The sequence below is a fragment of the Streptomyces guryensis genome, assembly GCF_021261325.1.
GTDB lineage: Bacteria > Actinomycetota > Actinomycetes > Streptomycetales > Streptomycetaceae > Streptomyces > Streptomyces guryensis.
The window spans coordinates 228,622-284,348 of sequence record NZ_JAJSBI010000005.1; the positions used below are offsets into that span (position 1 = coordinate 228,622).

Consider the following 55,727-nt stretch of genomic DNA (forward strand, 5'->3'; position numbering starts at 1 on the left):
GCTGTGGTCCTGCGGGACGGGCGACAACCAGAAGTGGACGCTGAACTAGCGGTGCCTGCTCGGCCCGCCCGGTGAACCCCGGGCGGGCCTCGGGGTGCCGTGCGCCCTGATGGACCATGGTCAATCGAAGCAGTTGTGATTCCGGCGCACGAAATCGGCAAAACCGACGGCTCCTCGGCCGGTGAGATCGGCGACGGTCGAAGTGACCGTCTCGGCACCGCCGTCGCGGTAGGCGCGGGCAACCCCCATCAGGGCGTCAATGTGGAACTCCGGCATCCCGCGGCTCAGCATCGCCGCGCGCGCTTCGTCGTCCTGCAGGCCCACGTAGCGCACCGGCTTGCCAAGGACGTCGGAAAACTCTTCGGCGGCTTCCGCGTAGGTCAGTGCCTTCGGCCCGGTGAGGTCGTATACGCGGCCGTCGTGGCCATCAGTAGTGAGCACCCGCGCCGCGACACGGGCGACGTCGTCGATGTCGATGAAGCTGATGGGTGCGGTGATCAAGGGGAAACTGAACTCTCCGGCCTCGCGGATGGACGGCTGGCGCAGGAAGTTCTGCAGATAGAAATTTGGCCGCAGGATCGTCCAGGGCAAACCTGACGCAATCAGCGCTTGTTCGACGGGCTGATGCAGCCGGGCGATCGGTGAGAGTCGTTCGTCGGCCCGCCAGACCGACAGCTTGACCACCCGGACACGCACGGCCCGGGCGGCTTCCAGCAGGTTGAGTTCGTGCGTCGTCTGGTCGGGGCTGGTCGCGCCGAGAAGGAATACGGTCTCGATGCCATCGAGTGCAGGACAGATCGTGTCCGGCATGGCCAGATCGAGCGTCACTGCTCGACCACCCGCCTTGATCACCTGAGCCGTGGTGTGCGGATCACGGTAAGCGGCCCGCGCGGTCAGGCCGTCGGAATGAAGGCGAGTGAGAAGAGCCGTTCCGACATTCCCACTCGCGCCAGTCACCAGAATCATGGTCACATCTTCCAGGTGACAGCGGTGAGTATGCCAAGAACCAGGGCCGACCCCAGCAGGCAGAGCGCCAACAGCCGCTGACGCAGCAGGCGGTAGGCCTCCTCGTACTCGGCGCGCAGATCCTGGCTTCGCTCGGCCGTGCACTGCCACGAGGTGCGGGCGAGCCCGAGATACTCCGCCTCGAACCGGCGCTCCACCTCCGTCCGCTGCCCCTCTGTGAGCCAGCCGAGCGAGGCGGTGAAACGCAGCGCGGCCGCGTGGCCCTGGTCGCGGACGGACGCGAGGAGCAGATGTCCCTCGATCTCGTTGAGGAACGCCCTCGTGTCCACGGGGTGCTCGTCCATGGCCGTCACAGCGTTGTCAACTCCCTTTCCGGGGACGGGGATCCGCCATGGTGCAGGTCGAACGCGGGGGATTCGCTGCGGATCTGCGGGAGTGCGACGAAATTGTGCCGAGGGGGCGGACAGGAGGTCGCCCACTCCAGGGAGCGGCCGTAGCCCCAGGGGTCGTCGACCTCGACCTTCTCGCCGTACTGCGCGGTCTTCCAGACGTTGTAGAGGAACGGCAGGAACGACATTCCGAGGAGGAACGAGAAGATCGTCGACACCGTGTTGAGCGTCGTCAGGCCCTCCACCGCCAGATAGTCGGGAATCCGCCGCTGCATTCCGTTCACCCCCAGCCAGTGCTGCACCAGGAAGGTGCCGTGGAAGCCGACGAACAGCGTCCAGAAGGTGATCTTCCCCAGGCGCTCGTCGAGCATCCTGCCGGTGAACTTCGGCCACCAGAAGTGGAATCCGGAGAACATCGCGAAGACGACGGTGCCGAAGATGACGTAATGGAAGTGGGCGACGACGAAGTAGGTGTCGGAGGTCGGGAAGTCCAGCGGTGGCGAGGCGAGCATCACGCCGGTCAGACCGCCGAAGACGAACGTGATCAGGAAGCCCGTCGCCCAGAGCATCGGGGTCTCGAAGGACAGGGACCCCTTCCACATGGTTCCGATCCAGTTGAAGAACTTCACGCCGGTCGGTACGGCGATGAGGAACGTCATGAAGGAGAAGAACGGGAGGAGTACACCACCGGTGACGTACATGTGGTGGGCCCACACCGTCACGGACAGACCGGCGATGGCGATCGTCGCGCCGATCAGGCCCATGTAGCCGAACATCGGCTTGCGGGAGAAGACCGGGATGACCTCGGAGATGATGCCGAAGAACGGCAGCGCGATGATGTACACCTCCGGATGGCCGAAGAACCAGAAGAGGTGTTGCCACAGCAAGGCGCCGCCGTTGGCCGCGTCGAAGACATGCGCACCGAATTCACGGTCCGCCTCCAACGCGAACAGTGCCGCGGCCAACACCGGGAAGGCCAGGAGCACCAGGACACCGGTCAGCAGCACGTTCCAGGTGAAGATCGGCATGCGGAACATGGTCATGCCCGGCGCGCGCATGCAGATGATGGTGGTGATGAAGTTGACCGAGCCGAGGATCGTGCCGAAGCCGGAGAAGGCCAGACCCATGATCCACAGGTCGGCGCCGATGCCCGGCGAGTTGACCGCGCTGGACAGCGGGGAGTAGGCGAACCAGCCGAAGTCGGCCGCACCCTGGGGGGTGAGGAAGCCGCCCACCGCGATCGTCGAGCCGAACAGGTAGAGCCAGTAGGCGAACATGTTCAGCCGCGGGAACGCCACATCCGGGGCGCCGATCTGCAGCGGCATGATCCAGTTGGCGAAGCCGGCGAACAGCGGCGTAGCGAACATCAGCAGCATGATCGTGCCGTGCATCGTGAACGCCTGGTTGAACTGCTCGTTCGACATGATCTGCAGACCGGGCCGGGCGAGCTCGGCGCGCATCAGCAGCGCCATCACGCCGCCGATCAGGAAGAACGCGAACGACGTGACCAGATACAGCGTTCCGATCGTCTTGTGATCAGTGGTCGTCAGCCACTTGAGGTGCCTCATGCCCCGCCTGTGTCCGATCCGGGCCCGCCGGTCACACTCGGATGACGCGACGAGAATCACGGAAACGGGTGTGACGATCCGGATGGTGCCGGACACGACCGGAACATGAGCAACGACGAGATCTTCGCCGCTGCCTATCGCGAGCACTACTGGGCGGTCAGCCGCTATGTCGCGCGGCGACTGGGCGGGCGGGCCGGCGAGGTGGAGGAAGTGGTGGCGGAGGTGTTCACGGTCGCCTGGCGACGCCGGGCCGACCTGCCCGGGTCCCCGCTGCCCTGGCTGTACGGCGTGGCCCGCAACTGCCTGGCGAACGCGGTACGCGGCTACGGGCGGCGCCGCCGCCTGGTCGACCGGCTGGGCAACGACGAGACCGCGCACGGCCGGCAGATCGTGGCGAGCCCCGACGCGGAGAACCCGGGCGCCTGGGTGCACGACGCCCTGGCCCGACTGTCGGAGGCAGACCAGGAGGTGCTGCGCCTGACGGCGTGGGAGGAACTGGACATCGACGAGGTCGCCGTCGCCCTCGGCTGTGGCAGCCGGGCCGCATCGATGCGGCTGCACCGGGCCCGGCGCCGGCTGAGAGCCGAGATAGACCGGTCGGGTCCCCTGCGCCCCACCGCGTCCTCCGCCGACGCGACCCCCTCGAAGGAACACGGCCATGGCTGACGAACTCGAACTCCTGCGCAGCGCCAACCCGGTGCCGGTCGACGGCCCCCACTACGGCGACGGCCCCCTCGACCACGGTGCCGAACGGCGGCTCGACCGGCTGCTGCACGAACGCCCCTCCGGACGCCACCGCACCCGGCTCGTGTGGAGCCTGGCCGCCACCGCAGTCGTCGCCGCGACCGCGCTGACGCTGCTGCTCAGCGGGCCCGGCACCACCCCCGCGGTCGCCGCGCCCCGCCCGCTGGTCGTCCAGGCCGACTCCACCCCCGTACCCCTTCGGGCACTGGCCGACCGCGCACGGCGGGAGGCCACGGCCGAGGACGCGCCGAAACTGCGCAAGGGCACGCATGTGCAGTCCTGGAGCATGGGCATGAGCGACGACAAGCCCCCCGTGACCCTCCCGGAGGAGCGCGTCGTGCGCTGGAAGGCCGACGGCAGCCACACGGAACTCGTGGTGGCGACCGATCCGCGGCACCCGGGCCGGCCGGTCCTCCGCGACGACGGGGGCGATCCGCACCTGGTCGAGGACGGCCATGTCATCAGCAGGCAGAGCTATCCGCCGAGCTGGAGCGACGCGCCGCCCGAGTCGTCGCCGCCGAACGACCCGGCGCGGCTGCGGGCCTATCTCCAGGAAGCCACGGATACCCACACCAGGCTGACGACCTCCGAACTCCTCTACGGAGTCCAGGTGTTGCTCGACCACTGGACCCTCGGCGCCCGCGAGTCCGCGACGCTCGCCCGGCTGCTCGCGGGCACCGAGAGGCTGCGACCGGTCGGCCAGGTCACGGACCGCCTCGGGCGGCGCGGCCAGGCGTACGAGTACGACGGGGCCGGTTACCGCCGCATGCTGATCATGCAGCCGTCCACCGGCGTGGTCCTCGGCCTGGAGACCGTCGTCACCAAGGCGGAACCGGAGTACGGCGTAAAGGCCGGCGACGTCATGGACTACAGCGCCTGGATGCGCTGATCACACTCCGAGCTGCCGGGCGGCGGCCTCCACGGTCTGCTCCAGCAGCGTGGCGATCGTCATCGGACCGACCCCGCCCGGCACCGGAGTGATCAGACCGGCACGCTCTACGGCGGAGTCGAAGTCGACGTCACCGACATTGCCCGGGTTGTAGCCGGCGTCGATCACCACCGCGCCGGGCTTGATGTCCTCGCCCCGGATCAGCCGCGGCCTTCCCACGGCGGCGACCACGATGTCCGCCTCCCGCACGACCGAGGACAGGTCCCGGGTACGGGAGTGGCAGAACGTCACCGTCGCGTCGCGGGCCAGCAGCAACATGCCGGCCGGCTTGCCGAGGATGGCGCTGCGGCCCACGACCACGGCCCGCTTGCCGGACGGGTCCACGTCGTACGCGTCGAGCAGCCGCATGATCCCGCCCGGCGTGCAGGACACGAAGCCCGGCAGACCGAAGCTCATCGTCGCGAAGGACGCGAAGGTGACGCCGTCGACGTCCTTCTCGGGCGCGATCGCCTCGAAGGCGGCCCGCTCGTCGATGTGCCCGCCCATCGGGTGCTGCAGCAGAATGCCGTGCACACCGGGATCGTTCGACAGGGAGCGCAGCGTGCCGACGAGTTCCTCGGTGGTGGTCGCGGCGGGCAGCTCCACCTGGCGTGACTCGATACCGGCCTTGCGGCAGCGGTTCCGCTTCATCCGGACGTACGTCACGGAGGCGGGGTCCTCGCCGACCAGAACGGTCGCCAGACAGGGCGCCGTTCCGGTGCGGTCGCTGAGGTCGGCCGCCCGCTTGGCGGTGTCCTCGACGATGCGCCGCGAGAGGGAGGTGCCGTCGATGAGCCCGGCCTGAGACATGATCCACTCCTGGGCTGGTGTGACAGGATCGCCCAGGCGCACGGCATCGACTCCGCGAGGCCGCTCCCCGGTGGTGCTCCACCTCAGCGCCAGTCACGGCCCGCCCTCAGAGTAACCGAGCCGTCACGGTGGTCAGGAGCCGCTCTCACCGACGCAGGACACGGCGTCTGCGCCCAGCAGGAAGCGGCCTGGGGCGCCTCGCTCTCAGCACCGACCGCAGCAGAGCGACGGACGCCAGCCGTTTCGCCGTCCCCGCCCGAGGTCGGGCCGGACTCATCCGCCCGATGGCCGCACGAGCCGAGAAGGTCCAGGTCAACCGGGTGGTGACCTGGACCCTCGCGGTTCTGCCCCCTACTCGTCCCATGCCTGGATCAGGATCTCTTCGGTGATCTTCCCGTCGCGCAGCGTGATCATCGACTCGGCGAGGACGCGCGTTCCGTCCGAGTACTGACAGGACTGGCTGTAGGCGGCATGGTCGCCCTGGATGATGCACTGATCCACTTTGTGCGTCATGTCACGGCTGTAGATGTCCTCGAACATTGCGCCGATCTCCTGGCGACCGCGCAGAACCTTGGGCTGACTGGGTTGGGTGTTGCGGTCCACGATGCGTACCTGCGCGTCGTCCGCGTAGAGCGACAGAAGATCCGCCGCGGTGTGTCCTTCGACGCCCTTGCGCAGGGTGTCGGCGTTGAAGCCGGGAGTTGCCGTGGTGCCCATGATGACCTCCTTCGAGGGCCGCGACCCGAGGAGGAGCGGGCCGCGAAGGCCTCTCCTCCGAGGCTCCTCCGCCGCGGCGGCCTCGGCAAGCGCAGCCGGACCACTGCCCCTGATGGGTGAGTGGCGTGGCGCAGCCGTGACCGCCGGAGGCTCGGTGCCGTTGGGGGGAGCATGATCTCAACACGACGTATCGTCGCCGCCGTTGGTCTCGCCGCAGGAATCACCGCCCTTGCCGCGCCGCTCGCCTGTGCGTCCGATGCGACCATCCAGAACAAGGACGCGAGCGAGCTCAACCCGATCTCCGCGCTCGACTCGCTCGCCCAGAGCGGCATTCCGGCGGAGCGCCGGGCAGAGGTTCCGCGCCCCTCGGAGCAGTTGCAGCACCTGAACCGTCTCAACAACCTCGAGCAGCTGGACCGGGTCGCCCGCATGGGAGCCGCCGGCGGGCTGCCGGGCGCCTTGTAGAACGCCGACGCCGCACCGGATGTCCCGGCACAGCGAAAGGGCCGCCCCTCTCCGGGCGGCCCTTTCGCTGTGCCGGTGACCGCGTCGGGACGTGATCACAACCCTTCGGTTGAAGGGGCAAGGAAATGGAAACCGGGCCGTGGGTGCATCAGGAAGTCGTGGTGGGAGATGTTCCACGCGTAGGCGCCCGCCAGCGAGAACACCACCCGGTCGCCGGCCCGGAGCCCGGGGGCGGGCACCCGGCGGGCCAGGACGTCCTTCGGTGTGCACAGCTGCCCGGCCAGGGTGACCTGATCGCCTTCGGCGGCCGCCCGCGGCCACGGGTGCGGCCAGGAGTCCACCGGCAGGACGGAGCAGGGCTGGTCGTGTCCCTTGGTCGCAGGTGTCCGCAGGTGGTGGGTGCCGCCCCGGACGACCGCGAACTCCTTGCCGTGGCTGCGCTTCACGTCCAGCACCTCGGTGGCGTACCAGCCGCAGTACGCCGTCAGCGCCCGCCCCGGTTCGATGCGCAGGGTCAGCTCGGGGTGCGCCTCGGTCAGACGGGCGAGGCCGTCGCCGTACCCGGTCCAGTCGAAGCGGCACTCCGGCTCGGTGTAGTCGACGGCCATGCCGCCGCCGACGTTCACCTCGGCGAGCGGCACACCGAGGCCGGTCGCCCAGGACACCACGGACTCGGCCACCGCCAGCTGCTCCATCGCCTCCAGACCACTGGCCAGGTGCGCGTGAACGCCTCGTGGTTCGAGCTGCGGATACGTCCCGTCGGCGAGCGCCCGGACGGCCTCGACGGCCTGCGCCGGATCCAGGCCGAACGGCGTCGGACGGCCCCCCATCGCCAGTGAGCTGCCCGCCAGCGCCCCGTCCGCGACCGGAAGGTTGACGCGTACCAGCACCGCCACCCGTCGCCCTGGTACGCATGTCCGCGCCAGTTCGGCCAGCATCCGCAGCTCGTACCCGCTCTCCACATGGAAACGGTCGACGCCGAGCTCCAACGCGGCCCGCACCTCGGCCGGCGTCTTGCCGGGACCGCCGAAGGCGAGCGGCCGGCCCGGCACCGCCTCGGCGACGTGGGCGAGTTCCCCGCCCGAGGAGACCTCGTACCCCTCGACGTACGGGCCGAGGGCTCCGAGGATCTCCGGCTCCGGGTTGGCCTTGGCGGCGTAGTACAACTCGACCCGCTCGGGCAGTGCGGCCCGGACGGTGGCGGCATGGGCACGCAGCGCAGTCAAGTCGTAGACGTACGCGGGGAGTTCGGCATCCGGCAGGGACAGGACGCGGTCGCGGACCGCGGGCGTCGGGTCGGTCATCGGATGCTCCCGGCCGTGTCGCGCAGGATGTCCTCGGCGAGCGGGGACGGCAGCCGGACGTAGCCGGCCTCCCGGTCCGCCTTGCGCTCCCAGCGGGTCAGCAGGTTGGCCTTGGCGGGCAGCGGCACCCCGGCGAGCAGGGCGGCGAGTCTCGGCGGGCAGCCGTGGCGGTCGGCGTACGCCTGGAGTGTGGCCCGCACCCGGGCCCACAGGGCCGCCTCCGCCTGCGGGTGCAGGTCAGCGAGGGCGGCGAGCAGCTCGGCGATGTGGTTGACGAGCAGGCAGTACACGACCCGGTCCCAGCCGCGCTGCGCGTCGTACGTCATCGGGCCCGCGACCTCGGGCGGCAGCCCGGCCAGCGTGGCTGCGTGGTGTTCGGGGACCAGCTTGGTGCCCTCCAGGTCGCGGAAGAGGACCTGGGCGGGCACGCCGTCGGGGCCGACGCACAGCAGGACGTTCTGCAGGTGGGGTTCCAGGACCAGGCCGTGGTCGAAGTAGGCGGCCAGTACGGGCGGGACGAGCAGGTCGAGATACGAGGACCACCAGGCGAGGGTCGTCCGCACGTCCGCTCCGTCGAGGAGGCGGGAGACGTGGGCGGCGCCGGTCGGGTACTCGTCGGCGACGGCCGCCGCGAGCAGCGGAACCGTACCGGGGGCGAGGCGGCGCGGCAGGCCCTCGCGGACGATGACGCCGAAGCCCTCGAACAGGTCGCGGTCGGGCGTGCCGTCCGGGTCCGGGAGGGCCAGCGTGCGATACGCCGGCTCGCGCAGCACGGCGCTGCCGGGGAAGCGTTCGGCCAGGTCGGCGAGTGCCGGGGCCAGCACGCGGGTCAGGGCGACGGCGCCGGACAGCTCGTAACTGCTGTTCTTGCGCAGGCAGTTGGTGATCCGGACGTTCAGGCTGAACTTGAGGAAGGTCTCCCCGTCGTACAGGGTGCGCACCGAGGCGGTGGCCGCGAAGGGGCGTCCGCCCGGCCCGAGGTCGAGGACGTCACCGCGGTCGAGGGCGGCGCGCAGGGCCGGGTGGGCCCGGAGCGTGTCGTACTGCCAGGGGTGGGCGGGCAGCAGCCGGTAGCCCTCGGGCAGGTCCCTGCGCAGTGCGTCCAGCGAGGCGGTCGCCGACGGGCCCGCGGACTCCTCGGCGATCAGGTGGGCGCGGACGGCGAGGTGCCGCAGCGGGAAGGAGGCGCCGACCTCCGGCGCGTACGCGGACCAGGCGTGCGGGTCGCCGGTACGGGCCTTGGGCGTGGGGTGGAACCGGTGCCCGAACAGCAGGGACTGCTCGGAGGCCAGGTAGGCGGAGAGCCGCTCGTCCGGGAGGCGGGCGGGACGCGTGGCGGTGAGCGCCGTGGTGATGGCGTCGTGGCTGGAGGCGATCTGCTCCAGGAACTCCTCGTTGCGCACGCCGGTGCGCAGCGACAGCTCGTCGTGCGTGTACTCGGCCAGTCGCCGCCAGTCCACCTCCGACCAGCCGTCCTCGCCCTGTTCGCTCACGGGCCCGGTGAACCGGTGCGCGCCCAGCAGCGAGGTGCGGCGCAGCGCGACCCGCAGCAGCACTCCACGGCGGGGCAGCCGCAGCAGCAGCCGGCCGTCGGCGACGACCGACTGATGCTCGGGTCCCGACACCTCGCGCAGCAGACAGTTGAGGAGTGTGTGGGCCACCGCGTCGTCGGCGGAGGGGAGCTCGGCGGGTGCGCTGGTGCTCCCGGCCGGGCGCAGCGCGATGGGGGTCCCCGCGGACGAAGTCTCGGGGCGGGTCAGCGAGGGCATCAGCGGCTCCTGCGGGTGCGGGGGATGCGGGGGGTCAGCGGGGGGAGGAGAGTGGCCAGTACGGTGACGGCGGCGGCCACGCTCCCGGTCAGCACGGGGGCGGCCGGACCGAAGCGGGCGCTGCCCGCCGCCGCGGCCAGGCCGGCGGCGACCGCGCCGGCCTTGGAGAAGAACTCCAGCGAGCCGAACATCCCGCCCGGAGCCCGGCCCTTGGCGCAGTCCGCGGCCAGCACCGACAGGCACACCAGGCCGAGGGTGAGGCCCACGCCCAGCAGCAGCCGTACGGCGATCAGGGTGGGGAGGGAGCCGGCGATCCCGTGCCCGGCGAGCCCGAGCGCGATGCAGGCGAAGCCGAGCGCGATTCCGGTCCGGGGGCGGCTGTGGAAGGCGGAGTGCACGGCCAGCGCCGACACCAGGTAGCACAGGTGGGGGAGGGCGAACAGCACACCGGACAGGGTGGGCGAGGTGCCCGGCAGGCGGTCGTCGACCAGGGCGATCAAGTAGGGGAAGGAGATGACGGTGGAGAAGACGAAGGCGAACTCCAAGGCGTACAGGGCCTTGAGCGAGATCATCGGCGGCTCGTCACGGGTGGCTGGCCCGGGTTCGGTCTCCGACTTGGCCGCGGCAGGCTCCGGTTCGGGCAGCGCCGCCAGCAACAGGGCGGCGGTCAGCGGCAGCACGGCGAGCAGGGCGTACTGGCGGTGCGGGGACAGCCGGCCCGACAGCGAACCCACCACGATCGGCGCCACCACCAGCGCGGCCCGCGCGCTGCCCTGCATCAGCGTGAGCGCCCTGGACAGGGCGGGGCCTTCCAGCGCGGCGCCCAGGTACCCGTTGGACGCGGCGAAGGTGCCGCCCAGGATGCCCTGCAGCACCAGCGCCACGGTGAACGTGGCCAGGGAGTCCGCCCAGCCCGCGAGCAGGAAGGCCACGGCAAGCCCCAACTGGGCCCGCAGCAGCAGTCGTTTACGGCCGTAGCGGTCGGCGAGCCGCCCCCACAGCGGGGCACCCAGAGCACCGAACACGGTCGGCACGACGTACAGCACTCCCGCCCAGCGGGCTCCGCGGTCACCCAGCTCGGGGAGGATCTCGGTGAGATACGGCGGCAGCCCGAGCGCGGCGAAGGATGCCACGAAGTAGCAGCCCGCGACCGCGTGCACATGCCCGCGACTGAACGCCGTACCCGGCATCCGCAGGGTCCCGGCGCTCATGCCGAACCCCCGCCGGGCAGCAGGTAGTTGGGGCCGCTCGTGTAGTGCTTGTTGACGTCCGCGGCACCCGAGCGCTCCTTGCTGAGCAGGGTGCCGGCCGTGACCATGGCCTTGACCGGCAACCGCGCTGCTTCGAGGACTCGCGCCCGCAGGACCGCGCCCGCGTCACCTCCCAGCCGGTCGACGGCCCCCGCGAGCCGTTCGCGTACGAGACCGAGCAGAGCGGCCCGGTGCTCGGCGAGAGAGAACGCGTAGGCTCCCGCGCACAGATGGACCGTGATGGTGGCGAACACGTCGGCGACCGCCCCGTCTCCGGCGGTGAACGTCCGCGGGTCGTCGAAACCCCATGGTCCGGGCAGGACCGCCGCCAGCCGCGAGGCGTTGATGCGGGGCCCGTCGTTGTCCTTGAACAGCAGCCGCAGACCGCCCGGCCCGAACACCAGCGAGATGTTCTGCTGGTGCGACTCCAGCGCGATGCCGTAGTCGAACAGCGTGGTCTGCCAGTCGAACAGCAGGGTCAGGTATGCGTCGAGCAGGGCCAGTGGATCGCCGTCGTAGAAGCGGTCGGCCAGATGGTGGAGGACCGGGCGCCCGCCGGGCGCCTCGGCGAGGAGTGCGGCCGCCGGAACGACGACGGAGTCCCCGGGAAAGGCCGGGAAACGGCGGCACAGGACTGCCAGCAGTTCGTGCCCGGCGTGCGCGTAGGTGGTCTCGTCGGCGTGCAGGATCGTGTCCCGGAAACGGGGTTCGCGCGCGATCACCGTCTCCACCAGCCGCTGTCCCGCCGCGCCGTCGACGAGCGAACCGGGCTTGATGGTGCGCTTGTTGCGCAGGCCCAACGTGGCGGTGGCCAGGGGGAGTTTGAGGTGCAGTGACGGATCCGCGGCCACCGCCACCGTGCGCATCGACAGTGTCGGCACGACGTCGAGGTGGGTCTGCTCGGCGAGCAGCGCACGGCCGGCGAGCCCGGTGGTCCGCAGCGCCTCGTCGAGCGGCGCGCCGACGGTCAACGGGTGGACGGGCAGTGCCACATGGGTCTGCTCCACCTCTGGCAGCCCGAGCCGTGCGGGCGTGGGCCACAGGTCGGGGAGCGGGCCGGTCAGAGTTACCGCGTCGTGCGGTACGGCCAGCCAGCGCAGAGCGAAAAGGGGATGGAACTCCGGTGCGTACGCCCGCAGTTGCTTCTCCGCCAGACCTGAGCGGCCGCGGGCGGTCGGGTAGACGGGATGGTCGAGGCGGGCGGCAAGGGTGTCGTACGCCAGACCCGTCCAGCGGGCCGGATCGTCCCCGTAGCGCTCGGTGAGCCGCTGGTCGGTCTCGTCCCGGGTCCGCGCGTGCAGCCGCATCGTGTCCAGCGTCTGACGGCACTCCTCGGCGAACGCGTCGAAGCCGTCGCGGTCCACGGGCTCGGCGAGCTCACGCAGGGCGCCCAGCACGGTCTCGTACGAGGTCAGCTCGGCGCCGTCCGACTCGCGCACGAGCAGGGGCAGCCGGGCGCGGTGCTCGCTCTGGTAGCCGTCCTCGGTGACGGGCAGCAGCAGGGCGTCACCGGCGGTCGGCAGCCGCAGCCAGTCGCCGTCCGGCCGGTGTACGAGTGCGCTGCGGCTGCGCAGCCCGACCACATCCTCACGCAGCAGGGCGCCGAGCACACGGGTGAGCAGCTCCGACTCGCAGGTGCCCGACAGGGGCGGCGCGGTCACGGCTGGATCTCCCAGCGCCGTGCGGCCAGGAAGCCGGCCGACACCCGGTCCACCGTCGCCTGGTCGGTGCCGACGGCCCGCAGGACACCGAGGTAGTCGCGGTTGGTGCGGTACAGCTCGTGCCGCTCGCCCGGGGAGCGCAGCGGACGGTACGTCAGATGGACGCCGTCCACGGTCAGTTCCTGGGCCGGGGGAGCATCGGTCAGGGTTCCGGCGCGGTCGGCGCACGGGTAGTCAAGGCGCGCGGCGCCGTCCCGGCGGGTTCCGAGGCCGGAGGGCAGACGCTCGCCCAGATGGACGCGGAGGATCAGCTCGAAGAGGGGTGTGTCCAGCAGCCGGGCCAGCAGCAGATCGCACTGGTCGCCGATGGCTCGGTAGTTGACCTCGATGATCCTGGCCCGGCCCGCGTGTACCACGAACTCGGTGTGACAGGCGCCGAAACCGACGCCCAGCGCGTCCAGTTGCGCGAGAACCTGGGCCACGACCGGCTCGGGATGTGCGGGGACGAAGGTGAGGCGCTCCTCGATGAAGTACGGCGGGGGCGACAACTCGGTGTGGAAACCGCCCAGCACATGACGGACATGCCCGTCGCCGAGCGTCTCCAGGGTGTACAGCTCGCCCTGGAGGTACTCCTCGACCAGCAGGACGGCACCGGGACGCCGCTCAAGGATCTCCTTGGCGTGCGTGGTCAGTTGCTCGTCGTCGTCGACCAGGACGACGTCCTCGCTGGCCACGCCCTCGCGCGGCTTGAGGACGCACGGGTAGGGCGCGTCGTCCGGTGCGACCGGCTCGGTGAGTTCGGCCGACCACACCGTGTCCACTCCGGCGGCGGCGAGCCGGCGCCGCATCTCCGCCTTGTCCTTGGTGGCGAGCGCTGCCCGCCAGTCCTTGGCGGGGAGGCCGAAGTAGCCGGCGGCCAGGGCGGCCTGGGCCTGGAGGTGGTCGCTGTTGGTGAAGACGGCGTCGGGCCGATGGTGCGTCGAGATCCGGGTGACGACCGCCCGGTGGTCGCGGACGTCGCACTCCAGGACCTCGGTCTCGGGGTGGGCGCGGCGGTGGGCCTCGGGCTGGTCGGTGAGGACGGTGACGTCCAGGCCCAGCCGGGCGGCGGCGGGCAGGAAGCCCTCGGAGACGGAGTCGGTCGGATTGAGGGCGAGCAGGTACAGGCGCATGGCTGGTGAACAACTTCCGCTGGCGGGTGGGGGGGCGGGGGCGGGCCGCGGCGGTGCGGCGGCCCGCCCCGAAGGAGCGGGAGTTACTTCTTCGGGAGCTCCACGCCGGTGGCCTTCGCGACGTCCTTGAGCATCTGCTCCGCCGCCTGGACGCCGATACCGGACATCCAGGTCTCGTCCGGGACCGTGTAGACCTTGCCGTTCTTCACGGCCGGGAGCGACTTCCAGACCGGGTTGGAGGTGACCTGCTTCTGCTGGGTCTTGTCCGGGGTGTCGGCGGTGGTGACGAAGACCAGGTCGGCGTCGGCCTGGTCGATCTCCTCGGGGCTGACGTCCTTCATGGTGACGTTCGGGTCGTTCGACACCTGCGACTTGGGCCGCTTGAAGCCGATGTCGTTCAGGACGACACCGCTGTAGGAGTTGGTCTGGTAGAGGCGGGTCGGACCGGCGATGAAGCGGACCACGGACGCGGTCGGCATGTGGCCGCCGTCCTTCTTCCTGATGGCCTCACCCAGCGCCTTGGCCTGGGTCTCGTACTCCTTGAGCTTCGCGGCGGCCTCCTTCTCCAGACCGAGCGCCTCGGCGTGGACCTTGAGGTTCTGCTTCCAGACACCGCCGGTGGTCTCCGTGAAGACGGTCGGGGCGATGGCGCTGAGCTTGTCGTAGACCTTTTCGTGCCGGACCTTCGACGACAGGATGAGATCGGGCCTGAGGGAGGCGATCTTCTCCAGGTTGGGCTCCAGGAGGGGGCCGACGTCGGCGGTGCCGCTCAACTCGCCCTTCAGATACGTCGGGAAGCCGCCCTCGGTCTTGAAGTGCGGGGCGACCGCGCCGACCGGGTCGATGCCGAGCAGGGTGACGTCGTCCAGCTCACCGGTGTCGAGCACCACGACCCGCTTCGGCTGCGAAGGGATCTTGACGTCGCCCATCACCGTCTTGAGGGTGCGTGGGAAGCCTGCCGACGCCGCGCCGGAGGCCTTCGCGGTGTCGGCGACGTCGGTCTTCTCGCTGCCGCAGGCAGCCAGTACGGCCGTACCGAGCACGACGGAGAGCAGCACGGCGATCAGCCGGCCGATTCCGCGCAGGAGAGAGCGCTTGAACATGGGGGGTGGTCTTTCCGGTAGGGGAGTGGTGGGTCAGGCGGATGCGGCCGGTTGCCGGACCGCGCTGCTTTTCGGGACGACCAGCGGGGTGCCGGTCTCCGGGTCGGGGATCACCCGGCAGTCCACGTCGAACACGGACCTGACCAGGTCCGCGTCGAGCACGTCGGCCGGGGCGCCGGCGGCGGCGAGGCGGCCCTCCTTGAGGACCACCATGTGGTCCGCGTAGCGGGCGGCCTGTCCCAGGTCGTGCAGCACCATCACCACGGTGCGGCCCGCCTCGGCGTGCAGGGCGGCCACCAGGTCGAGGACATCGAGCTGGTGCCGCAGGTCGAGGAAGGTGGTCGGTTCGTCGAGCAGCAGCAGCTCGGTGTCCTGCGCCAACGCCAGTGCGATCCAGGCGCGTTGGCGCTGACCGCCGGAGAGCAGGTCGACGGGCTGGTCGCGCAGGGACGTGGTGCCGGTGCGCTCCAGGGCCTCGTCCACCGCCCGCTGGTCTGCCGCAGACCAAGGGCTCAGCAGCCGCTGGTGCGGATACCGGCCCAGGCGTACGAGCGCCTCCACGGTGATCGCCTCGGGGGTGACCGGCTGCTGGGGCAGCAGTCCCATCCGGCGGGCGAGCGTCCGCGCCGACATACGGTGGATGTCCGTGCCGTCCAGCGTGACAGTGCCCGCGGACGGGGCGAGCAGCCGGCTCAGCCCCCGCAACAGGGTCGACTTCCCACAGGCGTTGGGCCCCACGATCGCGGTGACGGCGCCGCCCGGCAGTGTCAGATCGAGCCCGCCGACCACGAGCCGGTCGCCGTAGCGCAGATCGAGGCCCTGGGTCTGAATCTGGTCGGTCATGCGTGGCTCCTCTGGACGGGTGAGCTCTGCCGGAACATCAGCACCAGCAGCCAGGGCGCGCCCAGCGTGGCGGTGACCGCCCCGACCGGCAGCCCCTCGATCGGCAGCAGGTGCTGGACCACCAGGTCGGAGGCGAGCAGCAGCACCGCTCCCGTCAGACCGGCCAGGCCCAGGGACGCGGCCGTCGGCGGGCCGGTGACGAAGCGCACGATGTGCGGCACCGCGAGCGCCACGAAGGTCACCGGACCGGCGAGCGAGGCCGCAAGGGATGCCAACGCCACGGCGACGAGGAGAAGTTGGAGGCGGGCGGCGGACGTGCGCAGACCCAGCGCGCCCGCCGATTCGTCCCCGAGGTCGAGCACGGCCAGCCGACGGTGCAGTACGAGGGCGGTGGCGAGCGCGAGCACCATGGCGCCGGCCGCCCCCCACACCTCCGTCCACGTCCGGCCGTACACCGACCCCGTGGTCCACTGCAGCGCCGACCCCGCGAGCTCGGCCGGGAAGCGCACGATCATCAGGTTCACGGCGGCGGCCAGTCCCGCCTGCACGGCGAGCCCGGTGAGCACCAGCCGGGTGACCGCGAGCCCGGACCGCCAGGCGAACACGCCCAGCAGCAGCGCCGAGAGCAGGCCGCCGCCCACCGCCCCGACCGGGATCAGTGTCTGCGAGGCCCCGGCGGCGATCAGCGCGACCGCGCCCAGCGAGGCTCCGCCTGTCACGCCTATGACATCAGGAGACGCCAGAGGGTTGCGGAACAGCCGCTGCAGCACGCAGCCCGCCGCTCCCAGACCGGCACCGGCGACGATCGCCGCCACCGCCCTGGGCGCCCTGAACTGCTGCACCACCAGCACGTCCCCGGAGTCCCCGAGCCCGACCAGCGCCCGCAGTGCCGTCCCGGCGGGCATGGGCATCTCACCCGTCGTCAGGGATGCGGTGAGCAGTACGAACAGTGCGAGGAGACCGCTCGCGGCGAACACCAGGACACGGCGGCGCACCCGGGCCCGGGAGGTGGACTTCGCACGGGCGGACGGAGCGACGGTGGCGGTCATCGGGCCACCTTCCGGGCCAGCAGTGCCAGCAGGGGCGCGCCGAGGAACGCCGTCACGAGGCCGGCCTCCAGCTCCGAGGGGCGGATCACCATCCGGCCGAGGACGTCGGCCGCGAGCAGCAGCAGCGGTCCGGCGATCAGACAGCCGGGCACCAGCAGCCGGTGGTCGGCGCCCAGCAGGGGACGTACGAGATGGGGCGCGGCGAGGCCGATGAAGGCGATCGGCCCGGCCACGGCCACCGCCGACCCGGCGAGCAGGACCACCGCGATGCCGCCGGCCAGCCGGATCCGGGCCACCGGCACCCCGAGTGCCTGGGCCGAATCGTCGCCCAGGGCAAGGGCGTTGAGGGCGGGGGAGACGGCGAGGGCGACCACCAGGCCGAGCAGCAGCGTCGGCAGCACCGGCCACAGCACGTCGAGAGGCCTGCCGGACAGGGATCCGGCCAGCCAGAAGCGGGCCTCGTCGAGCGTGCGCTGGTTCAGCAGCATCACCGCCGACGTCCAGGACAGCAGCACCAGTTGGAGCACCGTGCCGCCGAGGGCGAGCCGTACCGGATCGATGTCCCCGGCCCGGCGGGCCAGCGCCTGGGCGAACAGGGCGGTACCCGCGGCCCCGGCGAACGCGAACCACACGTACTGCACAGGGTCGTTGAGTTTCAGCGCGAAGATCGCGACGACGACCGCGAAACCGGCGCCGGCGTTGATGCCGAGGGTGGTCGGCGACGCGAGCGGGTTGCGGGTGATGCCCTGGGCGACGGCCCCGGCGACCCCGAGCGCCGCGCCGACCGCGAGACCGATGACGGTGCGCGGCAGCCGCAGCCCGGTGACCACGAGCGCCTCCCGGCCATGGGCATGGCCGAGCAATGCGTCGGCCACCGTGGTCAGGGGCACCGACCGGGCGCCGAGCGCGAGGCTCAGGGCGGTGCAGAGCACCAGCGCGCCCAGTCCGGCGAGGAACAGGGGGAGGTGTCTGAAGGCATGGAAGGGCACACCGGGAGGTGCGCCCCGTTGGGTCGCAGTCACAAGCCGTGAGCTTAGGCTAGCCTTCCTTTACTTTTCAATCGGCCGCGAGGTGACCCTGACGTGGGAGTTCCATGATCGCGAGCCGTGAGCGCCCCGTTGATCACCCTTGTCGAGCTGCAGTAAGGTAAGCCTTGCCTTCTCAGTTCTCTCTGAACTTCCTGTGCTGGAGCGCCCATGACCGTGGCTCTGAAGACCCCGCCCGCCGGTGCCGTCGCCCATGCCCTCGGCGGTGTCTACCGGAAACTCGCCGACCTCTGCGAAACGCTGGACGTACGGGTCGTCGAGCCGGGCGACGAGTCCCGAACCACCGTCACGGCAGCCCGGTTGGCATCGGACCGGACCGCGCTCGACGCTTTCGTCGACGCCGAGGCGGCCCGCATCCACGCCCGCTACGCGGTAGCCGCGCGCCTTGACGTCGCCGCCTCACGCGCCCTGCACGACTACGCCTGGACTCTCGGCGTCCTGCTGGGCGGAGCGTGGTACCTCGAACGGCGCGTGCCCCGCATCCGTCCCGCGGACCTGCGGCTGGACCTCGCCACCGGTGCGTACGAGATCACTCCCGGGACCGCGCTCGCCTGTCTGGCCGACGACCCCCTCGCCTCGCTCCCCGGAGTGCTGACGACCTCTCAGGAAGAGCTGCTGCGGGCCGAGTTGCGTATGGCGATGGCCGACCACATACGCCCGCTGCTCGCCGCCATCGGCCCCCTCGCACGGCGCGGGACGCGTTCTTTGTGGGGCATGGTGGCCGACGATCTCGTGTCCGGCATCTGGTACCTCGGCCGCATGCTCGGCCAGGAGAGCGCCGCCGTACGGGCCGCCACCGAAGTACTGCCGATCGCTGTGCCCCCCTACCCGGGCGGCGCCGACTTCCGGTATCTGACGGGCGACGACGGCCGACGACACGCCACCCGCACCCGCACCGGCTGCTGCATGTTCTACGCGATCCGGCCGACCGAGGCCTGCGTGACCTGCCCCCGCACGGGCGACGCGGAGCGCTTGCGCAGACTCCAGAGCTGACGAGGAGACGGCCGGAGGAGCGCCCTGTAGGGGCGCGGGGAACCGCGCGATCAGCCACGACGGCGCCGCAGACGATCGAAGAAGCCTTCAGCCGGCAGTGGCAAGGAACTGCGTGGCCGCCAACTCCGCGTACAGCGGATCCGCGGCAACCAGTTCACGATGGGTCCCCACCGCCCGCACCCGCCCCGCATCCATCACCACAATCCGATCCGCCATCGTCACCGTAGACAGCCGATGCGCAACGACAAGCACCGTGGTCGTACGGGCGACATCAGCGACCGTATCCCGCAACGCCGCCTCGTTCACCGCATCCAGTTGCGAGGTCGCCTCGTCGAGCAACAGCAGCCGCGGCCGCCGCAGCAGCGCCCGGGCGATGGCGACCCGCTGCCGTTCACCGCCCGAGAGCTTGGTACCCCGGTGTCCCACCAGCGTGTCCAGCCCGCTGGGCAGCCGGGCGACCAGCCCGTCCAGACGGGTCGTCTTGAGAACACGCGCGATGGCGTCCTCGGACGCATCCGGGTTGCCCAGCAGCAGATTGTCCCGCAGTGAACCCGACAGCACGGGCGCGTCCTGCTCCACATAGCCGATCGCCGACCGGAGCCTGGGCAACTCCCAGTCCCGCAGGTCGAGTCCGTCCAGGGTGATGGTGCCGGACTCGGGGTCGTAGAACCGCTCGATGAGGGAGAACACCGTGGTCTTGCCCGCGCCGGACGGGCCGACGAACGCCGTCATGCCGCGGGCCGGTACGGCGAACGTCACCCCGTGATGGACGTACGGCAGATCGTCGGCGTACCGGAAGCGGACCTCGTCGAAGGCGAGCGCGGCCGGTTCCGCGCCGGGGGCGGGCAACGGGGCGGGGTGGGCCGCCGGTTCGGAGGGCAGGCTCAGCGCCTCCCGGATGCGGGCGAGGGCGGCGGCGCCCGTCTGGTATTGCGTGATCGCGCCGACCACCTGCTGGATGGGCGACATGAGGTAGAAGACGTACAGCAGGAACGCGACCAGCGTGCCCACCTGGATGGCACCGGTCGCCACCCGCGCCCCGCCCACCGCGAGCACCGTGATGAACGCGATCTGCATCGCGAGACCGGCCGTGTTGCCCGCCGCCGCCGACCACTTGGCGGCCCGTACGCTCTGCCGCCACGACTCCTCGGCGGCCTCGTGCAGCGTCCGCTCCTCACGATGCTCGGCCCCGGACGCCTTCACCGTGCGCAGCGCCCCGAGGATCCGCTCCAGCGATGCCCCCATCACTCCGATCGCGTCCTGCGCCTGTCGGCTGGCCCGGTTGATGCGCGGCACGATCACGCCGAGCACCGTGCCCGCGACCAGGATCACGGCCAGGGTGACCCCGAGCAGCACCGGGTCCACGACCCCCATCATCACCACGGTCGCGAGGAGCGTCAGCCCGCCCGTGCCCAGGCCGACCAGCGAGTCGGTGGTGACCTCCCGCAGGAGCGTCGTGTCGGAGGTGATGCGGGCCATCAGGTCGCCCGGTTCGGTGCGGTCGACCGCGGTGATGCGCAGCCTCAGCAGATACGAGGACAGGGCACGCCGCGCCCCGAGCACCACTGACTCCGCGGTGCGCCGCAGCACGTACGAACCCAGCCCGCCCACCGCCGCGTTGGCGACCACCAGCCCCGACATGGCGAGCAACGCGCCCGTGATGGCCCGGTCGTGGGACAGGTCGTCGATCAACCCCCTTGCCACCAGCGGCAACAGCAGCCCGGTGGCCCCCGTGAGCAGCGAGAGGAGCGCACCCGCCAGCAGCGTCCAGCGGTGTGGACGTACATAGTCGAGGAGCAGCCGCCAGGCGGGCGGTCGGGGCTCGGGGTCTGCGATGCTCACGGCGCTCCTCGCAAGTCGTGCGGAGCCTTCAGGCTACGTCGGCCGCCTCCTTCCTGGCTTTCCGGTCCCGGGTCATGGAGAGCATGAGCGGCGGTCGGCGCCGGAGGACAGACAGCCGTCGAGCATGCCGGTGAGGACCTCGACGGGGCCGAGTTCGAGGTAGGCGGTCACGCCGTCGCGGTGCATCCGGGCAACCGCGTCCGCGAAACGGACCGGTGCGCGCATCGCCCGTACCCAGAAGCCGGGCGAGGCGGCCTCTGCTCCGACCGGCTCGGCCGTGGTGTCGGAGATCAGGGGCAGACGCGGGGGCCGCAGGTCGAGCGCTGCGAGCGTGCGGCGGTCGTCGTCGAGGAGCGGGTCGAAGAGCGGGGAGTGCGGGGCCACGTCCAGGCGCAGCACATGTGTACGACGGCCGCGCCCCGCCCATTCGGCACAGACCTCCGCCACGGTCTCGCGGTGGCGCGAGACGGCTACCGCCCGTGGGCCGTTGACCGCCGCGATCGCGGCGCCCTCCCCCAGGCGCGGCTCCTCCGGGGCGACTTCCACCGCCGCCATGCCACCGCTCTTCGGCAGCGCGTCCGCCAGCCGCGCCAGCGTGCCGACCGCCCGGCAGGCGTCCGGCGGCGAGAACACCCGGTGGCGTGGGCGGCGGCCGCGGTGCGCAGATGCCCGCGGCCGCTGCCGGGGGAGGCGCCGCAGAAGACGATCACAGCGGTCACGGCCACAGCCCGTACCCCCTGGTCAGGATGGAGCGCCTGTCATAGCGGGCCTTGGCCCGCACGAGCTCGTCCCAGGCGGGGCCGAACTGCGCCCGCCAGTCACCGGGCGTCATCGGCTGCGCGCCGACCGGGTGGAGGACTCCGCCGACTGCCCTGGCCCGCTCGTACGCGGCACGATTCGCGGCCACCAACAGCCTTACGACGTCCGGACGTTCGGGCGGCGCCGTACGCATCAGGGAGAGCAGGCACAGGGGCTCGCCGGTACGCAGCGCATATCGTTGGCCGCCTCCGTCAACGGCTTCGAAGCCGTCCTGGAATGCTGTGCGAAGTGTTCGGTCGACGTGGAGTCCCTGCGGAGCACGGTTTTCTGCAGCACCGCATCTTCGGCGAAATGTTCGCAGCGTACCGCCGTCCTCGCGGCGGACCACGCGGACGTGGCCCTGTCCGAGCCCGCCCTGCCCGGCACCTCGGCCCGGCAGGTCGCCGAGACCCTGGTACACGTGCCGCATCGGCTGCTCGCACTGCGCGGGGCGGACGGGGTCGACGAGCAGGCCGTCGGCCGGACCGTGCGGGACTTCCTGCGGTGAGCCGGGACGCGAGGCCTCCGACCCGTTACTGATCAGTCACCCGTAGGGTCGGAGGGACGGACAGCAGCAGACGGAAGGTTTCAACACCATGGCGCAGGAAGTACGCGGCGTGATCGCACCGGGCAAGGGCGAGCCGGTGCGGGTGGAGACGATCGTCGTGCCGGACCCCGGCCCGGGGGAGGCGGTCGTACGGATCCAGGCGTGCGGGGTGTGCCATACCGATCTGCACTACAAGCAGGGCGGTATCAGCGACGACTTCCCGTTCCTGCTCGGTCATGAGGCCGCCGGTGTGGTGGAGTCGGTCGGAGCCGGTGTCACGGACGTCGCCCCCGGTGACTTCGTGATCCTCAACTGGCGTGCCGTGTGCGGGAATTGCCGGGCCTGTCTGCGGGGACGGCCCTGGTACTGCTTCAACACCCACAACGCCGAGCAGAAGATGACCCTCACCGACGGCACCGAGCTGTCCCCGGCGCTGGGCATCGGCGCGTTCGCGGAGAAGACGCTGGTCGCGGCCGGGCAGTGCACGAAGGTGGACGCGAGCGTCGCACCGGAGGTGGCCGGGCTGCTCGGCTGCGGGGTGATGGCGGGCATCGGTGCCGCGATCAACACCGGCAACGTCGGCCGTGGCGACACGGTCGCCGTCATCGGCTGCGGCGGCGTCGGCGACGCGGCGATCGCGGGTGCGGACCTGGCCGGCGCGGCGAAGATCATCGCCGTGGACCTCGACGACCGGAAACTGGCCAAGGCACGGGAGATGGGCGCCACCCACACGGTGAACTCCAAGGAGTGCGACCCGGTGGAGGCCATCCGCGAGCTGACCGGCGGCTTCGGCGCCGACGTCGTCATCGAGGCGGTCGGCCGCCCGGAGACGTACAAGCAGGCCTTCTACGCCCGCGACCTCGCCGGCACGGTCGTCCTGGTCGGTGTGCCCACCCCCGAGATGAAGCTCGAACTGCCCCTCCTGGACGTGTTCGGGCGCGGCGGATCGCTGAAGTCGTCCTGGTACGGCGACTGCCTGCCCTCCCGCGACTTCCCGATGCTCATCGACCTGCATCTGCAGGGCCGTCTGCCGCTGGACAAGTTCGTCACCGAGACCATCCGACTCAGCGACGTGGAGAAGGCGTTCGAGCGGATGCACCACGGCGACGTGCTGCGCTCGGTGGTGGTGCTGTGATGGCCGCCCGCGTCGAACGCCTCGTCACCTCCGGCACCTTCACCCTGGACGGCGGCACCTGGGAGGTGGACAACAACGTGTGGATCGTCGGCGACGACCACGAGGCCATCGTCATCGACGCCGCCCACGACGCCGAGGCCATCGCAGAAGCCGTCGGGGACCGCCGCCTGGTTGCCATCGTGTGCACCCACGCCCACAACGACCACATCGACGCCGCCCCCGCGCTCGCCGACCGCACCGGCGCGACCATCTGGTTGCACCCCGACGACCTGCCGCTGTGGAAGCTGACCCACCCCGACCGCGACCCCGACGCCCATCTGACCGACGGCCAGGTCATCGAGGCGGCAGGGGTCGACCTGACGGTGATCCACACTCCTGGCCACGCGCCGGGCGCCGTCTGCCTGTACGACCCCGCTCTGGCCACGGTCTTCACCGGCGACACCCTCTTCCAGGGTGGCCCCGGCGCGACCGGCCGCTCGTACTCCCACTTCCCGACGATCATCGACTCCCTCCGCGACCGCCTGCTCACCCTGCCCCCGGAGACCAAGGTCCTCACCGGCCACGGCGATCCGACCACCATCGGAGACGAAGCCCCCCACCTGGAGGAATGGATCGCCCGCGGCCACTGAGCGTGGTCGTCCGGCCCCTTTGGCCCCTTCCGTGAAAGGCGACAGAAGATGTCCGGCTTTCCCGGCACCCTCGACGGTGACAGCAGCCGCAGAGGAAAGGGAGGCCGGACATGTCCGCACCGCTGAAGGGCAAGGTGGCGCTGGTCGCCGGGGCGACGAGGGGCGCGGGCCGCGGGATCGCCGTGGAGCTCGGTGCGGCCGGTGCCACGGTCTACGTCACCGGACGCACCACCCGTGCACACCGCTCGGAGTACGACCGCCCCGAGACCATCGAGGACACCGCCGACCTCGTCACCGGGGCGGGCGGCCACGGCATCGCCGTACCCACCGACCACCTCGACCCCGCACAGGTCCGCGCCCTCGTGGACCGCATCGCCGACGAACAGGGCCGCCACGCCCACCTCGACGTACTCGTCAACGACATCTGGGGCGGCGAGCACCTCTTCGCATGGGACAGGCCGGTCTGGGAGCACGACCTGGACAAGGGACTCCGGCTGCTCCGGCTCGCCGTGGAGACACACGCGATCACCAGCCACCACGCCCTGCCCCTGCTCCTGCGCCACCCCGGTGGCCTGGTCGTCGAGGTCACCGACGGAACCGCCGAGTACAACCGCGACACCTACCGCGTCTCCTTCTTCTACGACCTCGCCAAGGCGTCCGTGCTGCGTATGGCCTTCGCCCTGGGCCATGAACTCGGACCGCGCGGGGCGACGGCCGTCGCGCTGACGCCCGGCTGGCTGCGGTCGGAGATCATGCTCGAACAGTTCGGCGTCCGCGAGGACAACTGGCGCGACGCACTCGAACGCGTCCCCCACTTCGCTGTCTCCGAGACCCCGCACTACGTGGGACGCGCGGTCACCGCCCTCGCCGCCGACCCCGACATGGCCCGGTGGAACGGCGCGTCCCTGTCCAGCGGGGGACTGGCGAAGGAGTACGGCTTCACGGACCTGGACGGCAGCCGCCCGGACGCCTGGCGCTATCTCGTCGAGGTGCAGGACGCGGGGAAGCCGGCGGACACGACCGGCTACCGCTGAGGAGACACGGGGTCCCCGCCGCGGACGGGCCGGCGCGCCGAATGACCGGGCGGGAGGCCGAGGTCCTCCCGCACCGCCGCGTAGTAGGCCGTACGTCCGGCGCGCTGCTGGTCCAGCAGTGCCCGCCATGCCTCCGCATCCCTGGTGCCCTCACGCACGAAGCGTTCCATCTCCATCACCGTCACGACCCAGGCCCGTGACCTCGCCACCACTTCGGAGCTGCCCAGCATGATCAGCGCCTCACCCGCAGGATCTCGTCCGGCGTTCGCCGCGGCCAGCAGCGGCTTGGCCTCTTCGGGGGTGAGGGGATCCGGGTGCGTCCCGTTGCCGAGTTCGGAAGCGACCCGGTACGTCACCGTGACCGTCTGCTTCACCGACCGCGCGTAGTCGGAGTACACCGCCAGCCGTCTCTCCTCCCACCGTGCCGCCTGTTCGCGGCGGAACCTCACCCGGTCGCCCCGGACGACCGCCAGATAGGAACCGAACGCGCCGATCACCACACCGATGAGCGCCGGAAGTTGCTGTATGAACGCGGACATGACCGCACGGTATCTGCCGCGTAGATCATTCCGGGAGTAGCTTCAGGCCACGGCTGACACGAAGCGCTTCGAGGGATACGGAGTTCTCGTCACCGGTGCCGCCCCCGGCATCGGAGCCGCCGTCGCCCGGCGGCTCGCCGAGGAAGGGGCCCGGGTGCTGCTCACCGACGTGGACGCCCCCGAGGCGGCCAGGACCGCGGCCGCCCTGCGCGAACAGGGCCTGACCGCCCAGGCGTTGGGGTGCGACGTGGCCGGCCGGGCCTGCGTGCATGCGGCCGTCGCGCATGCCGTCGACGCCTTCCGCTCGCAGGACATCCTGGTCGGGAGCGCCGCGAGCTGCACCCGGACAGCCCGCACTTCCGGGGCGTCCGCGTCAACCTCGTCGTGCCCGGCACGGTGCGCACCTCGGCGCCCCCCAGCTCCCGGTCGAACCGGGACGTCTGAGACTCCGGGGACGGGTGAGACCGCAGGGACGGCGGCGGGCCGTCCTGCGGCATGCATCACGCTGTGACCTGCGGCACTGCGAATGTCACCGTTTCGTCGCATCGTGAGGAGGCCTTGCAACCGATCGCGCCGGACGCCGGTCTAGCTGGCAGAGATCGCAGATCCGACCGACCCATCCGCAGGAAGGCAAGGCAGGCCATGGGGGACATACGCAGACGGGGAGCCGTCGCACTCGGGATCACCGGACTGGTGGCACCGCTCGCACTCACGCTGGGGACGGCACCCGCGCAGGCGGCCACGAGCTGCACCACACAGACCGGGCCCTACCAGAAGCAGGTGGAGAGGTTTCTCGGCCTGACCGTCGACGGCAGGCAGTCCGCCACGGACTGCAAGGCCATCAAGGCGTTCCAGACCAAGCACGGCATCACCCCGAACATCGGCTACGCCGGGTCCGTCACCTGGGGTGTGATGGACCTCATGAACAAGCAGAAGGCCGTCGGCACCAACCCCAACCGGTACGGCGCCTGCCCGACCAACAAGGGCCGCATAGCCTGCGTGAACCTCACCCTCCAGCTCAGCTGGATCCAGGACGGCAGCAGGCTCGTCTACGGTCCCGTCCCGGTCCGCACCGGACGCAACGGCTTCGAGACCCGCACCGGCCTGAAGAAGATCTACTGGCGGGACAAGAACCACGTCTCGAACCTCTACAACGTGCCGATGCCGTACAGCCAGTTCTTCGACGGCGGCCAGGCCTTCCACTCGGTCAACCTCAGCATGTGGAACCCGCCGGGCTCCCACGGCTGCGTCAACATGACCCCGACCACGGCCAAGAAGTACTGGTCGCTGCTGAAGACCGGCGACGACGTCTTCGTGTACGGCCGCAAGCCGGGCACCTGAGCAGGTACCCGGCCCCCGGCATCCCGCTTACTGCGGCGCGTCGCCGAAGTCCGGGATCTCCAGCCTGGCCCCGCCCTGCCGCGCCGACTCGTGCGCGACGATGCCCGGCAGGGTGTAGCGGGCGGCCACCCACGCGTTGACCGACGGCAGCGATCGCGTGTTCACGGCGGTCACGAAGTCGTCGACGAGGAAGTGGTGGCTGCCCTCGTGCCCGTTGTGCAGGTTGTCGAACTCCCGCGGCAGCCGCGCCCGGTCGTGCACCGGCGCCGAACCCGAGGTGAAGGCGGCCCGCAGATCCGGTGCGATGTGCTGGAGTGACGGGTCGTCAGGAGACAGGGTGGGCTTGGGCTCCAGCAGCTCACTGATGTCCTTCACCCCCTTCTTGTCCTGCCACAGCGCCACCGTCGCGAGCTGTTCCATGCTCGCGTCGGTGCCGAAGAAGCGGAAACGCGACTCCCGGATGTGCGAGGGATAGCCCACCCGCCGGAACTCGTTCGTACGGAACGACCCGCCGCCCGCCACCTCGAACAGCGCGGTGGCGTTGGAGAAGTCGTTGCCGAACTGGCTGACGTCCTTGTCGAAGACGCCGTCGCCCCGCTCGTCGACCACACCGATCGCCGACACGCTCACCGCGTGCGTCTGCCAGGCGCCGAGCACCCCGCCCACCGAGTGCGTCGGGTAGAGCAGCGGGGGATAGCTGGCGGTCTGCTTCCAGTTCTCGCCGCCGCTGTACCGGTACGCCTCGTAGAAGCCCAGATCCATGTCGTGGACGTAGTCGCCCTCAGCGTAGAAGATCCGCCCGAAGGCGCCCTCGGCGATCTGGTTGCGGGCGTGCACGGTCGCCGGGTTGTACTGGCTGGTCTCACCCATCATGTACGTCAGTCCGGTCGCCTTGACCGCGTCGATGATGGCGGCGATCTCCTCGGTGGCTATCGCCATCGGGACCGCGGAGTACACGTGCTTGCCCGCGTCGAGGCCCTGCAGGACCAGCGGGCCGTGGGTCCAGCGCTGGGTGAAGATGGCGACCGCGTCGACCGCCTCCGACTCCAGCATCGCCTGGTACGAGGGGAAGGTGCCCGCCAACTGCTGTGCGGCGGCGAGTTGTTCGGCCCGTTCGGGCAGAAGGTCGGTGACATAGACGTCGCTGACGCCGGGATGGGCCTGGAACAGCGTGGCGAACTGGCCGGAGAACTGGCCGGCGCCGACGATGCCGATCGAGAACGTCATGTAAGGCGTGTCCTTCACTGGTGGAGAGATCACTGGTCGGGAGATCAGTGGCCGGGAGATCAGTGGCCGGGAGATCACTGGGAGAGGATCAGATTGATCTGGTCGTTGGTCTGGTCGAGGCTGCCGGCGGACTTGCCGCCGCCATAGATGTCCTGCATGGCGGGGGCCATGAGCGCGGTGACGTCCGCCGCGTAGTCGGTGATCGGGAAGCTGAAGGTCCTGAAGTCCTTCTTGTCGGTGACCGGTTCGGTGAACGCCGTGACGTCGATGCCCTTCTTCCCGTAGGCGGCAACCGCGGCCTTCGTGCCGTCGGGTGTGGCGGGGAAGACGATGCCGTAACGGCCGACGATCGTCTGGCAGGCGTCCGAGGACAGGTACTGCACCCACTTCCTGGCGCCCTGCTTGTTGTGGGCGTTCTTGGTGATGGAGTCGGCGAGGCCGTTCATCATGGTGGCCCGCTTGCCGGTCGGGCCGACCGGTGTGGGGGCGGTGGCGACCTGGATGCCCTTCATCGCGTAGTACGTGGAGATCATCCAGGCGCCGTCGAAAGCGGTTGCCGCCTTGCCCGCGGCCACCTGGGCGTTGGCCGGGTTGGCGCCCGCGCTGTAGTCCGTCAGGGGCGCCAGATAGCCCTTCTCGGCCAGCCCGAAGTACCACTTGATCACGGACTGGAAGGTCTTGCTGCCGTACTGGTACTCGGTGCCCCAGCGCTTCTTGTCGGCATAGCTCCACCCGGCGGACGCGGCGAAGTTGCTCCACTGCGTCTGTCCGTCGCCGTCGCCGCCACCGCCGGTCGCGAGGCCGTACACCTTCACGTGGTTCTTGTCGAAGCCGGGTTCGTCGCCGCGCTTTCCGTGCACGTCGACCGTGAGATGGGCGATGGCCTTCTCGAAGGTGCCGCCGTCCTTCGGGTTCCACGCCAGGCTGCCGATCTGCTGCGGCGTGAGCCCGGCCGCCTGTGCCATCTTCTTGTTGTAGAAGAGGGCGACCGTGTCCCAGTCCTTGGGGGCGCCGTAGCGGTGGCCGTCCTGGGCGATCCAGTTGTCGGCGAGCCCCGGCTGGTAGTCCGGGGCGTTGATGCCCAGATCGTCCAGCGGTTCGAGGACCTTCAGGTCGGCGAACTGGCCGAACTTCTGTATGTGGTCGGTGAAGACGTCCGGCTGGGTGCCCGCGATGAAGCTCGCGGTCAGCTTGGTCCAGTAGTCGGCCCAGCCCATCTGGCTGATCTTCACGTCCAGGCCCGGGTTCTCCTTCTCGAACCCCTTCGCGCAGGCCTGGTAGGCGGGCAGCTGGTTGGAGTCCCACAGCCAGTACGTCACCGTGTTCGCGCCCGCTCCCGCCCCGCCGCCCTTCGCGCACCCGGCGACCAGGGACAGCGCCAGCGCGCCGGTCAGCGCCACGGCGCTTCGTATCCGAACTCGCATGTCCGTCCCCTTACTTGATGCCGGTGAAGCTGATGGTGCTGACGATGCGGCGCGCGAAGAACCCGAAGAGCACGAGCATCGGAAGCGCGGCGATGAGGGTGGCGGCCATCAGGCCGGACCAGTCGTAGCCGGTCTGCGGTGTCTGTGCCCGGAAGATGGCGAGGGCCACGGTCAGCACGCGCGAGCTGTCGCTGTAGGACACCATCAGCGGCCAGAAGTAGTCGTTCCACGAGGTGATGTACGTCAGCACGCCGAGGGTGAGGACGGGCGTGGACGCCATCGGCAGCAGCACCCGGAAGAAGATCCGTACCTTCCCGGCGCCGTCCAGCAGCGCGGCCTCCTCCACCTCGCGCGGCACGTTCATGAAGAACTGGCGCAGGAAGAACACCGCGAAGGGCGTCATGAACATCGTCGGCAGGGCGATGCCCAACAGCGTGTCCACCAGGTGGAGTTGCTTGATCAGCACGAAGTTCGGCAGCAGCGTGAAGATCGCGGGCACCATCAGCCCGGCGAGGAACAGCCCGAACACCTTGTCCCGGCCGCGCCACCTCAAGCGTGCGAAGGCGAAGGCGGCCATGGCGGAGAAGAAGATCTGGCAGACGGTGATCAGCGTCGAGACGATCACGGAGTTGAGCAGATAGCGCCAGAACTTCAGTCCGCCGCCCGCACCGCCCTGTGCGATCGCCTCCTTGGCGGACTGCAGGCCCAGTGCCCGCTCGAAGCCGCCGGCCGTCAGGCCGACCGGCAGCGGGTCGCCGGGATGGGCGGCGAGCGCGGTGTTGGTGGACAGCGCGGTGCGCAGGATCCAGTAGAACGGCAGCAGTGTGATGAGCAGGATCGCGGCCATCACCGCCCAGGCGACGATCCGGCCGATGGAGGGCCGGCGCCTGGTGGGCCGTACGGTCGTGGTGGTTGTCACGGCAGCCATGAGGCTTCTCTCCCTTCCGTCAGCCGAGGTCGCTCTGGCCGGCCCGGGTGAGCCGGTACTGCAGGAACGTGATCGCGCTCAGCACGAGGAGCAGGGCCACGGACATGGCCGAGGCGTAGCCGAACTGGAAGCGGCCGAAGGCGGCGCCGTAGATGTAGTACTGGAGCACGTTGGTGGCGTTCGCCGGACCGCCCATGGTCGTCACGGCGACCGTGTCGAACACCTGGAACGAGCCGATCACCGTCATGATCAGCACGACCGCGAGGACCGGCCGCAGCAGCGGCAGCGTGATCCGCCAGAACATCCGCCACTCGCTCGCGCCGTCCACCCTGGCCGCCTCGTACATGTCGTCGGGAATGGCCATGAGCCCGGCGAACAGCAGCAGCGTGGTGTATCCGACGTGCCGCCAGACGTTGATCAGCGCGATCGTCGGAATCGCCCAGTGCTCGTCGGCGAGGAAGGGGATGTGGTCGAAGCCGAGCGCCCCGATGATCTGGTTGCCGATGCCGAGCTGGGTGTCCAGGATCCACAGCCAGACGACGCCGGCCACGACGTTCGACATCAGATACGGGGTCAGCACGATCCCGCGCAGCACGGCCGACTGCGTCAGTCGCTGCAGAAGTACGGCGATGGCCAGGGCCGCCACCGTCTGGACACCGATGTTGATGACCACGTACTCGACGGTGACCTTCAGCGAGTCCCAGAAGATCGGGTCGTGCACCATGCGCACGTAGTTGTCCAGGCCCACCCACTTGGCCGGGGTGAGCAGGTTGAAGCGGGTGAAGCTCAGGTAGATGCCCCGCAGCGTCGGCCAGAGCAGGAAGACCGTGAAGCCCAGCAGGGCCGGCGCGATGAACACCGCGGCCAGCCGTCCGTCGCCCCCGTTCTCACGGGCCTTGGCCCGTCCCGTCCTCTGCTCGGTCCCTGCCCCCTCCGCGCCGCGCAGTGGCAGGCGCGACGGAGGGCTGCTGGAGGCGATGGTCATCGGGAGACTCCCTCGTCCGCGGCGGCTCGTCCTCAGGCCATTTACTTTTGTTGCGAAAGAATCAATGCGTCAAGAGGTCGCGCACTTCTTTTCGAGAAGAGGTTGTGCGCGCTATCCTGAGCTTGTTGCTTTCATCGCGAAAAAAATCATGTGGGAGTCTGACCTTCATGACCACAGTTGCCGACAGCTGGCTTCCGCTGAGCCCCGGTGAGCGCTCGGTGGCGATCGAGGTACTCGTGAACGGCCCGCTGTCGCGCACCGAACTCGCCCGGCGGCTCGACCTCTCCGCGGGCAGCCTCACCCGGCTGACCAAACCGCTGATCGAGTCGGGCCTGCTGATCGAGGCCGCCGAGGCCGGCGCTCCGGTGGAGGTGCGCCAGGGGCGCCCCTCGCAGCCTCTGGCCGTGGTCGCCGAGTCCCGCTCCTTCGTCGGCTTCAAGATCACCGAGGACATGGTCTACGCCGTCGTGACCACCCTCCGCAGCGACATCGTCGCCCGCTACGACCGCCCGCTCACCACCCATGACCCGGCCGGAGTCGCCGACGTGCTCGCCGCGATGACGGACGAGTTCGCACGTGTCCACCCGCGCCTCGCGGGCATCGGCATCGGCGTGGGCGGTCTGGTCGAGGACCGCGCCGTGGTGGGGGAGTCGCCGTTCCTGCACTGGCGGGACGTCCCGCTCGCCGGGCTCGTCGAGGAGCGCACCGGGCTGCCCGTCGTCGTCGAGAACGACGTCGCCGCCCTCGTCGAGGCCGAGACCTGGTTCGGGGCAGGGCGCGGCCTGGACCGCTTCATCGTCCTCACCATCGGCGCCGGCATCGGCTACGGGCTGGTCCTGGGCGGCAAGCGGGTCTCCTGCGCGGAGGAGGACCGCGGGTTCGGCCGGCACTGGATCATCAACCCCAACGGGCCGCTCACCCCCGACGGCGAACGCGGCAGCGCCGTCTCGCTGCTGACCATCTCCAGCATCCGCTACCAGGTCCGGGCCGCCACCGGCCGCGACCGGACGTACGAGGAGATCCTCGCCCTCGCCGCAGCCGGTGAATCCATGCCCGCCCGCGTCATCGACGAGGCGGCGCGCGCCCTCGGCACCCTCGTCGCCCAGATCGCCAACTTCGCCATGCCGCAGAAGATCCTCCTCGCCGGCGAGGGTGTCGGCCTGATGGATGTGGCCGGAGACACGGTCCGGGAGACGATCACCGCCCACCGGCATCCGCTGGCTCGCCCGGTCCCCCTCGAGACCAAGGTGTCCGACTTCCACGACTGGGCCCGGGGCGCCGCCGTCCTGGCGATCCAGGTGCTGGTGCTGGGGGCGGCGGAAGCCTGAACTGGGCGGCCGGCGCTGCCAGATGACGTGATCAGCAACACGGTCCGATATGCCCCTTTGGTGTCGCCTCGCTCACAGCGCCTTCACCTCCAGAGCCGTATGCTTCACACCATGTCCACCACTGTTGAACCCGTCTCCGAGCGCTCGGCAGCCGAGGTCAACGAGGAGATCCGGGCCCTGTGGCGCCGGTCGGGCGGGACACTGAGCGGCGAGCAGCGCGAGGAGTACCAGCGTCTCGTCCTGGAGTGGGCCGCCGCGGCCCCGCAGCCGGCGCGGGCGGCCTGAGAGCACCACCGCCTGACGCCCGCCGCGCATCGGAGCCCCGGACCGGGGCACCCCACACCGGATGGGTCCCCTCCTCGCACTGGCCTCGGCCGTCTGCTACGGCATTGTCGACTTCGCCGGCGGGCTTCCGTCCCGCCGCGCGCCCTTCACCACGATCACTTCCTCGGTCAGCTGGGCGGCCTGCTTCTCGCCGGAGCGGCCGTCCTCCTCGTGCCTGCCGAGTCCATCCACCCGGCCGACCTGCTCGGGGGTGCCCTGTCCGGCATCGGCAGCGGCACCGCCATGCACTTCCTCAACCGCCGACCGAGCCGCGGTGACCGGGGTAGCCCTGGCCGTGCTCTGCGGGATGCTCGGCGACCGCCCCGGCGCCCTGGCCTGGACGGGCATCGCTGTGACGGTGCCCACGCTCTGGCTCGTCGCCGGCGGGGGAGCCGGCGGTCGGGGCGCGGACCGGCAGATGCCGGACGGGCTGCCGGCGAGTACGGGCGTCGCCGCGCAGCGTACGTCGCGCTCGGACTGGCCGGACCGTCCGCCGGACTGTGGCCGGTGGCCGGTGGCCGGTGGCCGGTGGCCGCGGGCCGGGTCGCCGTATGCCCGCCGCTGCCCACAGTGATGCGGCGCCGACAGCGGACCGTGCTGCCGATACGCCTCACAGCCCAGGCCCTCCTCGTCGGGGCCGGTGCCGCCCTCGGGCCGGTCCTCCATCTGCTCGCCGCCCAGTGGCAGCCGCTCGCCGTCGCCGCGGTCCTCGCCTCCCTCCACGCCGCGCTCCCCGTCGTCCTCGGTCCGGCCCTGCTGCACGACCGCGTCACCCGACGGCAGGCGGCCGTCGGGCCGGGCGCTGCAGCCGCCACGGTCCTGCTGACCGTCGGCTGACCCGTCAGCCCCACGTGGCCGAGTAGTAGCGCCGGTACGCCTTGCGGTCCTGTTCGGCCCGGATGTAGCGGGTGGCCACCAGGGCGAGCAGGCTGCCTCCGATCACCAGCATTCCGGGACCGATGTTCTTGGGGTCCGTGAGCCGGGCCAGCAGCGTCGAACCGCCCGCGATGCCCGTCACGGGAGTCGCGGAGCCGGGCGAGGCCGCGCTGGGCGCGATCGCGCTGTGCGTGGCCGAGGCGGACGGAGCGGCGGAGGGCGAGGCGCCCTGTCCGGCGGCGGCCTGCTTCGACACGATCAACTGGACGCCGAGCGCCTGCATCGCCTTGGTCACCGGCTGGAAGAACGTCGTGCCGCCCGACGTGCAGTCGCCGCTGCCGCCCGAAGTCACGCCCAGTGCGATGCCCTCGGAGAACAACGGGCCGCCGCTGTCCCCGGGTTCGGCGCACACGTTCGTCTCGATGAGCCCGGTGACGGTGCCCTCCGGGTAGTTGACCGTGGCGTCGAGTCCCTTCACCTCGCCGTCGTGCAGTCCGCTGGTGCTGCCGCTGCGGAACACCCGCTCTCCGACGGCCGGATCGGCCACACCCGTGATGCGCACCCCGTTGCCGTTGCCGATGGCCACGATGTCGGCTCCCGCTCCCGCCGCGCCGTTCGCGTACTGGACCAGGGAGAAGTCGCTGCCGGGGAAGTTCTGCTGGACCGTCTTGCCCAGCTGCTGGTTGCCCTGGTTGTCCGCGAACCAGACGGACCCGGTCGGCCCGCAGTGCCCGGCGGTGAGAATGAAGTCGCTCTGCCCGTTCGTCACGTTGAAGCCCGCCGAGCAGCGCCCGCCGGTGGACAGTATCGGCGACGCCCCGTTGAGACGGGTGGTGAACGTGCCCTGGGTGCGCTCCATGCGTACGTAACTGCCGATGCCGCCCGCGACCTTGGTCATGTTCGACCAGTCGGTCGACGAGACGGAGCTGTCGGCCTGCACCACCACCTGGTTCGTCCGGTAGTCCATGACCCATGCCGTGCCCGCGACCCGGGGCGCCGCACGCAGCGTCGACGTCGCCGCCTTGAGTTCGTTCATGCTGTGCGACACCATCTTCGCCACGACGCCCGCACGCTTGACCTCGGCCGCCGCCGCGGCGTCGGTCACCGCGACCACTGGACGACCGTCCGCGCCGATCCAGGTGCCCGCCGTACGGGAGGTGCCGAGCTCGGACACGAGCGTGGTGCCGGGGTTGTCCGAGCTCCCCGAGGCCTTGAGCGGGAGGGCGGAGGTGCCGGGCGTCTCGCTCGCCATGGCGGCCTGCGTCACCATCGCTCCTCCGAGGAGGAGTCCGCCGACGGCCGCCAGCCGCGTCACTCGCCGGACGATCCGTCGTCGTGCGTGCCTCATGCATGGCTCCCGAACCCGAACGCGCGGCGCGAACACCGCGGGGCCCTCCGGTCGTTGAGCACCCTCCCTGCATACGTGGCCGGGGACGGTCGCGTTCAGCGCGCGGGCGATCTTCTCACCCCTTGCGGCCCACTCCGCCGTACATGGCCACTTCCTGCGGTTCACCCGCGTCCGCCGGCTCGGGCCGCCAGCGTGAGCACGAGACCACGCCCGGCTCCAGCAGCTCCAGACCGTCGAAGAAACGGGCCACGGCCTCGGGGGTGCGCTGGGTCAGCGCCGGGATGCCGCGCTCGTTCCAGAACCGGACAGCCTGGTCCACCTCTGACAGCGCGGGGCTCGTGATGGTGTGGGACAGGACGAGGTGGCTGCCGGCGGGCAGCGCGTCCATGAGCCGCCGCACCATGGCGTATGGGTCCTCGTCGTCGCCGATGAAGATGACCACGCCGAGCAGCATCAGGGCGACCGGCCGCGTGAAGTCCAGGGTGTCGGCGGCGCGCTCCAGGATCGAGTCGACGTTGCGCAGGTCCTCGTCCAGGTGGTCCGTGCGGCCCTCGGGTGAACTGGTGAGCAGGGCGCGGGCGTGCGCCAGGACGAGCGGGTCGTTGTCGACGTAGACGATCCGCGCGTCCGGGGCGAGACGCTGGGCGACCTCGTGCGTGTTGTCGGCGGTGGGCAGGCCGGTGCCTATGTCGAGGAACTGGCGTATCCCCGCGTCCGCCACGAGATGACGCACGGCACGGCCCAGGAAGAGGCGGTCGGCACGGGCGTACTCGCCGATGGCCGGATGCAGCTCGCGGATCCGGTCGCCGGCGAGGCGGTCGACCTCGTAGTAGTCGCCGCCGCCCAGCCAGTAGTTCCAGATCCGGGCCGTGTGCGGCCGCAGTGTGTCGATGCGGCTGCGCAGCGCCGCGGCGGACTCTTCGGTGGCTGCCGGGTTCTCCGTCACGGGCTCTGCTCCTGGAGTGCCTGATGGTGCGGTGTGTACGACGACAACCGGCAATCTAGACGGCGGGGTTGATGTCTGCCGAGGGGCAGGCGCGGGAGTTTTTCCAGCAGGCGCTTCCAGGTCGTGCCAGGTCACACCGCAGCCGCCTATCTTGTCGCCCATGACCAGCATCCCGCACCACACGTCCGGTGAACCGAACCCCCTGCACGCACTCTCCCTGGAGAGCCTGCGATGTCGTACCAGCATGAAATGGCGCACCTACCCGGCCGACGTGCTGCCGCTGTGGGTGGCCGAGATGGACGTGCCCCTCGCCGGACCCGTCGTCCGGGCGGTCACCGAGGCGCTCGCCCTCGGTGACACCGGCTACCCGGCGGGCACCGCCTACGCCGAGGCGCTCGCCGGGTTCGCCGAGAAGCGGTGGGGGTGGGACGGGCTCGCCGTGGAGCGCACCGCCATCGTGCCCGACGTCATGCTCGGTGTCGTCGAAATGCTCAAGCTGGTCACCGGCCACGGGGACACGGTGATCGTCAACTCGCCCGTGTATCCGCCGTTCTACCAGTTCGTCGAGCACATGGACCGGCAGGTCCTCCAGGCTCCGCTCGGGGCGGATCTGCGCATCGACTTCGACGCCCTGGAGGAAGCCTTCCGGCAGGCGGTCTCCGGTGGTCGCCGGGCCGCCCATCTGCTGTGCAGCCCGCACAACCCGACCGGCACCGTGCACACCGCCGGGGAACTGGCCGCCGTGGCCGCCCTCGCCGACCGGTACGGCGTCCGTGTGGTCGCCGACGAGATCCACGCCCCGCTGACCGCCGGGGGCGTCGACTTCGTGCCGTACCTGAGTGTCCCCGGCGCGGAGAGCGGCCTGTCCCTCATGTCCGCGTCGAAGGCGTGGAACCTGGCGGGGCTGAAAGCGGCACTGGCGATCGCGGGCCCCGCGGCCGCCGTCGACCTCGCCCGCCTGCCCGAGGAGGTCAGCCACGGACCCAGCCACGTCGGTGTCCTCGCCCACACGGCCGCCCTGACCGACGGCACCGCCTGGCTGGACGCGCTGCTCACCGGCCTCGACGACAACCGGCGCCTGCTCGTCGACCTGCTCGCCGAACACCTCCCCGCCATCGGCCACCGTCCGGGCGAGGCCACCTACCTGGCCTGGCTCGACTGCCGCGCACTCGGCCTCGGGGACGATCCGGCCGAGGTGTTCCTGGAGCGGGGGAGGGTGGCCCTGAACTCGGGAATTCCCTTCGGCACCGGCGGGGCCGGGCACGTACGCCTGAACCTGGCGACCTCGCCCGAGCTGATCACGGAAGGTGTACGGCGGATGGCGGCGGCGCTGGCCTGAACCGACACCCGGGTGGGGGTGTCATGGACACGTTGCAGCCCTGCATGATGGCCCCATGCGCGTGCTGATTCCGCTCCCCGACCACGACTTCGACGTCACCGAGGTAGCGGTGCCCTGGCGGCTGCTCAGCGACGCCGGGCACGAGGTCGTCTTCGCCACCGAACAGGCCCGCACCCGGCCCGCGGCCGATCCACGGCTGCTGAAGGGTGTGCTCCTCGGGCAGCTCGGCGCGGAGGACGAACCCAAGCGCTACTACCAACAGCTCACCGCGGCACCGGAGTTCACCGCCACCGCCGCCTGGGCCGACGTGGACGTGACGGAGTACGACGGACTGCTGCTGCCGGGCGGCCATGCACCCGGTATGCGGCAGTACCTGGGCTCCTCGGAGCTGCAACGGCAGGTCGCCCGGTTCTGGGCGCTGGACCGGCCGGTCGGTGCGATCTGCCACGGAGTGCTCGTGCCGGCCCGTACCCGGGATCCCGGCACGGGACGCAGCGTCCTCGCCGGCCGCCGCACGACCTGCCTGCCCAAGTACATGGAGCGCACCGCGTACCTGACCACTGCGTGGCGCCTCGGGCGGTACTACCGCACGTACCCTGCGTACGTGGAGGACGAGGTGCGGTGCGCTCTTGTCGAGCCGGACATGCAGTTCGAGCGGGGGCCCCGGGTTCTGACCCGGCGTGGTACGGCGGATGACGACTCGCACGCCTTTGTCGTCCAGGACGGCAATTATCTGTCGGCGCGGTGGCCGGGGGATGCGTACCTTTTCGCCCGTCGGTATCTGCAGCTCCTTGCGTGAGCAGTCTGCGGGTCCGTCGTGGCTGGTCGCGCTCACGGCGGAGCCGCAGATCGATACGGCCCCGCGCCCCTGTCGGGGCGCTGCCGAACCGGCAGCCGAGTTTGCGCACCCTGCTTAGACTTTTCGTCATGGACGACACGCTGCTGGAGCGGCTCGGTGCGGGTAAGTACGTGCTGATCACCAGCTACCGCAAGAACGGCACGCCGGTCGCCACCCCGGTGTGGGTGGTGCGGGACGGCGATGCACTCGGGGTGTGGACGGTGGCCGACTCCTGGAAGGTGAAGCGGATCCGGGCTCGCGGTGACATCCTGGTCGGCCCCTGCGACCTGCGCGGCAACCCCACCGGGGCGCAGGTCCCGGCCACCGCGGAGATCGGCGACGAGGCGACCGTCGCCCGCTATCGCAGGCTCATCGCCCGCAAGTACGGCCTCGTCGGCCGCCTCACCCTGCTCGGCAGCCGCCTGCGCCGAGGCCTGAACGGCACTGTCGGCATCCGCGTGACGCCGGACCCCTGAGACGCGTACGGCCGCGCGATCCCCCGGGGAGAACCGCGCGCCGTCACGACGGCGAACCCCGCTTACGGGGCGTCCAGCACCGTGCCGGTCAGCACCGGTCCGCCGGGCTGTGGATCACCGTTGTCGTTCGTCAGCCGGAAGAGCACGGACTCGGCCGGCTCCGTCACCCGGTCCTTGACCGTCGGCAGGGACACCTCCGCGCTGAGCTTTCCCCTGGGCAGGTCCGCCCCCAGGTAGAGGTACTCGACCTGGGACAGGGGGCGTTCCGGATCCGGTGACTCGCCCGAGGCGTTGGCCAGCCACGCCGGGTCGACGTCCTTCGTGGACAGCTCCGGACCGCCGGCGACCGGGACGACGGCGAACATCTCGCTCAGGTCCACGTCCGCGGCCTCGGACAGGGACACCTTCCACTTCAGCGGATTCCCCTCGGTCACCCGGTCCGCCACCGGCGTCACGGTGATCGTCGGCACGGGGTCGTCGTTCTGCACCGTGACGCCACCGCGGTACGAGCCGATGACAGCGCCCCGCACGGCCTTCACGATCACCGTGTGGTCCACGTCGTACGAGTAGCGCGTGTTGCCTTTCACCTCCACCGGTACGTCGATGTCGTGCCCGCCCGGATGTACTGTGACCAGGCGATTCGTGGACCTGCCGGTGACCGGGTCGACGATGTACACCCGCACCCGCCCGCTGCCCTGCCCGGACACCTGCACCGGCACCCGGTAGGTACGGACGCCCGAGTCGCCCTCCTTGACGGTCGTGCGACCCATGTCGACGCGTGACAGCGCCGCCCCGCGGACCGCAGGGGTGCCCGGCCGCCAGCCCCAGGCGTCCATCAGCCAGGCGTTCCCCGAGCGTGAACGAGGGGTCAGTTCAAGGGACTTGACGTGCTTCAGGTCGAGCCCGGCACGGGACGCCGCCGACAACGGGACGCGCACCTCGCGCGCCCAGTAGGAAGTAGTGCGTTCCGTGCCCGGCAGGCCGTCGACGGCGACGCGGCCGAGGGCGGCCCGCCTGCCGTGGGTGTCGGTGAGGGCGACGTCGAGCCTGGTGCCGGTCGAGTTGGGCGGCACGATCACACGCAGGGCGAGGTCCTTGGCGCCGCCCAGCGACACCGGAGCGCCGGGGCGCACCCGGACCGCCGACCCGGCCGCGGACCAGTGCAGCGCGACCGCGCGCCGGCCGGCCTCACGGTCCGTCTCCCACTGCGCGAAGTGCGGCGAGGCACCCTTCGCATGGGACCCCAGGCAGGCCACCTGCGTGTCCGGGTCCACGGCCGAGCACAGCCGCCCGCCGGTCACCGTGACCTTGCCGTCCGGCAGGAACCCGCCGCCGCGGTTCGCGCCCACCGCGTGCGTGAGCACCAGCGCGGGATCGGCCGAGGGGGCCCGTCGGCCCGACCCGTCGAGCAGCGGCCGTACCCGGTCGTCCCCGGCGACGAACAGCCGGGCCGCCGCCGCGATGTACGTGCTGCCCGCCTTGTGCTGCTGGTTCGCGGTCAGCCGGGTCGCGGTGCCCGGCGAGCACACGGGGTCCCGGTGCTGCGGGTCGTCGGAGAAGTCGTCCTCGGCGGGCGCCTGCGCCTGCCCCGGGGTCCATTGGGTGTTGAAGAAGTTGTGGTCGGCGCCCACCATGTACACCGCGCTGTGCAGCGCGGCGCCCCGGCTGACTCCGCGGGTGCCGTCGACGTACACCTCGCCCTGCAGGTCGGAGACGTCACCGTCGCAGCCCGGCAGGATCGTCGCCGACGGCACGTCCGCGACCGGATTCTGGCCGAAGATCGTGGGTCTGATGAGGACGGTGCCGCGGATGTGCCAGCGCACCGGACCGTGGTAGCCGTCCTCGGCGGCCGGCGGCGGATAGAGGCTGTCCATCGCCGCGCGGTTCACGCCCTCGCCGCCGCGCGAGTGGCCGACGAGCAGCACGCGCGCGAGGTCGGCCGGCGGCGCGTTCCGTACCACCGCGGGGGCCGTGTCAGGGTGCGCGGCCCAGTCGGCCCAGCGCGCCAGGTGCTGCCGTACCAGCGAGGAGCGGGCCTGTGCGCCACCGTCCTCGGCCGCGTAGTCCTGGGCGTTGGTGCCGTTGGCCGAGATCGACACCGTCACATAGCCCTGCGACGCCAGCAGCCGCTGGTCGCGCAGATAGCCCCGGTAGCTCGGGATCGGCTCGGTGCCCTGCGGGCAGGGCCAGTCGCCGGTCACGTCCGTACGGGTGTAGCAGGTGGAGTGGCGGCCGTGCAGGAACAGGGCGAGCGGCCGGTGCCCGGTGACGCCCTTCGGTGCGACCACCACGGCACGCATCTCGACCGGCTGTGGGAAGCCCGGCAGCTTCACCGGGTCGAGATCGTACTCGCCGGTGGTCGTGCCGTACCGGCCGGGTTTCCCGGGGTCCACGGAGTTCGCGGGGAGCCGGGCGGGCGGCGCAACCGCCGCGGAGCGCCGCCCGCCCGGAGTCCCGGTGCGGCCTGCGGAGTCCAACTGCCGTCCTCCGGCCCGTACCTGAAGATCCGTCAGGCTGGTCGTCGAGCCGCCCCGACCGAGGCCGAGACGGAACGTGCGGCCGTCCCTGTCCAGCTGTGGGACACCCAGCCTCCGGCCTGCGGAGTAGAACTCGACGCGGGCGTCCCCCATCGGCACGGGGGCTGTCGAGCGCCAGACGAGCTGCCGTGCGTCACCCTTGCCGGCGATCCGCCAGCCGGGTGGCAGGCCGGCGTCCCGCTCGGCGACCGTGTTCGACGGTCTGGCGGTCGACGGCGGTGCCGCCTGTGCCAGTCCTGGCGGTCCCCCCGCCACCGCGAGCACCGCCGCAGCGGTCACCCATATTCGCCGGGCACGGAACAAGGTTCCCTCCTCAAGTACCAAGCAATGTCCGCCCGTTGGTCAGCCGGGGGCCTCACGGGTTTCAGAGGACGACAGGAGGGACCTGTGGGTTGCCTGTGCCTGCTGATCCGGCCGGTGCCCGGCGATGCGATCAGGACGAACCCGACGACCAGGCATGGGCGCCGGGCCTGCGGGACAGGAGCCCCCAATGAGCCGAACTCCGTTGCGCGCCGCCGTCGTCGGCACCGGCCATCGCGCCCAGACCTTCGTCCGGGGCCTCGCCGCCCGTCCCGGCCACCTCGTGGCGGCCCTGTGCGACCCGAGCCCGACGCGGATGGCCTTCCACAACCGGGCGCTGGCCGCCGCCGGGGAACCCGCCGCCACCGAGTGGGAGCCCGACCGCTTCACCGACATGCTCGCCAAGGAGGCCATCGACGAGGTCGTCGTCACCACCGTCGACGCCGCACACGACCGCTACATCGTGCCGGCCCTGCGGGCGGGCTGCCGTGTCGTCACCGAGAAACCGATGACCGTCGACGCGGACCGCTGCGCGCGCATCCTCGACGCGGTGAAGGCCACTGGCAACCCCCTCACCGTCGCCTTCAACTACCGCTTCAACCCGGTGCACGAGAAGGTGCGCGCCCTGCTCGCCGACGGCGCGATCGGCGAGATCCTGTCCGTCCACTTCGAGTGGGTCCTCGACGTACGGCACGGCGCTGACTACTTCCGCCGCTGGCACCGCGAGAAACGGAGCAGCGGCGGTCTGATGGTGCACAAGTCGAGCCACCACTTCGACCTGGTCAACTGGTGGCTCGCCGACGAGCCCCACGAGGTCTTCGGCTACGGCCGGCTCGGCTTCTACGGCCCCGAGGCAGGCGAACGCCACGGACTGCGCCGGGACTACGACCGCGCCCACGGGGCCGCCCCGGCCGCCGACGACCCCTTCGCGCTGGACCTGGCCGGCAACGACACCCTGCGTGCCCTGTATCTGGACGCCGAGCCGGACGACGGATACATCCGCGACCGCAACGTCTTCGGCGGCCCGGTCACCATCGAGGACGACATGGCGGTCCTCGTCCGCTACACGCGCGGGGCGACGATGACCTACCACCTCACCGCCTACTCCCCCTGGGAGGGCTACCGCGTCATGTTCAACGGCAGCGCGGGCCGCCTGGAGCTGGAGGTCGAGGAGAGCCGCTGGGCCCAGCCCCGCACCCCGGTCGCCCCGCACAGCGGTGCGCTGCACGGAGACACCGCTGCCGAGCACGCGGGCGGCGTGCGGCTCACCCTGCGTCCGCTGTGGCGGCCACCGGCCGAGGTGCCGCTCGACGTCGCCCACGAGGCCCACGGCGGGGGAGACCCCCGGATGCTCGACGCGCTGTTCGGACCCGTAGACCGCGGTGAGCCGGATCAGGGCGCGGCGGCACATCCCACGGCCACTCAGCGCGACGGCGCCCTCGCGCTTGCGGTGGGCCTCGCCGCCAACCGGTGCTTCGAGACGGGTCGGCCCGTGGCCGTGCGGGACCTGGTCCCCGGGGTGAGGGAGCGCTGAGGGGGCGTCAGGACCAGGCGCGGTAGGGCTCGTCGACCAGGGAGAAGACCGGCTCGCCGCGGACCGGGTCCTTGGCCGTCGACAGCCGGACCCGGTCACCGCTGTGGATGCCGATCAGCGGGCCCATGACCCTGCCGCGGACCACGAATCCCTCGGCCATCTCCACGAGCGAGACATTGCGGGCGGCGGGGGTGTTGCGGTGCACGATCGTCGCGTGGCGCACCGTGCCCAGGCCCTCGCTGCGCTCCGTCCGCAGTTCGCCGCCCTGGCAGACCGGACACAGCAGCCGGTGGTACATGGCGGTGCCGCACCAGGTGCAGCGCTGGAAGAGGATGGTGTCCGTATCGGGCGTCCCGGGATCGAGCACGCCTGCCGCGGAGCCGGCTGCCTGACGAGCAACGTTTCCTGAGTGGTGGTACACGCTGGTCAACTCCCTGCGCTCGGCCGGAATCCCACGTGCGCGGTTCGCGGTGCCGCCGTGCACGGCATCAATGCATGGCACTGAGTGTCATACGTAAAGACACTGCGTACCCCTCAATGTGCGGCTCCGGTCAGTTCTGCTCCAGAGCGCTCTCGATCTCCTGGACCACCCGCCACAACGGTGCGCCACGCCGGGAGACGACCACCACCACGTCCTCGGGTTCCTCGTCGTCGGGTGCCGGGGGAGTGGCGAAGGCCTGCTGTACGTATCCCAGGGCGTGGTCGAGGGCGGCGCTCGCGTCCCCCTGTCCGTCCGAGCGCAGCCAGGAGCGCAGCGCGTTGTTGTGCGCCGCCGCCACCGCCGCCGCGATCACATCGGCCTGCAGCGTCCCGTCCGGGCGGGACGCGAGGCGCCCGCGCAGATGGTCGGCGAAGGCGCGCTCGTAGCGCCACACCACGGAGAGTTCGTACGCCCGCAGTCCGGGCACCTTCTTGGTCAGGCGATAGCGCTGCACGGAGAAGGTCGGGTTCTCGGTGTACATGCGCAGCACGATCCGAACCGCGTCACAGACCCGCTGCACCGGTTCGTCGTCGTCGCCGCTGTCGGCGAGGAAGGCCGTCATGTCGGCCAGGCACCGCTCGTGGTCGGGGAAGACCACGTCCTCCTTGGAGGGGAAGTAGCGGAAGAACGACCGCCGCCCGACGCCCGCGAGCGCCACGATGTCGTCCACCGTGGTCTGCTCGTAGCCCCGTTCGAGGAACAGGTGGAAGGCCGCCGCGACCAGGGCGTCCCGCATGGGTGGCCGCGTTGCCGTCGGCTCCGTCTTCATGAGCGGGAAAGTAGCATCCGGACGGCACTGATGGCACTCAGTGCGCTGCCACAGGGAACTGAGTGTCCTCCTGTGGGGCTGCTGAACCGTCGCGGCGCAGGGCGCGTATCACTCCTCGGGGAACGGCGGACGCCCCATCCAGGGGACGAAAGGAGAGCGCAGTGTCCACACCGCCCGCATCCGGGTCGCAGCAGGACCGCCCGCCGCTGGAGCCCATCCGGGTCCTGCGCCCGCGCCGCACCGACGCCCTGGCGGAGCTGTTCAGGGAGATGGAGCTGGGCACCGGCGGTCTCGAGCCCGTCGCCGTGCCGGATCCGCGGTCCTGGGACGAGGGCGAGACCCAGGAACTCCCGCCCGTGCGTACCGGCCACGGCGGCTCCCCGCGTGGTGACAGCCGCTTCGGGTTCGGGCCGGGACTGCGCCGCGCCGCCGTCACGATCGCCGTCGCCGCGGCCGCCCTCGTCGGCTTCGGCGGCGCTCTCCTGCTGCACGGCAGGCACGACGCGGCCGCCGTCGAGGCACCTCGCCCCACCGCGTCCGCCGAGCCGACCACGACCGCCTCCGCCGCGCCGGACCCCGACGGCGCGGGCACCCTCCGCGAGGGCGACAGCGGCCCCGCCGTGACCGATCTGCAGGAACGCCTGCTGCGCATCCCCGACGTCTACGCGGGCGGTTCCACCGGCGGCACGTACGACGCCACCCTCAAGGCCGCGGTCGCCCGCTTCCAGCTCTGGTACGGCATCAGGGGCGACGAGACCGGCGTCTACGGCAACGACACCCGCAACGCCCTGGAATCCCGGACGGCTTCCGGCACCGGCTGACGCTGCGGGATGCTGTAGGGCGCCCCACCCGCCCGACCCGAAAGCCACGCCCATGAACGGCTCGCGCATCCCCGGCCTGGTCCTGCCCGCCGTGTTCCTGTTGGCCCTGGTCGTGGGAGCGGTCTGGTACTGGCGGCATCGCGGCGACGAGTGAGCGGCGGCCGGGCACCGGATCCGTACCGCCGCCTACTGCGGATCCGCCGGCACCCGGATGTCGAGCACACAGACGTCGTCCCGCCGATCACCCTCCAGCATCGCGGCGAGCAGCGGGGCCAGGGAGCCGGGCTCGTCGGTGTGGTGGCTGAGGACGGCCTCCGAGAGCCGCTTCAGGCCCCGGTCGAGACCCTCCGTGGGGCGCTCGACCAGGCCGTCCGTGTAGAGGAGGACCCGGTCGCCCGGTGTGAGACGGCACTCCGCCTCCGCGAAGGCCGGCGTCGCACTCGCACCGAGCAGCATGCCGCCGGGACGGTCGAGATAGCGCACCTGGCCGCCGCGCAGCAGCAGGGGCGGCGGATGGCCCGCCTGCGCCCAGACCAGGCGGCGCTCGGCAGGGGCGTAGCGGGCGAGGACCATGGTCGCCGTGCCGTGGGAGTCGCGGGAGTGCAGCAGCAGCGTGTTGAGTCGGGTGAGCGCCCCCGTCAGCGAGGACCCCGTGATGACCATGCCCTTGGCGGTGAAGCGGAGCTGGGCCATCGTGGCGACCGCGTCGATGCCGTGCCCGGCGACGTCGCCGACCACGAAGAGGGCGTCCCCGTCGGGCAGTTCGATGGCGCTGAACCAGTCACCGCCGACGTGGGTGCCCGACTGGGCGGGCAGATAGGCGACTTCGACGCGCAGCCCCGCCAGGTGCACGGGCCGGGTGGGCAGGGGCAGCAGGGCGTGCTGCAGCCGGCCGGCCAGCGTCCGCTCGGCGCGCAGCACGTCGTGCTGGGTGAGCGCGGCCCGCTCGCTCTCGACGAGGGCGAGCTCCGCGCTGCGCTGTGCGGTGAGGTCCTGAACTACGCCGTGTACCTCGACGGGCATGCCGGCGGCGTCCGGCACGGCCTCGGCGACGGCCCGCAGATGCCGTAGCCCGACTGCCGTCCTGGTGCGGAACGGGATGTCGAACGGGCGGCTGCCGCCCAGCAGTTCGCCGATGGCGCGGGACAGCGCGGGCGCGTCCTCGGGCAGAGCCAGGCCGGGCAGGGCGGTGAGGTCGACCGGGCCTTCGCCGGGGTCGCGACCGAGGAGCTCGAAGACCTGAGAGGACCAGGTGGCCTCGTGCGTGACCAGGTTCCAGCTCGCCCAGCCGAGGCTCCCCAGCCGCTGCACGTCCGCGAGGCGCTGCTCCTGCCGGTCCGAGGAGCCGTGCCGCACCCATGTCACGAACAGCCCGTCACCCAGCCGCGCCGCCCGCACCGTGTAGGTGGACAGCTCCGCGGCACCGTCCACGACCTCCTGGTGCGCGAACGGCTCGCTCTCGTACGGCTCTCCGGTGGTGAGCGTGCCGCGCAGGCCCTGCCACAGCGGCTCGCCCGCCAGCGTCGGGCAGGCCTCCTGGAACCGCCGGCCGACCAGCTCCGTCCCGGTGCCGTCGACCACGTCGGCGGCCTGCGCGGTGGCGGCGTCGATGCGGTAGTCGTCGATCACGCCCGAGGCGGCGGGCAGCGGCGTGAGCAGCATGGCCGCGCCGGGCAGCGCGTCGAAGACGGCCTGCAGGGCCTCAGCGGCAGTGTTGGTTGCGGCCTGCGGATCGGTGTGGAAGTCCCGCAGACGTCCGGCGCACAGCCGGACGGCGGCCTGCAGATGAGCCCGGGCGCCCGGGCTGAACGGCCCGCTGCGGGTGCGCAGGATCCCGATGCACACGCTCGGTGAGGCACCGTTCGGCACGGGCAGCCAGGCGCGCGACGCCCAGCGGTCCGGCGGGCCTCCGATCAGCAGGTAACGCTTCCGGTCCGCGGCGACGTTCGCCAGCCAGCGCGGCTCGCCCGCCCGCAGGGCTTCGAGGGCGGGGACCCCGTTCAGTGGCGGGATCTGGTGCCACTGGGCGGCGAAGGTGGCGTCGACGCCGGCGTGGCCCACGAGTTCCAGCCCTCCGGCGGGCCGTCGCGAGTAGATCACGACCGCGTCCGCGCCCACCTCGGGCGCGAGATGCTCCAGCAGGCAGCGGGCGAGATCCTGCGGTGTGGTGACAGGGACGAGCTGCCTGCCGAGGGCGCCGAGCGCGGCGGAACCCTCGTCAGCGGCCGCGTCCCGCGAGGGCGGCACGGAGGACTGGGGGAGGACGGCGGGCTCCGGCTCGGGGGCCCCACTGCCCGGCGGCGCCAGGCTGCCGAGGGTGATCCAGCACTCCTCCAGCACTGTGCGGCCACCGGCCGCGGCACGTCGCTGCAGCTCCTCCTCCGCGGCGCCGGGGGCGCAGCCCGTCAGCGCCATGACCACACCCTTGGCCTGCTCCAGGACGGCCGACATCGCCGCCAGGTGGCGTAGCCGGTCCATCTCGGCGCGCTGCCTGGCGACGATCTGGGCCAGCGCGACGGTGTCGGCAGCGGTGCGGGACTCCGTCGGCGCGGCTTGCTCACTCGTCACGCGTCGAGCATCGCACAACGGGGCGGCTTCGATCGTGGTCCAGCCTGCACAGGCTTCACTCGAAAGGAGAAGGACCGGTGTGTCGAAGTGGACGCCGGCGCCCGTCCGCGCGTCAGTCGTCCGGCGGCGGGTACAGCCACAGCCGGAGCGATCGGCTGAGCAGTGGCATGACCAGGTAAGTCAGCACGGGCAGCAGCACGATGGGAAAAACGGCCGCCCGCATCGGCAGGGGCCAGGCCGTGGTGCGGGGCGTCACCAGCCACTGGATGAGCAGGGTGAACGGATAGGCGCCGAGGAAGGTCGTCAGCAGCATCTTCCAGCGGGGCGGGGACTGTGCCGTGGTGCCCGGCAGACTGAACCAGGTCTCCATCCCGGTGGTCGACTGCCGCTCGTCGCCGACCTCCGTGGCGATCCCCTCGATCCGCTCATGCCACTCGGCCCGCTCGGCGGAATCCAGCCACTGCGCCAGACGCTGCGGATCGGACCAGCGCAGTACCGCGTGAAACCGGGGGCCCTCTTCGGGGCGCAGCCAGGAGACGCCCTCGTTGCCGGGGAACCGACTGGCGCAGCGGGTGATCCCGCGGGTCCACTTCTCGAACTCGGCTTCCCGGCCGGGACGCACCTGCCAGGTCAGCACCGTGGTGACCGGATCGCGCCTGTGCAACTGGGTGGTACTCATGCTCACCACGTGTGCCACGTGTGGCGCCGATCATGCAGTACAGGCCCCGGCCGCCGCGGTCAGCGCCCGGAGTCCACCAGGGCCTGGGAGACCGCGCGGACGCTGCGCGCGATGTGCTGGAGCTGCAGCACCTCCGCCGCGTACAGCTTGATCGTGTGCTCGATGACCGACTCGGGCAGCCCGAGCGCGGGCAGATCGGCGCGGGCGGTCTGCAGAGCGGTGCGCGCGACCCGGATCTCGTGCTGCACCTGGATCTGTGCATGGCGGGCCAGCAGCACGGGGTGGCGGATCAGGGCCGGGTAGCTGCCGTAGCGGGCCGGCACCAGCTCGCGCAGCCATCTGGCCGCCGAACGCTCCCAGTCGTAGGAGCCGGGCGTCTTGACCTGGCACGGCCAGTCCGGGCTGATGCGCGTGGTCGTCAGTTGCATGATCATCGCTTCCGGGGTGTGCGGCGTCGTGTGGGGGTGGTCCGACGTGGGCGGGCGGCCCCGGTCTAGGGGATGACCGGGGCCGCCAAGGGCGCTCGCAGAGGCGAGGCCCGACCGAACACCCTGAGCGCCGACGCGGGTAGGAGACGGCGGCTTCGGGTGTCCGTGCAGGGCCCGGGAAGGCAGACGGCGCCGGCGCGGCGGATGGTGCAGGCGCATGGGCGGACCGTCGGCTTTCTCCGGGCGATGCGGGTGGGGACAGGGGTGCGGAACGTGTCCCGGAGTGGGCCGGTGCGCGATCCGTGAGAAGTATTTATATATGCCGTCCGGTTTGCAAGAAGCATGAAAACATTCATGCGCGGTATGTTGCGAAAGGTCCCTTTGTAATCCCGCTGTAACGTCGGATCGGCCTCGGATGCGGGCTCGGCCGGGGACGCCGGATCAGTCGCGCAGGAAGAACTGGTGCTGGTCGGAGATCTGCTCGTACTCCTCGAGCCGCGCCTGGGTGCGCTCGGGATCGGCGTCGGTCATGGCTTGCAGCAGCGCGGAGGCGATCACGCCGGGTGCCGCGTAGGAGTCGAAGACCAGACGGGAGCCGGTGCCGGTGGCGAGGACGACGTCCGCCTCGTCGGCCACGAGACCCAGCGCCAGGTCGGTGACCAGGGCGACCTTCAGTCCTGCGCTGCGCGCGACCCGTACGGCCGTGAGGGTCTCCTGGGCGTGCCGGGGCATCGAGAACGCCAGCACCCAGGTGCCGCCCGCCTCGCGCGACTGCAGCAGCGCGTCGTAGGCGACGCTGCCGCCCCGGGTGACCAGCCGCACGTCCGGGTGGATACGGCGCGCGGCGTAGGCGAAGTACTCGGCCAGCGAGCCCGAGATACGCAGCCCGAGGACGGTCAGGGGGGTCGACGCCGACAGCTTGCGGCCGAGCTCGATCAGCTGGTCGGGGTCGGCGAAGTCGCGCCGCAGGTTCTCCAGGTTCTCGATCTCGGCGTCGACCGCCGCCTGCAGCTCGTTGCTGCCGTTCTCCTCGGTCGCGGCGGGGCCGCCGGCCAGCGTGCCGAGGGCGATCGACTGGAGCTTCTCGCGCAGCGCGGGGTAGCCGCTGAAGCCGACCGCCGCGGCGAACCGCGTCACCGACGGCTGGCTCACCCCGGCGCGCTCGGCGAGGTCGGTGATCGAGAGGAACGCCGCTTCGGTGATGTGCTCGATCAGGTACTGCGCGATGCGCCGCTGGCCGGGGGAGAGCCGGGGCCGGTCGAAGAGCGTCCTGAGCTGGGAGGCCGGGGCGGCCTCGGCCTCCGGAGCCGTCTTGCCCGAGGTGATCGCGGACGCCTGTGCGCGTGCCTGCTGCGGCGATGACACCGGTGCGCCTCCTTTGTCTCCCACAGTGCTTCAACATAGCCCACACACCGTTGTGACCAGGGCTTGTAGGGGGCATCCGAGGCCGGCAGACGGATCCTCAGATCGCCCCCCGATCCGGTGGCACGCGTCACCGGCGGTAGATCGTGATCGAATCCCCGACGCTGTCGACCGGACGGCTGCTGTGGATCAAAGCGGCCAGCCGGCCCTGCGCCTTGGCCACCGCCGAGTCCGACACGACCAGCAGCCCGCGCACCTGACGGGGGGTCACTTTGCGTGGATCGGATGCGTGGATGCCGTAGTACGAGGGCACTCCGCTGCCCTTGTACACCAGCCAGATCCGCTCGCCCCGGTACCGCTCGTGCAGTCGGTCGGCGAGCCGGCCGAGGTCCTGGCCCCAGTCCACGTTGGAGTCGTGCAGCCGCAGATGGGTCTCGGCGGGACCGCCGAACGCCTCGTTGGAGTACGGCAGGTAGTAGGGACAGGTCAGCAGTGAGCTGACCGCGACGAACAGCACCAGCGCCCCCGTCGCGAGCGGCGCCCACCGCCACCGAGCGGCGAGCACACAGCCTGCGGCCACCGCCAGGAACATCGGCACGAAGATCGCGTACCGTGTCCCGAAGTCCCGTGCCCCGGTCATGGCCGCGGCCAGCAGCACACCGGCGGGCAGCAGTACATAGGGCGCCGCGGGCCGCAGCCGCCGCACCGTCAGCAGCACCACGGCACCGCAGGCCCACAGGGCGAGCATGCCGAGCGGCGTCTTCACCAGCAGGGCGGCGGGCAGGTAGTACCAGCGGGAGCCGGTGTACAGATGCCCGAACAGGAAGCCCTGCCACGGGTAGTTCTCGAGACCGAACTGAATGCGCACCCCGTCCCGGTAGGACTCCGGGAACGGCAGCAGCCCGACGAGCAGCCCCTTCAGCCCGTGCACCGCGGGCACGGGCTGCTCCGGGGACCACCGCAGCCGCGGATCGACCACCAGGTACGACGCCCATACGACGGCGACGGCGGCCACCGCCACGACGCCGGCACCGAGAGCCGCCCTCTTGCGGCGGTCCTCGGCCTCCCCCCGCCACACCGCCCAGGCGGCCAGCGCCAGCAGTACGGGAACCACCGGGAGCACGCTCATCTTGGTCGCCAGGGCCGCTCCGAGCGCCGCCCCGGCCAGGGGGACGTACATCCGGGGGCGTCGCCGGGCCCGCCACAGCAGCCAGGCCGACGTCAGCACGAACCCGGCCGCGGGCACGTCGAGCGTGGCCAGCGAGCCGTGGGCGATCACGTCCGGGGAGAAGGCGTACAGGGCGAGCGCCGTCAACCCGGCCGCGGAGCCCGCGAGTTCACGGGCGAAGGCGAACACGACGAGCCCGAACAGCAGGGTCAGCGCGATCACCGGGAGGCGGGCCCAGAACATCAGCCGCCACGGATCGTTGCCCGACTCGTACAGCAGATGCCGCCCGAACTGCCCCTGATCACCCTTGTACGACGTGTCCACGTGCGGGCCGGCGATCGCCACCCCGACCGCGATGACCAGCTTCCCGAGCGGCGGATGCTCGGGGTTGAGACGCACCCGGTGCTCGTGCAGATAGTCGGCGGCCGTGGCGACGTAGACCGGCTCGTCGATCGTCGGGGTCTGCTGCACGGCGGTGGTGACCATCGCCGCGGCCATCTGGGCCAGCAGCACGACGACGAGCAGCGGCGGCAGCCACCGCCCGCGCGGGCGGGGCGACCGCTCGGGGGCGGCCGCCCGCGGCGGCGGGTGTTCCTCGTCGTCGTGTGTGCCCGGCTCGAGGACCGAGTGCTGTTCGTGCGCCATCATCCGCCCCGCGGTGACACGGACCGCGAGGAGGCGGGAGCGATCCGGACCCGTCCCATGGGCCCTACTGTCGCATCAGCTCCCGCCTCCCGGGCGTCACCGCTTCAGGAGTCGTACCGACAGACCTTCCGTCGTGTAGACGGGTACGGCGCGAAGCCGGTCGCAGTTCAGCTCGATGCGGTCGAACTGACCCCGCAGCCCGGCAGCGGAGAGCACCCGCACCGTGCGGCCCGCGGCCGGCGGCCGGTCGGCGTCGAGCCGCAGCGACAGGACGCTCCCCATGCCCAGCACCGCCCGGCGCGTGACCTCCAGGGCGGGCTCGTGACCCGAGCGGAGCGTCAGCTCCAGCGCGCCCGACTCCTGCGCGTACCCGCCGTGCACCTGCACGGGCCGCTGCAGCCGCAGCGTGCCGCCCGACACCCGCACGTCGCCGTGGCCCAGCGCGTGCGACGAGGCGGCGACCAGCACGCCGTCCTTCACCACGGTGCCGCCCGTGTACTTGTTGTGCCCGGTCAGGGTGAGCGTGCCGCTGCCCCGCTTGGTCAGGCCGCCGTCGCCGCGGATGTCGTTGCGCCAGCTGTCGGCCGAGCCGAAGCCGCCCGCGGCCGCGTCGAGCGTGACGGTCACATCGGAGTCGAAGGCGCCGTAGCCGTCCGCCGCGGCGAACAGGTTCAGTCGTCCCCACTGCTCGAAGCCGTCCAGCAGCACATACCCGGAAGGCAGCGCGGTGGTGCGCAGCACCTCGCGCCGCTGGTCCGCGTCCAGGTACGGCAGCCGCGTCTCCAGCAGCACCTCCGCGCCCTTCGGCACGGTCAGCGGCTCGCTGTGGCCATGGCGGGTCAGGACGTACGTCAGCCGGGGCCGGATCGCACACGCGTTGGCGTCCCGGTCCGCGTACGGGTCGGTGCCGTCCGAGTGCGCATAGGCGTACAGCGTCTCGGCCGTCGTGCCGGTCTGCGCCTCGAAGTAGGAGAGGGCCTGGGCGCGGGCCGCGGCCTTGAGGGCGGCGTTCGCCGGGTCGGCCAGGGTGGCGGCGGCGAGGGCGGTGGCCATGATGCGGCCGCCCATGACGTCGACCGTCGAGTGCATGCCCGCCATGATCCGGGTGTGGCTCAGCTCGAAGGCCCGCGTCACCAGCTCCTGGAAACGCTCCGGTACGGCGTACGCGTAGGCCAGGCCCGCCAGGTGGAAGGCGTTGGTGTGACCGCTGGGGAAGCCGCCGTCGTCCGCCGGGGAGGTGCTGCGCTGTCGCAGCAGCTGCGGGGCGACGACCACCTTCGAGTCGTAGACGGGGAAGCCGAGGGCGTCCGTCCTTCCCGTGTCGACGACCTCGCTGTCCTCGTTCATGCGCCACGGCCGCGGGTACAGGTAGGCGTACTTGGACGGGTTGCCCGAGGCCCAGTTGCCCCGCAGCGTGTCGACCAGTTCGGCCACCTTGCCGAGCGCGGAGTCGTGCGAGCCGGCACCGAGCGCGGAGCCGGCCGGGGCGTCCGCGGGCACCGCGTCGTCGATCTTGGCGGGAGGCGTGCCGTCCGGGGCGCTCGTGATCGACGTGACCGCCTTGGCGCCCGCCCTGTACAGGTCGGCCAGCGGCCCCAGACCCGCGATCATCGCGTAACTCTGGTGCTGGCGGTCGTAGAGGAACGCCTCCTTCGCCTCCGCGTCCGTGCGCGCGCCGGTGATCCGGGCGCAGTAGCTCATGTTGGCGCGCAGCACGTCGGGCCGCAGGGGCGTGCCGGTGTTCCAGGCGCCGCCGGTCTTCCATATCCGCGCGAACCCGCCGAGCACGCGCACGACCGCGTTGGTCTCGGGAGTGAGGTTCGTCGAGAGATTGGTCTTGTAGTCGTCGACGAAAGCCGCGGGCGTCGTCGCGGCCTTGGCATCGGCGGCGCCCAGCCACGACACGAAGGTGGGCGCGGCCAGCACTCCGGCCGAGGCGCCCAGGGAGGTTCTGAGGAACCCCCGCCTGTTGACGGCGAGTCGACCGGTCTTCAAGGAGGAGCGGTGCCCGGCAGATGACGGCATGCGTGTGCCTCTCTTCAGTTCTTCGGCCGTGCGGCCGGGAGGAGATCGTGCGATCAGAGGTGTCTCGCGGGACGCATGAGGTGTGCGATTCCGGTGCGTCCCGTGAAGCTTTGAGCGAAGATCTACGGCCGGGTCCTGTCCCGTCGGCGAGAGCCCGGCGACTGTGACGTGTCGTGTGCGTGAACGGGGGCCGACCGGTTCACAGGATCGAACGCGCCAGTGCCACGGCACCCTCCACGGGCGGTGCGCGCAGCGGCTGCGGACGTGCTCCGGGCACGGACCGGGCGAGCGCTGTCGCGAACGCGCCGTAGAGCGCGGCCTGGGCGAGGACGGTGCTGCCCGCGACCACCACGTCGTCCACCACGACCCCGCGGGCGGCGAGCCGTTCCACCAGCGAGGCCAGCGAGCGGCCGGCCTCGGTGATCACCGTACGGGCGAGCGGTGAGCCCGCCTCGGCGGCCGCGAACACGACCGGCGCGTGCCGGCCCCACTGGGCGGAAATGTCCGTGGCGCTCTCCAACGCGGCGCCGAGCGCCGGTACTTCGGAGACTCCGAAGGACGCGAGGAGGCCCCGGGCGAGTTCGTCGGGTGCCTCCCCGCGGTCGTGCGCCGCCCATGCGGCCCGTGCGGCCTCGCGGACGAGACCGGCCGCGCCGCCCTCGTCGCCGAGCACCGCGCCCCAGCCGCCGACCTGGACGGAAGCCCCGTCGGCGAGCCGGCCCACCGCGACGGAACCGGTGCCGGCGACCAGACCGACCCCCTTGTCCAGTCCCGCGGCGGGCACCAGCAGTTCGGCGTCACCCACGACCAGCGCGGGCGCGTCGAAGTGCAGCTGCAGAGCGGTGCGTATCCGGGCGCACTGGCGCGGAGTCTCACAGGCGTGGCCACCCACGGCGACGGCCGCTGGACGTGCGCCCTGCGGCAGCGCGTCGGCGACCAGCGTGGCCAGCCAGCCGGTGGCGGCCACGGGGTCGTGCGGCCGCCAGCCGCTGCTGGTCCGGACATGGTCGGCGACCTGCTCGCTGCCGACGTGGGCACGCAGCTGCGTCTTGGTGCCACCCACGTCGATGCCGACCACGAGGGGGGTGAAGTCCTGCACGGATCCTCTTTCGTCATTGCGCTGGACAACGCGGTCCGGGAGCGCCCTGAAGGGGCGCGGGGAACTGCGCGACCAGCCACGACGGTGCCGCAGAGGACCGACGGCCCGTGCGGCACTCCCAGCGGAGCGCATTGCCTGCGACGGTTGGGCGAACCGTGCCTGAGAGTACGGGAGTTGGTGAACTAGGGAAGCCCCGGGACGGGCTTCAGACGGACACGGCAGGCGAGTACCGTGAAGTTCGTTAGGAAGTTAACTAACGAAGTACAGTGCGTCAAGAGGCATTGCGCACTCGACCACTGAGCGGCCCGTGACCCGTGGGAGAACTGTGATACACGACGTGGCGGAAGCCCCCCGTCTGACCGAGAGCGCAAGCGCGGTATTCGCCGTGCTCGCCGAGGCGGGCAGCGCGACCCGGCCGCAGCTCGCCAGCCTGGCGGGCCTGTCCAAACCCACCGTGTCCTCCGCCGTCGCGGAGCTGGAGAGTGCCCGGCTCGCCGCCCATTCCGGCACCGCCTCCGGCGGCACGGGCCGCTCCGCCGCCGTATACGGGCTCGGGCCTGCCGCCGGAGCTGTGCTCGCCGTCGACCTCGGCCCCGCCCTCACCCGGGTGCGCGGCTGCGCCCTGGACGG

General features: G+C 71.3%; 54 protein-coding genes, 1 pseudogene and 1 riboswitch (2 of these 56 only partly in view). Of the genes and pseudogenes, 20 read left to right on the plus strand and 35 right to left on the minus strand.

Annotated elements, in window-relative coordinates; all coding sequences use genetic code 11:
- On the plus strand, positions 1-49 hold the 3' portion of the coding sequence (locus LJ657_RS12885) for an RICIN domain-containing protein (protein WP_232648685.1). It extends 1,919 nt beyond the left edge of the window; 49 of the gene's 1,968 nt are visible here — the last part of the coding sequence; its start codon lies off the left edge, out of view; the stop codon is at positions 47-49.
- A 71-nt stretch (positions 50-120) separates the two neighbouring features.
- Here the strand turns inward: LJ657_RS12885 and LJ657_RS12890 are convergent, their stop codons facing one another.
- The 3 genes from LJ657_RS12890 to ctaD are packed head-to-tail and all read right to left on the minus strand — an operon-like array spanning position 121 to position 2,923.
- The gene (locus LJ657_RS12890) at positions 121-966 is read right to left on the minus strand and encodes an NAD(P)H-binding protein (RefSeq protein WP_232648686.1); all 846 of its coding nucleotides are present in this window, start codon (positions 964-966) and stop codon (positions 121-123) included.
- A 2-nt stretch (positions 967-968) separates the two neighbouring features.
- Complete coding sequence (locus LJ657_RS12895; RefSeq protein ID WP_232648687.1) at positions 969-1,310, minus strand: hypothetical protein; 342 nt, start codon at positions 1,308-1,310, stop codon at positions 969-971.
- A gap of 5 nt (positions 1,311-1,315) precedes the next feature.
- The gene (gene ctaD, locus LJ657_RS12900; protein ID WP_232648688.1) at positions 1,316-2,923 is read right to left on the minus strand and encodes an aa3-type cytochrome oxidase subunit I; all 1,608 of its coding nucleotides are present in this window, start codon (positions 2,921-2,923) and stop codon (positions 1,316-1,318) included.
- A 105-nt stretch (positions 2,924-3,028) separates the two neighbouring features.
- Between ctaD and LJ657_RS12905 the strand changes: the two genes are divergently transcribed.
- The gene (locus LJ657_RS12905) at positions 3,029-3,589 is read left to right on the plus strand and encodes an RNA polymerase sigma factor (protein ID WP_232648689.1); all 561 of its coding nucleotides are present in this window, start codon (positions 3,029-3,031) and stop codon (positions 3,587-3,589) included.
- On the plus strand, positions 3,582-4,556 hold the full coding sequence (locus tag LJ657_RS12910; protein WP_232648690.1) for a CU044_5270 family protein: 975 nt from the start codon (positions 3,582-3,584) through the stop codon (positions 4,554-4,556). Before LJ657_RS12905 ends, LJ657_RS12910 begins: the two co-directional genes overlap by 8 nt.
- On the opposite strand, the gene LJ657_RS12915 is transcribed toward LJ657_RS12910, so the two are convergent.
- Both LJ657_RS12915 and LJ657_RS12920 read right to left on the minus strand, forming a co-directional pair.
- Complete coding sequence (locus LJ657_RS12915) at positions 4,557-5,405, minus strand: bifunctional 5,10-methylenetetrahydrofolate dehydrogenase/5,10-methenyltetrahydrofolate cyclohydrolase (protein ID WP_232648691.1); 849 nt, start codon at positions 5,403-5,405, stop codon at positions 4,557-4,559.
- 23 nt (positions 5,406-5,428) lie between these two features.
- Positions 5,429-5,512: riboswitch (ZMP/ZTP riboswitch) on the minus strand.
- Between the two features lie 244 nt (positions 5,513-5,756).
- The gene (locus tag LJ657_RS12920) at positions 5,757-6,122 is read right to left on the minus strand and encodes a nuclear transport factor 2 family protein (protein ID WP_232648692.1); all 366 of its coding nucleotides are present in this window, start codon (positions 6,120-6,122) and stop codon (positions 5,757-5,759) included.
- A 171-nt stretch (positions 6,123-6,293) separates the two neighbouring features.
- Between LJ657_RS12920 and LJ657_RS12925 the strand changes: the two genes are divergently transcribed.
- Positions 6,294-6,587, plus strand: a complete 294-nt coding sequence (locus LJ657_RS12925) for a hypothetical protein (protein WP_232648693.1) — start codon at positions 6,294-6,296, stop codon at positions 6,585-6,587.
- A gap of 95 nt (positions 6,588-6,682) precedes the next feature.
- On the opposite strand, the gene LJ657_RS12930 is transcribed toward LJ657_RS12925, so the two are convergent.
- The 9 genes from LJ657_RS12930 to LJ657_RS12970 all read right to left on the minus strand — a co-directional run bounded on the left by LJ657_RS12930 (position 6,683) and on the right by LJ657_RS12970 (position 17,760).
- Positions 6,683-7,891, minus strand: coding sequence for a type III PLP-dependent enzyme (locus LJ657_RS12930; RefSeq protein WP_232648694.1), 1,209 nt, complete (start codon positions 7,889-7,891; stop codon positions 6,683-6,685).
- Positions 7,888-9,660, minus strand: a complete 1,773-nt coding sequence (locus LJ657_RS12935; RefSeq protein ID WP_232648695.1) for an IucA/IucC family protein — start codon at positions 9,658-9,660, stop codon at positions 7,888-7,890. Before LJ657_RS12935 ends, LJ657_RS12930 begins: the two co-directional genes overlap by 4 nt.
- On the minus strand, positions 9,660-10,871 hold the full coding sequence (locus LJ657_RS12940) for an MFS transporter (RefSeq protein ID WP_232648696.1): 1,212 nt from the start codon (positions 10,869-10,871) through the stop codon (positions 9,660-9,662). Before LJ657_RS12940 ends, LJ657_RS12935 begins: the two co-directional genes overlap by 1 nt.
- A complete protein-coding gene (locus LJ657_RS12945; RefSeq protein ID WP_232648697.1) occupies positions 10,868-12,571 on the minus strand; it encodes an IucA/IucC family protein in 1,704 nt (567 codons plus the stop codon). Before LJ657_RS12945 ends, LJ657_RS12940 begins: the two co-directional genes overlap by 4 nt.
- Complete coding sequence (locus LJ657_RS12950; protein WP_232648698.1) at positions 12,568-13,743, minus strand: ATP-grasp domain-containing protein; 1,176 nt, start codon at positions 13,741-13,743, stop codon at positions 12,568-12,570. The genes LJ657_RS12945 and LJ657_RS12950 overlap by 4 nt, the downstream gene beginning before the upstream one ends.
- A gap of 83 nt (positions 13,744-13,826) precedes the next feature.
- Positions 13,827-14,846, minus strand: a complete 1,020-nt coding sequence (locus tag LJ657_RS12955) for an ABC transporter substrate-binding protein (protein WP_232648699.1) — start codon at positions 14,844-14,846, stop codon at positions 13,827-13,829.
- A 33-nt stretch (positions 14,847-14,879) separates the two neighbouring features.
- Entirely contained in the window at positions 14,880-15,689 is an 810-nt protein-coding gene (locus LJ657_RS12960) for an ABC transporter ATP-binding protein (protein WP_232648700.1), read from the minus strand.
- Positions 15,686-16,738, minus strand: coding sequence for a FecCD family ABC transporter permease (locus tag LJ657_RS12965; protein WP_232648701.1), 1,053 nt, complete (start codon positions 16,736-16,738; stop codon positions 15,686-15,688). The genes LJ657_RS12960 and LJ657_RS12965 overlap by 4 nt, the downstream gene beginning before the upstream one ends.
- Complete coding sequence (locus LJ657_RS12970) at positions 16,735-17,760, minus strand: FecCD family ABC transporter permease (RefSeq protein ID WP_372487911.1); 1,026 nt, start codon at positions 17,758-17,760, stop codon at positions 16,735-16,737. The genes LJ657_RS12965 and LJ657_RS12970 overlap by 4 nt, the downstream gene beginning before the upstream one ends.
- Before the next feature lie 174 nt (positions 17,761-17,934).
- Between LJ657_RS12970 and LJ657_RS12975 the strand changes: the two genes are divergently transcribed.
- Positions 17,935-18,777 (plus strand): (2Fe-2S)-binding protein, encoded by an 843-nt coding sequence (locus tag LJ657_RS12975; RefSeq protein WP_232648702.1) that lies wholly within the window; start codon positions 17,935-17,937, stop codon positions 18,775-18,777.
- A gap of 87 nt (positions 18,778-18,864) precedes the next feature.
- Here LJ657_RS12975 and LJ657_RS12980 read toward each other — a convergent pair whose 3' ends face one another.
- The 3 genes from LJ657_RS12980 to LJ657_RS12990 form a co-directional block, all read right to left on the minus strand.
- Positions 18,865-20,619 carry an ABC transporter ATP-binding protein gene (locus LJ657_RS12980; RefSeq protein ID WP_232648703.1) on the minus strand — a complete coding sequence of 585 codons (1,755 nt, stop codon included), beginning with the start codon at positions 20,617-20,619 and terminating at the stop codon, positions 18,865-18,867.
- A 72-nt stretch (positions 20,620-20,691) separates the two neighbouring features.
- Complete coding sequence (locus LJ657_RS12985; RefSeq protein WP_232648704.1) at positions 20,692-21,252, minus strand: acyltransferase domain-containing protein; 561 nt, start codon at positions 21,250-21,252, stop codon at positions 20,692-20,694.
- Positions 21,253-21,334: 82 nt separating this feature from the next.
- Positions 21,335-21,571: a hypothetical protein gene (locus tag LJ657_RS12990; RefSeq protein WP_232648705.1), complete on the minus strand. Its 237-nt coding sequence runs from the start codon at positions 21,569-21,571 to the stop codon at positions 21,335-21,337.
- Positions 21,572-21,772: 201 nt separating this feature from the next.
- Between LJ657_RS12990 and LJ657_RS12995 the strand changes: the two genes are divergently transcribed.
- The 4 genes from LJ657_RS12995 (at position 21,773) to LJ657_RS13010 (ending at position 24,762) form a co-directional block, all read left to right on the plus strand.
- A complete protein-coding gene (locus tag LJ657_RS12995) occupies positions 21,773-21,925 on the plus strand; it encodes a hypothetical protein (protein ID WP_232648706.1) in 153 nt (50 codons plus the stop codon).
- An 88-nt stretch (positions 21,926-22,013) separates the two neighbouring features.
- Positions 22,014-23,099: an S-(hydroxymethyl)mycothiol dehydrogenase gene (locus LJ657_RS13000; protein ID WP_232648707.1), complete on the plus strand. Its 1,086-nt coding sequence runs from the start codon at positions 22,014-22,016 to the stop codon at positions 23,097-23,099.
- Positions 23,099-23,728, plus strand: a complete 630-nt coding sequence (locus LJ657_RS13005; RefSeq protein WP_232648708.1) for an MBL fold metallo-hydrolase — start codon at positions 23,099-23,101, stop codon at positions 23,726-23,728. Before LJ657_RS13000 ends, LJ657_RS13005 begins: the two co-directional genes overlap by 1 nt.
- 110 nt (positions 23,729-23,838) lie before the next feature.
- Positions 23,839-24,762, plus strand: a complete 924-nt coding sequence (locus LJ657_RS13010; protein WP_232648709.1) for an SDR family oxidoreductase — start codon at positions 23,839-23,841, stop codon at positions 24,760-24,762.
- Here the strand turns inward: LJ657_RS13010 and LJ657_RS13015 are convergent.
- Positions 24,753-25,301 (minus strand): hypothetical protein, encoded by a 549-nt coding sequence (locus tag LJ657_RS13015; protein WP_232648710.1) that lies wholly within the window; start codon positions 25,299-25,301, stop codon positions 24,753-24,755. The two genes, LJ657_RS13010 and LJ657_RS13015, sit on opposite strands and share 10 nt — an antisense overlap.
- Positions 25,302-25,410: 109 nt before the next feature.
- Between LJ657_RS13015 and LJ657_RS13020 the strand changes: the two are divergent.
- Positions 25,411-25,644 (plus strand): annotated as a pseudogene (locus LJ657_RS13020) (SDR family oxidoreductase); the annotation flags it as partial.
- A gap of 299 nt (positions 25,645-25,943) precedes the next feature.
- Positions 25,944-26,642 carry a L,D-transpeptidase family protein gene (locus LJ657_RS13025; RefSeq protein WP_232648711.1) on the plus strand — a complete coding sequence of 233 codons (699 nt, stop codon included), beginning with the start codon at positions 25,944-25,946 and terminating at the stop codon, positions 26,640-26,642.
- 27 nt (positions 26,643-26,669) lie between these two features.
- Here LJ657_RS13025 and LJ657_RS13030 read toward each other — a convergent pair whose 3' ends face one another.
- The 4 genes from LJ657_RS13030 to LJ657_RS13045 form a co-directional block, all read right to left on the minus strand.
- The gene (locus LJ657_RS13030; RefSeq protein ID WP_232648712.1) at positions 26,670-27,869 is read right to left on the minus strand and encodes a Gfo/Idh/MocA family protein; all 1,200 of its coding nucleotides are present in this window, start codon (positions 27,867-27,869) and stop codon (positions 26,670-26,672) included.
- 74 nt (positions 27,870-27,943) lie between these two features.
- The gene (locus tag LJ657_RS13035) at positions 27,944-29,293 is read right to left on the minus strand and encodes an ABC transporter substrate-binding protein (protein WP_232648713.1); all 1,350 of its coding nucleotides are present in this window, start codon (positions 29,291-29,293) and stop codon (positions 27,944-27,946) included.
- Between the two features lie 10 nt (positions 29,294-29,303).
- Positions 29,304-30,221 carry a carbohydrate ABC transporter permease gene (locus tag LJ657_RS13040; RefSeq protein WP_232648714.1) on the minus strand — a complete coding sequence of 306 codons (918 nt, stop codon included), beginning with the start codon at positions 30,219-30,221 and terminating at the stop codon, positions 29,304-29,306.
- 19 nt (positions 30,222-30,240) lie between these two features.
- Positions 30,241-31,206, minus strand: coding sequence for a carbohydrate ABC transporter permease (locus LJ657_RS13045; protein WP_232648715.1), 966 nt, complete (start codon positions 31,204-31,206; stop codon positions 30,241-30,243).
- 167 nt (positions 31,207-31,373) lie between these two features.
- Here LJ657_RS13045 and LJ657_RS13050 point away from each other — a divergent pair, with 167 nt between their 5' ends.
- Positions 31,374-32,534: an ROK family transcriptional regulator gene (locus tag LJ657_RS13050; protein WP_232648716.1), complete on the plus strand. Its 1,161-nt coding sequence runs from the start codon at positions 31,374-31,376 to the stop codon at positions 32,532-32,534.
- A gap of 99 nt (positions 32,535-32,633) precedes the next feature.
- The gene (locus LJ657_RS13055) at positions 32,634-32,819 is read left to right on the plus strand and encodes a hypothetical protein (RefSeq protein WP_030937893.1); all 186 of its coding nucleotides are present in this window, start codon (positions 32,634-32,636) and stop codon (positions 32,817-32,819) included.
- Between the two features lie 96 nt (positions 32,820-32,915).
- On the opposite strand, the gene LJ657_RS13060 is transcribed toward LJ657_RS13055, so the two are convergent.
- A complete protein-coding gene (locus LJ657_RS13060; RefSeq protein ID WP_232648717.1) occupies positions 32,916-33,224 on the minus strand; it encodes a hypothetical protein in 309 nt (102 codons plus the stop codon).
- Between the two features lie 141 nt (positions 33,225-33,365).
- On the opposite strand from LJ657_RS13060, the gene LJ657_RS13065 reads away from it, so the two are divergent.
- On the plus strand, positions 33,366-33,695 hold the full coding sequence (locus tag LJ657_RS13065; RefSeq protein ID WP_232648718.1) for a multidrug DMT transporter permease: 330 nt from the start codon (positions 33,366-33,368) through the stop codon (positions 33,693-33,695).
- Positions 33,696-33,699: 4 nt separating this feature from the next.
- Here the strand turns inward: LJ657_RS13065 and LJ657_RS13070 are convergent, their stop codons facing one another.
- Positions 33,700-35,082 (minus strand): S1 family peptidase, encoded by a 1,383-nt coding sequence (locus LJ657_RS13070; RefSeq protein ID WP_232648719.1) that lies wholly within the window; start codon positions 35,080-35,082, stop codon positions 33,700-33,702.
- Positions 35,083-35,197: 115 nt separating this feature from the next.
- Positions 35,198-36,028 (minus strand): SAM-dependent methyltransferase, encoded by an 831-nt coding sequence (locus LJ657_RS13075; RefSeq protein ID WP_232648720.1) that lies wholly within the window; start codon positions 36,026-36,028, stop codon positions 35,198-35,200.
- Between the two features lie 160 nt (positions 36,029-36,188).
- On the opposite strand from LJ657_RS13075, the gene LJ657_RS13080 reads away from it, so the two are divergent.
- The 3 genes from LJ657_RS13080 (at position 36,189) to LJ657_RS13090 (ending at position 38,681) form a co-directional block, all read left to right on the plus strand.
- Positions 36,189-37,367 (plus strand): MalY/PatB family protein, encoded by a 1,179-nt coding sequence (locus LJ657_RS13080; protein ID WP_232648721.1) that lies wholly within the window; start codon positions 36,189-36,191, stop codon positions 37,365-37,367.
- A 55-nt stretch (positions 37,368-37,422) separates the two neighbouring features.
- Complete coding sequence (locus tag LJ657_RS13085; RefSeq protein WP_232648722.1) at positions 37,423-38,166, plus strand: type 1 glutamine amidotransferase domain-containing protein; 744 nt, start codon at positions 37,423-37,425, stop codon at positions 38,164-38,166.
- Between the two features lie 128 nt (positions 38,167-38,294).
- Positions 38,295-38,681, plus strand: a complete 387-nt coding sequence (locus LJ657_RS13090; protein ID WP_232648723.1) for a PPOX class F420-dependent oxidoreductase — start codon at positions 38,295-38,297, stop codon at positions 38,679-38,681.
- A 62-nt stretch (positions 38,682-38,743) separates the two neighbouring features.
- Here LJ657_RS13090 and LJ657_RS13095 read toward each other — a convergent pair whose 3' ends face one another.
- Entirely contained in the window at positions 38,744-41,521 is a 2,778-nt protein-coding gene (locus LJ657_RS13095) for an alpha/beta hydrolase family protein (RefSeq protein WP_232648724.1), read from the minus strand.
- A gap of 187 nt (positions 41,522-41,708) precedes the next feature.
- Between LJ657_RS13095 and LJ657_RS13100 the strand changes: the two genes are divergently transcribed.
- A complete protein-coding gene (locus LJ657_RS13100; RefSeq protein WP_232648725.1) occupies positions 41,709-43,052 on the plus strand; it encodes a Gfo/Idh/MocA family protein in 1,344 nt (447 codons plus the stop codon).
- A gap of 7 nt (positions 43,053-43,059) precedes the next feature.
- On the opposite strand, the gene LJ657_RS13105 is transcribed toward LJ657_RS13100, so the two are convergent.
- Together LJ657_RS13105 and LJ657_RS13110 are read right to left on the minus strand one after the other, a co-directional pair.
- The gene (locus tag LJ657_RS13105) at positions 43,060-43,473 is read right to left on the minus strand and encodes a Zn-ribbon domain-containing OB-fold protein (protein ID WP_232648880.1); all 414 of its coding nucleotides are present in this window, start codon (positions 43,471-43,473) and stop codon (positions 43,060-43,062) included.
- 130 nt (positions 43,474-43,603) lie between these two features.
- Complete coding sequence (locus tag LJ657_RS13110; protein ID WP_232648881.1) at positions 43,604-44,269, minus strand: TetR family transcriptional regulator; 666 nt, start codon at positions 44,267-44,269, stop codon at positions 43,604-43,606.
- Between the two features lie 194 nt (positions 44,270-44,463).
- Between LJ657_RS13110 and LJ657_RS13115 the strand changes: the two genes are divergently transcribed.
- Positions 44,464-45,123, plus strand: coding sequence for a peptidoglycan-binding protein (locus LJ657_RS13115; protein ID WP_232648726.1), 660 nt, complete (start codon positions 44,464-44,466; stop codon positions 45,121-45,123).
- Positions 45,124-45,309: 186 nt separating this feature from the next.
- Here LJ657_RS13115 and LJ657_RS13120 read toward each other — a convergent pair whose 3' ends face one another.
- The 7 genes from LJ657_RS13120 to LJ657_RS13150 form a co-directional block, all read right to left on the minus strand.
- Positions 45,310-47,601 carry a SpoIIE family protein phosphatase gene (locus tag LJ657_RS13120; RefSeq protein ID WP_232648882.1) on the minus strand — a complete coding sequence of 764 codons (2,292 nt, stop codon included), beginning with the start codon at positions 47,599-47,601 and terminating at the stop codon, positions 45,310-45,312.
- A gap of 202 nt (positions 47,602-47,803) precedes the next feature.
- Positions 47,804-48,370, minus strand: a complete 567-nt coding sequence (locus LJ657_RS13125; RefSeq protein ID WP_232648727.1) for an antibiotic biosynthesis monooxygenase — start codon at positions 48,368-48,370, stop codon at positions 47,804-47,806.
- 59 nt (positions 48,371-48,429) lie between these two features.
- The gene (locus LJ657_RS13130; protein WP_232648728.1) at positions 48,430-48,804 is read right to left on the minus strand and encodes a hypothetical protein; all 375 of its coding nucleotides are present in this window, start codon (positions 48,802-48,804) and stop codon (positions 48,430-48,432) included.
- Positions 48,805-49,239: 435 nt separating this feature from the next.
- A complete protein-coding gene (locus LJ657_RS13135; protein WP_232648729.1) occupies positions 49,240-50,163 on the minus strand; it encodes a MurR/RpiR family transcriptional regulator in 924 nt (307 codons plus the stop codon).
- Positions 50,164-50,290: 127 nt separating this feature from the next.
- Positions 50,291-51,976, minus strand: a complete 1,686-nt coding sequence (locus tag LJ657_RS13140) for an ArnT family glycosyltransferase (RefSeq protein ID WP_232648730.1) — start codon at positions 51,974-51,976, stop codon at positions 50,291-50,293.
- 93 nt (positions 51,977-52,069) lie between these two features.
- Positions 52,070-53,998: a phosphatase PAP2 family protein gene (locus LJ657_RS13145; protein ID WP_232648731.1), complete on the minus strand. Its 1,929-nt coding sequence runs from the start codon at positions 53,996-53,998 to the stop codon at positions 52,070-52,072.
- 199 nt (positions 53,999-54,197) lie between these two features.
- A complete protein-coding gene (locus tag LJ657_RS13150; RefSeq protein ID WP_232648732.1) occupies positions 54,198-55,097 on the minus strand; it encodes an N-acetylglucosamine kinase in 900 nt (299 codons plus the stop codon).
- A 337-nt stretch (positions 55,098-55,434) separates the two neighbouring features.
- On the opposite strand from LJ657_RS13150, the gene LJ657_RS13155 reads away from it, so the two are divergent.
- Positions 55,435-55,727 carry the 5' portion of an ROK family transcriptional regulator gene (locus tag LJ657_RS13155; protein ID WP_232648733.1) on the plus strand. Its footprint extends 841 nt past the window's final position, so 293 of the gene's 1,134 nt are visible here — the first part of the coding sequence; the start codon lies at positions 55,435-55,437; its stop codon lies beyond the right edge, outside the window.

Excerpts from the sequence above, each read along its gene's own strand:
- LJ657_RS13015 (WP_232648710.1), bottom strand. The coding sequence starts at position 25,301 with ATGTCCGCGTTCATACAGCAACTTCCGGCGCTCATCGGTGTGGTGATC.
- LJ657_RS13010 (WP_232648709.1), top strand. The coding sequence starts at position 23,839 with ATGTCCGCACCGCTGAAGGGCAAGGTGGCGCTGGTCGCCGGGGCGACG.
- LJ657_RS13080 (WP_232648721.1), top strand. The coding sequence starts at position 36,189 with ATGACCAGCATCCCGCACCACACGTCCGGTGAACCGAACCCCCTGCAC.
- LJ657_RS12915 (WP_232648691.1), bottom strand. The coding sequence starts at position 5,405 with ATGTCTCAGGCCGGGCTCATCGACGGCACCTCCCTCTCGCGGCGCATC.
- LJ657_RS12950 (WP_232648698.1), bottom strand. The coding sequence starts at position 13,743 with ATGCGCCTGTACCTGCTCGCCCTCAATCCGACCGACTCCGTCTCCGAG.
- LJ657_RS13130 (WP_232648728.1), bottom strand. The coding sequence starts at position 48,804 with ATGATCATGCAACTGACGACCACGCGCATCAGCCCGGACTGGCCGTGC.
- LJ657_RS12955 (WP_232648699.1), bottom strand. The coding sequence starts at position 14,846 with ATGTTCAAGCGCTCTCTCCTGCGCGGAATCGGCCGGCTGATCGCCGTG.
- LJ657_RS13005 (WP_232648708.1), top strand. The coding sequence starts at position 23,099 with ATGGCCGCCCGCGTCGAACGCCTCGTCACCTCCGGCACCTTCACCCTG.
- LJ657_RS12895 (WP_232648687.1), bottom strand. The coding sequence starts at position 1,310 with ATGGACGAGCACCCCGTGGACACGAGGGCGTTCCTCAACGAGATCGAG.
- LJ657_RS13100 (WP_232648725.1), top strand. The coding sequence starts at position 41,709 with ATGAGCCGAACTCCGTTGCGCGCCGCCGTCGTCGGCACCGGCCATCGC.
- LJ657_RS13000 (WP_232648707.1), top strand. The coding sequence starts at position 22,014 with ATGGCGCAGGAAGTACGCGGCGTGATCGCACCGGGCAAGGGCGAGCCG.
- LJ657_RS13045 (WP_232648715.1), bottom strand. The coding sequence starts at position 31,206 with ATGACCATCGCCTCCAGCAGCCCTCCGTCGCGCCTGCCACTGCGCGGC.
- LJ657_RS13120 (WP_232648882.1), bottom strand. The coding sequence starts at position 47,601 with ATGGACCGGCTACGCCACCTGGCGGCGATGTCGGCCGTCCTGGAGCAG.
- LJ657_RS12890 (WP_232648686.1), bottom strand. The coding sequence starts at position 966 with ATGATTCTGGTGACTGGCGCGAGTGGGAATGTCGGAACGGCTCTTCTC.
- LJ657_RS12960 (WP_232648700.1), bottom strand. The coding sequence starts at position 15,689 with ATGACCGACCAGATTCAGACCCAGGGCCTCGATCTGCGCTACGGCGAC.
- LJ657_RS13145 (WP_232648731.1), bottom strand. The coding sequence starts at position 53,998 with ATGCCGTCATCTGCCGGGCACCGCTCCTCCTTGAAGACCGGTCGACTC.
- LJ657_RS13040 (WP_232648714.1), bottom strand. The coding sequence starts at position 30,221 with ATGGCTGCCGTGACAACCACCACGACCGTACGGCCCACCAGGCGCCGG.
- LJ657_RS13110 (WP_232648881.1), bottom strand. The coding sequence starts at position 44,269 with ATGCGGGACGCCCTGGTCGCGGCGGCCTTCCACCTGTTCCTCGAACGG.
- LJ657_RS13140 (WP_232648730.1), bottom strand. The coding sequence starts at position 51,976 with ATGATGGCGCACGAACAGCACTCGGTCCTCGAGCCGGGCACACACGAC.
- LJ657_RS13090 (WP_232648723.1), top strand. The coding sequence starts at position 38,295 with ATGGACGACACGCTGCTGGAGCGGCTCGGTGCGGGTAAGTACGTGCTG.
- LJ657_RS12940 (WP_232648696.1), bottom strand. The coding sequence starts at position 10,871 with ATGAGCGCCGGGACCCTGCGGATGCCGGGTACGGCGTTCAGTCGCGGG.
- LJ657_RS13035 (WP_232648713.1), bottom strand. The coding sequence starts at position 29,293 with ATGCGAGTTCGGATACGAAGCGCCGTGGCGCTGACCGGCGCGCTGGCG.
- LJ657_RS12925 (WP_232648693.1), top strand. The coding sequence starts at position 6,294 with ATGATCTCAACACGACGTATCGTCGCCGCCGTTGGTCTCGCCGCAGGA.
- LJ657_RS12910 (WP_232648690.1), top strand. The coding sequence starts at position 3,582 with ATGGCTGACGAACTCGAACTCCTGCGCAGCGCCAACCCGGTGCCGGTC.
- LJ657_RS12975 (WP_232648702.1), top strand. The coding sequence starts at position 17,935 with ATGACCGTGGCTCTGAAGACCCCGCCCGCCGGTGCCGTCGCCCATGCC.
- LJ657_RS13125 (WP_232648727.1), bottom strand. The coding sequence starts at position 48,370 with ATGAGTACCACCCAGTTGCACAGGCGCGATCCGGTCACCACGGTGCTG.
- LJ657_RS13050 (WP_232648716.1), top strand. The coding sequence starts at position 31,374 with ATGACCACAGTTGCCGACAGCTGGCTTCCGCTGAGCCCCGGTGAGCGC.
- LJ657_RS13085 (WP_232648722.1), top strand. The coding sequence starts at position 37,423 with ATGCGCGTGCTGATTCCGCTCCCCGACCACGACTTCGACGTCACCGAG.
- LJ657_RS13070 (WP_232648719.1), bottom strand. The coding sequence starts at position 35,082 with ATGAGGCACGCACGACGACGGATCGTCCGGCGAGTGACGCGGCTGGCG.
- LJ657_RS12930 (WP_232648694.1), bottom strand. The coding sequence starts at position 7,891 with ATGACCGACCCGACGCCCGCGGTCCGCGACCGCGTCCTGTCCCTGCCG.
- LJ657_RS12990 (WP_232648705.1), bottom strand. The coding sequence starts at position 21,571 with ATGCGTACGGCGCCGCCCGAACGTCCGGACGTCGTAAGGCTGTTGGTG.
- LJ657_RS13025 (WP_232648711.1), top strand. The coding sequence starts at position 25,944 with ATGGGGGACATACGCAGACGGGGAGCCGTCGCACTCGGGATCACCGGA.
- LJ657_RS13030 (WP_232648712.1), bottom strand. The coding sequence starts at position 27,869 with ATGACGTTCTCGATCGGCATCGTCGGCGCCGGCCAGTTCTCCGGCCAG.
- ctaD (WP_232648688.1), bottom strand. The coding sequence starts at position 2,923 with ATGAGGCACCTCAAGTGGCTGACGACCACTGATCACAAGACGATCGGA.
- LJ657_RS12935 (WP_232648695.1), bottom strand. The coding sequence starts at position 9,660 with ATGCCCTCGCTGACCCGCCCCGAGACTTCGTCCGCGGGGACCCCCATC.
- LJ657_RS12905 (WP_232648689.1), top strand. The coding sequence starts at position 3,029 with ATGAGCAACGACGAGATCTTCGCCGCTGCCTATCGCGAGCACTACTGG.
- LJ657_RS13055 (WP_030937893.1), top strand. The coding sequence starts at position 32,634 with ATGCTTCACACCATGTCCACCACTGTTGAACCCGTCTCCGAGCGCTCG.
- LJ657_RS12965 (WP_232648701.1), bottom strand. The coding sequence starts at position 16,738 with ATGACCGCCACCGTCGCTCCGTCCGCCCGTGCGAAGTCCACCTCCCGG.
- LJ657_RS12920 (WP_232648692.1), bottom strand. The coding sequence starts at position 6,122 with ATGGGCACCACGGCAACTCCCGGCTTCAACGCCGACACCCTGCGCAAG.